Origin of the sequence: Pseudomonas pisciculturae (assembly GCF_015461805.1) — a bacterium.
GTDB lineage: Bacteria > Pseudomonadota > Gammaproteobacteria > Pseudomonadales > Pseudomonadaceae > Aquipseudomonas > Aquipseudomonas pisciculturae.
Genome location: NZ_JACVZE010000003.1, coordinates 519,042 through 575,899 on the forward strand (window position 1 = coordinate 519,042; position 56,858 = coordinate 575,899).

The following is a 56,858-nucleotide window of genomic DNA, read 5'->3' on the forward strand; positions in this document are numbered from 1 at the left end:
CTACAAGATTTTGCGCTGCAACATACGCTGAATTCAGTGTGTCGGCAGTTTTTTTGTACAAAATGTGACGTGGGTTTTATCGCGCCTACCTACTGAAGCATTGCGCTACAATCAAGTCTTGCTAACCCAGGAGCACGCTGCGATGAGCGAACCGACGTTTGAGCAAAAACAGGATCACTACCACAAGATCCGCCGCTCCAATTACCTGGCCAGCCTGCGCCTGGAAGGGTTCGATACCCAACCGGCCGACGTCGACAAACCCTTGCCGACCCGCGAAGCCGTTCTCGCCAAGTACCGCAACACCCCACGCTGATGCTCGACAAATACGGAGTGGGCCAGGACCCGTACTGCTATCCCGGTAGCAGCGTGCTGCGCAACCGCCTCGATTTGCACGACGAAACCCTCCTGCACCAAGCCGAGCGAGAATTATCCGAAATTGCCGTAGGCAGCCTCCCTCTTTTCCCGCCGCCTTACGACCTCGAACGCCTGCAACATATCCACCGCACCCTGTTCGGCGACATCTACGACTGGGCGGGTGAGCTGCGCAGCGTCAACATCCAGAAAGGCGACACGCTGTTCTGCACCCCGGAACGCATTCCCCCGGAAGCGGCGAAAATCATCCGGCATATGGAAGAGGCCAACTGGTACGTGGGCTCGACTCAGGCCGAGCTGGTGACGCGGGTTGCCGAAGCCTATGGCGACCTCAACGTCATCCACCCCTTCCGCGAAGGCAACGGCCGTGCGCAGCGGATTTTGTTCGAGCAGATCATCGTGAATGCGGGGTATTCGGTGAATTGGTGGCTGGTAAAGCACGCGGCGTGGGTGCCGGCGAATATTGATGCGGTGGCGTGTGATTACCGGGGGTTGGAGGCGATTTTTGAGCGGTGTATCAGTAGGCCTGCAAGCAACTGATAGCCCCCCCCAAACACGGTCCGATTTCGCACAGATTGTCCCGTCAAACCAAAAAATCGGAAAGCGCTGTAAGAAACCGCCAAAACCCGCGCCATCCCCTTCCCAAACTGCTTAAAACCACCTCCCGCCCCTCTACAAAACTCACCTGCGCCTGACCGAAACTAGCGCCCTTTCAACAGCCCTGCAAAAAACATGAACATCGAAAGGACCCAATACATTGGCCATTACGGCGTCACGTTCAGCGTGCTGCGCTTTATCGTCTTGCCTATCAATCGACATTCACTTGCAAACCTTTGCTTGTTAGAAGCAGGCACTTCTGCAAACGAGGTGCGCCAGCGACTCGTGGATATCTACGAGAAAATGCTAGCTCGTGATTTGCCTTGCGCGATGACTATCGTGGTTTCCAAGCCACTGACGCGAATACAGGCAGACCGACTGAACGAGCAAGGAACTATCACTGCAGGATTGATCGCCAGTGCTGTTTCGGCACCGATCAGCCTCGTATCGCCATTTCTGGGAGCCCCTGTCGCAGGCATTGTCGGCCTGACGGTTAAGGATGCAATCCGCAGCTATCACGCAGGAGACGTCATCATTGGCATAGACGCACAGGTCTCCGGCGGCATCGGCCCTCAACGATCATTGTCACCCATGATCCGAAAGTTCCTGGGAGGCTGAGGAGGTGACTAAATATTTCCCTTGGATAACCCTGATCATCTTTGTAGTACTTACCGCTGTACTGGATCGAAAATTGAAGCACCCCGCAATCAGGAAATGGTTTGGGTTAGCGCTTATGATTGCAGGCCCAGCACTCCTATTCGGCGCCGCGTCCTGGGTGGCACAGTTACAGTTTTTCAGTCTTCCGATAATTGCCTTCGTCACAGGCATCAGCTTTTTGTTCAACCGCAACAAGCACAATAGACAACACAACCACCCTCCCCACCCACTCCTGCGTGCCCCCACCATGAACCTGGCCCCTGACCTCCCCGACGACCCCGAGATGCAGCAACTGCTGCAACTGATCCACGAAGAAATCGGCCTGCCGAAACACAAGAACATACGGCTGAAAACCGCGATCAACTTCGACCTTGGCTGCGATGGCGCCGAGGCCAAGCAGTTTATGGAGGCCGTGGAACAAACGTTTGAGTTCGACCTGGGCGACTACGATGCCTACCGTTACTTCAACCCGCCGGTGTTCGATGTGTTCCTCAAACACCGCGCCAAAGGCCGAGGCGACAAAATCCCGCTGACTATCGGTATGCTCTACTTAGCCATCAAGACCCATAGCTGGGACACGCAGACCCTGGAGAACCTTAGCTAGTCCAACGCACAACACAGATCCAATGTGGGAGGGGCGGTGCGACGATTCGACTTGCCCCCGATTGCAGTGTGTCAGTCAGCACATCGGGCACTGACACTCCGCTATCGGGGGCAAGCCCGCTCCCACATTGGATCTGCGCTAACCTGGCGAGCGGCGTACAAAACAACAAGGACCTTACATGGACGTAATAATGGGCCTACTGGCTGCTCTGCTCTGGGGCGGCACGGACTTTCTCGTCGGCCTAAACGCCCGCGCAGTCGGCGTAAAACGCGCCGTGTACTTCGGCCAAGCCCTCGGCTTCCTGATCATGACCCTGCTGTTGGTTATCCTCCCCGCATTCCTTTTCAAATCCTTCGAAGCCCCGCTCAGCGTCTGGCTGCTGGGTATCGCCGCTGCCCTGTTCACCGTCTCTGGCGCCCTTGCCCTGTCCAAGGCCTTCGCCCTGGGTAAAGCTGCCATCGTCGCGCCACTGGTGACGTCCTACGGCGTAGTCACCACGCTACTGTCCTGGGCAAGCGGAGAACACATCAGCCTGATCCAGTTGGGGTGCATCGCCGTGTGCGTGATCGGTGTCATCCTCTCCAGCATTCACAAAGACAACGGCACGCCTCACAACAACCCACAGCTGTCCATCGCCTACGCCATGCTTGCCGCGCTGCTCTATGGCACCAGCTTCTGGCTGCAAGGGCGCTACACACTGCCGGCGTTGGGGCCGATCACCATGTTGTGGCTGGGTTACCTGGTGGGCCTGTGCGTGTTGGTATTGATGGTGCTGAAGATCAAGGACGGCCTGAAGATCCCGCCGCTGAAAAACTGCGCGACGTTGACCGGCGCGAGCTTGATGAACCTGGGAGGGTTCTCGGCGTTTTCGTGGGGGGCGATGGCGGGGTCTGTATCGGTGGTGACGGTAATCAGTACATTGTCAGGCGGGATCGCGGCGATCCTGGGGTTTGTGTTTTTCAAGGAGCGGTTGTCGGCGGTGCAGGTGCTAGGGGTTGTGCTGGTGCTGGTCGGCGCGGTGGTGTTGCACATCGCCCATTAACCTTTCGCGCACAAAAAAGCCGCCCACAAGGGGCGGCTTTTTCACAACCAACGAATCTTACAACTTGGGACCCGCAGCCTTGATCGCATCGCTCACTTCAAACTTCTTGAAGTTCTCGATGAACAAGCCAGCCAGCGCCTTCGCCGCTTCATCGTAGGCAGCCTTGTCAGCCCAGGTGTTACGTGGGTTCAACAGGCCAGTCTCAACGCCCGGTACGGCCAGTGGCACGTCGAGGTTGATGGTGTCGAGGTGTTCGGTTTCAGCACCGATCAACGCGCCGCTCTGGATCGCTGCGATCACGCCGCGAGTGGTCGGGATGTTGAAGCGGTTGCCAACGCCGTAGCCGCCGCCGGTCCAGCCGGTGTTGACCAGGTAGACCTTGGAGCCGAAGCCGCGGATGCGCTTGATCAGCAGCTCAGCGTATTCGCCAGCCGGACGCGGGAAGAACGGTGCGCCGAAGCAGGTGGAGAAGGTCGACTTGATGCCGCCGCCAGAGCCCATTTCAGTCGAACCCACCAGTGCGGTGTAGCCGGACAGGAAGTGGTAGGCCGCTTGTTCTTCGCTGAGGATCGACACAGGTGGCAGTACGCCGGTCAGGTCGCAGGTCAGGAAGATCACCGCGTTTGGCTCGCCGCCCAGGTTCTGCTCGGAACGCTTGGCAACGTGCTCCAGCGGGTACGCGGCGCGGCTGTTCTGGGTCAGGCTGACGTCGGTGTAGTCGGCGTGCTTGGCGTCGTTGATCACGACGTTTTCCAGCACGGCGCCGTGCTTGATGGCTTTCCAGATGACCGGCTCGTTCTTCTCGGACAGGTCGATGCACTTGGCATAGCAACCGCCTTCGATGTTGAACACTACGCCTTCACCCCAGCCGTGTTCGTCGTCACCGATCAGGTAACGGCTTTCATCGGCGGACAGGGTGGTTTTACCGGTGCCCGACAAACCGAAGAACAGGGTCACGTCGCCTGCTTCGCCAATGTTGGCGGCGCAGTGCATCGGCAGTACGTCGGAAGCCGGCAGCAGGAAGTTCTGCACCGAGAACATGGCTTTTTTCATTTCACCGGCGTAACGCATGCCAGCGATCAGCACTTTTTTCTCTGCGAAGTTGAGGATCACGCAACCGTCGGAGTTGGTGCCATCACGCTCTGGCACGCACTCGAAGTTGGCCACGTTGAGCACTTGCCACTCTTCACGGCCGGCCGGGTTGTACTGGGCCGGGTTGATGAACAGGCAACGACCGAACAGGTTCTGCCAGGCAGTCTGGGTGGTCATTTTCACGGCGAGGTAGTGGTCTTCGGCCGCACCTACGTGAACGTGGGAAACGAAATGCTCTTGCGCGTTGTTGAACGCCTCGACGCGCGCCCACAGGGCATCGAACTTGTCGGCCGGGAACTTGCGGTTGATCGGGCCCCAGGCGATAGCGTCCTGAGTAGTAGGCTCTTCAACGATGAAACGATCGACTGGCGAACGACCGGTACGGTGACCGGTTTCTACGACCAGTGCGCCAGTATCGGCAAGCACGCCTTCACCGCGCTGCAGGGCTTCTTTGACCAGATCGTCAACACTCAGATCGGTGTATACGGCGTTATTGGCTTGCGTCATGAGGTTCCCCGTCGGCCTATGGCCGAGTGCTCCAAACGTTTTGTAGTAGAAAGTTGCGCACTACTACCGCGAAAAAAGTGGGCCGGATTATGCCAGAAAAGCCCAAAAAGAGTAGGGCCCTCCCGTCAGAACTGCGCTAATCCGGCGTTTGGCAGGCGATTTACCTGTGCTTAAACGTTTTAGTGGCGGGTATCGGAAGGGGTGTCGATGCCTGCGCCGACGAACAATTGCACTACATCGGCAGCATCGAACAGGTAGCGCTGGTTACAGAACTGGCAGTCGATCTCGATATGGCCGCCGTGCTCCACCACCAGGTTCTGCGCGTCTTCCAGGCCCAGGCTGACCAGGGCATTGCCCGACCGCTCGCGGGAGCAGCTGCAATTGAAGCACAGGGCTTGTGCGTCAAACAGTCGCACGGCTTCTTCGTGGTACAAGCGATGCAGGATGGTTTCGTTGTCCAGGCCCAGTTGCTCTTCAGCGGTGAGGGTGCCGGCCAGGGCCGTCAGCTTGCGCCAGCTGTCGGTGCGCTCATCCTCGTCCTTGATGCGATCAGCCGGCAGTTGTTGCAACAGCATGCCCCGGGCGCGCTTGCCATCGGCGTTGAGCCAGAACTTGGTACCGACCTGCTGAGACATCACGAAGTAGTTGGTGAAGCAGTCCGACAGGGTTTCGCCGTCCAGGTCGACGATGCCTTGATAGCGCTGGCCTTCGGTGGGGTCGACGGTGATCGCCAGGACGCCATTGGCCATCAGGTCGGACAAGGTGGCGTCCGGGGCAATCTGGTCGGCTTCGTAACGGGCCAAACCACGGATTTCACGCTCGCTGGAGCATTCGATCATCAGCATCGGCACCGGACCTTCGGAGCGCGCCTGCAAAATCAGCAAACCGTCGAACTTCATGGTGCCTACCAGCAACGCAGCCGCCGCCATCAGCTCACCGAGCAGTTGCGCGACCGGCTCCGGATAGGGGTGCTTGGCGAGGACTTCGGCGTAGCTGCGCTCCAGCGAAACCAGTTCGCCACGGGCGTCGGTCTCATCGAAGATGAAGCGTTGGGTGAAGTCGGTATCCGGTAGATCAGTCATAGGTCTGGGTATCTGAATTGGTGACAAATTGATTACAAGGTTTATAAAATTAAACGCTTTAGCACCAATTTGGTGCGATTCTTTAAAGCACTGGGAGACAGTTTATGAACAATCCGGGTTTGTTCCAAGCCAAGTGGAACCTCGGGCGATGGGCCGCTTGCAATCTACTCGCTATCGGGCTGCTGTGTTTTTGGCTGTGGCCCACGGGCCAGATGCTGTGTGTGATTTTCGACGAATGGCTGTTTCATCTAGTTAATGACCCGCTGGCGACCAACGCGACGTGGCTGCACGTGTGGGCCGTCGCCAGTTTGCGGCCGTTTGATGCGGTGGTCGGCGTGATCCTGTTGGCGCTGCTGATTCGCGGCGACTGGGTGTTCAAGGCCGTGCAAGTGCGTCAGGCGGTGCTGGGTTTTATCGGCATTTTGTTGCTGCTGCTATTTATCCGCATGCTGTTTTCCAAACTCGCGGCGCAGATGGGTTGGCAACACAGTAGCCCGTCGATGGTCATCAACGGCGCGATTCAGATGAGTGACTATTTCCCGGGGCTGGAGAAAACCTGGGAGTTGAAAGACCGCTCCAGCCAGAGTTTCCCGGGGGACCATGCTTCTGTGTTGTTGATCTGGGGGATGTTCATGACGGTGTTTGCCCAGCGGATCAGCCAAGTGCTGGTGATCTGGGGGTTGGCGTTGCTGTTCATGATGCCGCGCTTGGTAGCAGGGGCGCATTGGGGCCAGGACGACTATATCGGCGGTGTGTTGCTGGCGTTGCTGGCTTTGGGGTGGGGGTATTACACGCCGTTTGCGGCGAAGGTGTCTGAGGGGTTGTTACGGGTGACGGCGCCGCTATTCGGTGTGCTGGGCAAACTGCCGTTGATCAGGAGATTGAGCGTCATGCGCACAACTGCTTAACACAGCAGGTAAATGTGGGAGGGGGCTTGCCCCCGATTACAGAGTGTCAGACAACCCATCAGTGACAGATACACCGCTATCGGGGGCAAGCCCCCTCCCACATTCAATTCTGCTTTTGGCTGGAGATTTGCGTAGTCAGTCGTCATTGCCACTGCCGCGAAACTTGAACAAATCGCGGCGTTGCTTCTTGCTCGGTTTGCCATCGGTGCTTAACCCCATGGCGCCAGCCTTGCGCATCGCCGCCGCATTTTCGCGCTTGGCAATACTGGCTTCAGTCTCAGCGTACAGCGCCTGCGCTTCAGGCGCGCCACGGCGCACGATGGAAAGTGCTTGTACCACGACGGTCTTTTCGTCAAACCCGGTGCGAATCTGGAACTCGTCGCCGACACGCGGCTCCTTGCCCGGCTTGCAGCGCTCGCCGCGATGGTGCACCTTGCCGCTCTCGATGGCCGCCTTGGCCAAGGCACGCGTTTTAAAAAAGCGCGCAGCCCACAACCACTTGTCCAAACGGACTTTTTCTTCCTCTTCCTGCTTTTGAGCCACTTGAATTCCTCGCTCTGAAAAATGTCGCAACTTTACCGTTGAAACCCTTCGACGCATAAACCCCAAGGCTCACCTAAGATACGCCAGGCACCGCGAAATTTGCGCGACTTTCCCATACGTCGATTGATTACCGAAGCCTGAGCGATATCTGTCGCCATTTGCCGAATATTCTGCGTGAATACCGCGAATTCGGCACCGAGCCCTAAACGAGGTTTCGGGAATTGTCACAATCCGTGAGCAGTTGGACGTTACTGTCCTCGACGACTACGAAACATTTCTGAATTGCCGGTTATCCATATTGAAGACATTTGACCATTTGACCGTTGTCGGTCTGCGTGAGTGGGTGGCACTTCCCGACTTGGGAGTGGCGGGCCTGCGTGCAAAGATCGACACCGGTGCCAGCACCTCCAGCCTGCACGCCACCGATATCGAGCCGTTTGAGCGCGACGGTGAGAAGTGGGTGCGCTTTACCGCGCACCTGGGCAGCGTGGTGCAATTGCGTCACCGCCGCTGCGAAGCGCTCTTGGTGACGATGAAAACCATCAAGAGCTCCAACGGCCACGCGCAGGTGCGCTATGTGATCAGCACCACCCTGGCGCTGGGTGATCGGGTATGGCGGGTGGAATTCACCCTGGCCTGCCGCAAAGCCATGCGTTACCGCCTGTTGCTTGGTTCCAAAGCTCTGATTGACGGCCAGTTGGTGGTCAATCCAGGCGTTAAGTACGTTCAAGACAAGCCGGTGTTCCCGGTCTCTACTATTTCTGCCCCAGGTGCTGCATGAAGATTGCTGTGCTGTCGCGAAACCCGCGTCTGTATTCCACCCGTCGCCTGGTCGAGGCCGGCACTGAACGTGGCCACGAAATGGTGGTGATCGACACGTTGCGTGCCTATATGAACATTGCCAGTCATAAGCCGCAGATCCACTACCGTGGCAAGCCGCTGGAAGGTTTCGATGCGGTGATCCCGCGTATCGGTGCTTCGGTGACTTTCTATGGCTGCGCCGTGTTGCGCCAGTTTGAAATGATGGGGGTGTTTCCCCTCAATGAATCCGTGGCCATTGCACGCTCGCGGGACAAATTGCGCTCGCTGCAGTTGCTGTCGCGCCGCGGTATTGGCCTGCCGGTCACCGGTTTCGCCCACTCCCCGGACGACATCCCCGACCTGATAGAGATGGTCAACGGCGCACCTTTGGTGATCAAGGTGCTGGAAGGCACCCAGGGCATCGGTGTGGTGCTGTGTGAGACCGCCACCGCGGCCGAGTCGGTGATCGAAGCGTTCATGGGCCTCAAGCAGAACATCATGGTGCAGGAATACATCAAGGAAGCGGGTGGTGCGGATATCCGCTGCTTCGTGGTGGGTGACAAGGTGATCGCAGCGATGAAACGCCAGGCCAAGCCCGGCGAGTTCCGTTCCAACCTGCACCGTGGCGGCAGCGCCAGCCTGATCAAGATCACCCCGGAAGAACGCATGACTGCACTGCGGGCGGCCAAGGTAATGGGGTTGAGTGTGGCGGGTGTGGATATCTTGCGCTCCAACCATGGCCCGTTGGTGATGGAGGTGAATTCATCGCCGGGCCTGGAGGGGATTGAAACCACAACCGGCAAGGATGTGGCCGGGATCATCATTCAGCATCTGGAGAAGAATGGTGGGCCGAATATGACTCGGACCAAGGGCAAGGGCTGAAATACAGTTTTAAGGCAACGCAAGACCAGTGTGGGAGCTGGCTTGCCTGCTCCCACATTTGATCTTCAGTGATCGTTAGACCGCGTCTCTGGGCAACATCAGCCCAAGCGGCAAACGCACCCGCGCTTCCAGGCCGCCGTCTTCACGGTTGCGCAACTCGACATTGCCGCCATGCATCGAAGCAATCCGCCGCACAATCGCCAGCCCCAGGCCAGTGCCTTTGCCGCCCCGCGCCCTGTCACCACGGGTGAATGGGTTGAAGATGCCTTCCAGCTCATCCGGATCGATACCCGCCCCCCGATCCATCACACTCAACACCACATAAGGCGCTGCGCTGTCACCGGACACATACGCTGCCACTTCCACATCTGAACCGGCGTGGTGCAAGGCGTTGCCAATCAGGTTGTTCAACAGCCGCTTCATCGACACCCGGCGCAAGGCAAATGGCTGGATCGGCTCCAGGCGCATGCGTACCTGCTCGCCATTCTGGTTATAGGGTGCCACCACCTCGCGAACCAACTCCGTCAGGTCGACCTCCTCCACCACTTCATCACGGCCATCGCGGATAAACGCCAGGAACTGATCCAGGATGGCATCCATGTCCTCGATATCACGAACCATGTCGTCGGTAAGGTCGCTATGGTTGCCCATCAGTTCCAAGGAAAGCCGCAACCGCGTCAACGGCGTGCGCAGGTCATGGGACACCCCAGCCAACATCAGCTCGCGTTCACGCCCGGCCTGTTCGACATCTTCCGCCATCTGGTTGAACGCCCCATACACTTCGGTCATCTCACTGGGCGTATCGCTCACCGGCAAGCGCACACTGCGCCCCTGCCCGAGTTGGCGGGCGGCAAACACCAGGCGTTTAAGGGGTTGGTTAAGCTGGCGGACGAAAATCCACGCAGACGCCGTTGAAAGCAACCCAATCGCGAGGAACCAGCCCAGCACGTTCCAAATCTTCTGCCCCCGCAGCGGATGCGGGTACAGCGGCACTTTCAGCCAATCCTCGCCAAGGCTCGGCGCTCGCACCCACAACGCGGGCGACACGTGCATGCGCAGCCGCACCTCGGTGTCTTCGCCGAGTTCAGCCTGCATCTGGCGCTGGTAAATCTCGCTGTAGGGCCAATGTTGCTCACCCTCTGGCACGCCGGCACCCGCGACGCGCACCAACGTGGCAGCCTTGGCGATCTTCTCGCGGTTCTCGGGGTCGGCAGCCCAATAGGCGCGCAGCGTCAGGGCGACGCCGTGGCTGTACTGTCGGTCTACCAGCACGTCTTCGTTCATCAATAGATAAACCAGCGTAAGTGCCTTGGAGAACAGAACGACGATCAGCACCAGCCAAAGGGTGCGAGAGAAAAAGCTTTGCGGGAACCACAGCGGGGTTTTCATAGGAGACTGCTAGACACCTTGCAGGAACGAGCGGCGCTCGCAGAATCGCAGACGCCGGGCATCCCGTCGACTCTCATGGAGCCAAACGCCAGGATACCCGCCCCTGCAAAACATCGGTCACTTGGTCGCGGTGCCATCCGGCACAAACACATAACCCACGCCCCACACCGTCTGGATATACCGCGGCTTGGACGGGTCTGGTTCGATCATCCGGCGCAGACGCGAAATCTGCACGTCGATGGAACGCTCCAGAGCATCCCATTCCCGGCCACGGGCCAGGTTCATCAGCTTGTCTCGGGTCAACGGCTGACGGGCGTTCATCACCAGCGCCTTGAGCACTGCGAATTCGCCGGTGGTGAGCATGTGCACTTCATCGCCACGCTTGAGCTCACGAGTGGCCAGCGACAGCTCGTAGTCGCCAAAGGTGACGCTTTCGTCTTCGCTGCCGGGTGCGCCCGGTACTGGCGGAGCCTGGCGACGCAATACGGCCTTGACCCGCGCCATCAACTCATCAGGGTTGAACGGCTTGGCCAGGTAGTCATCAGCGCCCAGTTCAAGGCCCTTGATGCGGCTCAGCTCATCGCCCTTGGCGGTGAGCATGATGATTGGAATCTGGTTGTTCGCGCCGCGCAGGCGTTTGCAGGCGGTGAGGCCGTCTTCGCCGGGCAGCATCAGGTCGAGTACGACCAGGTTGAATACTTCACGCCCCAACAGACGGTCCATCTGCTCGGTGTTTGGCACCGCGCGGGCACGGTAGCCCTTGGAATTGAAGAAACGCTCCAGCAGGCTGCTCAGCCCTGGATCGTCATCAACGATGAGAATTTTTTCGCCTTCAGCAGTTTGTGCAGTGCTGCTCATTGGATGCTCCTCTTATCTCGGCGCGCATTATGGCGTAGCTGTCGTTATACGCACCGTGTGCATTGTTAGCAGATTTTTCCTCTACCGCCAGTGAACCCTTGCCCAGCAACCGTTGGCGCAATCCCCACCCAGCACAGAACGCTGGTTATAATGCGGCGCCTTCGTGCAGGGCGACGTCAGATCGTTGCTATTTAGTGTCGGGCTTTTTTTCACCCGCTTGTCGTGATTTTTTCGATTTCGAGGGTCAATAGGCTGCCTTTTGACCCAGGCAGCGGCGCCAGTCGGGCCGCTCAACCAGCTTCGCCGGGCCTTGTTTTGCGGGCCTGCCGGGCTGCTTTCAGAATTTCAGGTGGTTTTATGGACAGCATCAACAGCCGCATCGCCGAGGAACTCGGTGTACGCCCCCAACAGGTCGAAGCGGCCGTCGCTCTACTGGATGAGGGCTCTACGGTGCCTTTCATCGCCCGTTACCGTAAAGAGGTGACCGGCAGCCTCGACGACATCCAACTGCGTCACCTGGAAGAGCGCCTGCGCTACCTGCGAGAACTCGACGAACGGCGCATCAGCATCCTCGCCAGCATCGAAGAACAGGGCAAACTGACGCCGCAACTTGAGCGCGACATCAAGCTCGCCGACACCAAGACGCGCCTCGAAGACCTTTACCTGCCCTACAAACAAAAACGCCGCACCAAGGGCCAGATCGCCCTGGAAGCCGGCCTGGGCGACCTCGCCGACGGCCTGTTCAACGACCCGGCCCTGACCCCGGACACTGAAGCCGCCCGCTTCATCGACGCCGAAAAAGGCGTAGCCGACGTGAAGGCCGCCCTCGAAGGCGCCAAGTACATCCTCATGGAGCGCTTCGCCGAGAACGCCAGCCTGCTGGAAAAACTGCGCACCTACCTCAAACAGGAAGCCATCCTCAGCGCCCGCGTCATCGCTGGCAAAGAGGAAGAAGGCGCCAAGTTCCGCGACTACTTCGAACACGACGAACCGCTCAAAAGCATGCCGTCCCACCGTGCCCTGGCGATTTTCCGCGGGCGCAACGAAGGCATTCTCAGCTCCGCGCTCAAAGTCGGTGACGAACTGCCAGGCAGCATGCACCCGTGCGAAGGCATGATCGGTCAACAATTCGGCATCCAAAATCAGAATCGTCCTGCGGATAAGTGGCTGGGTGAAGTGGTGCGCTGGACCTGGAAGGTCAAGCTCTACACCCACCTCGAAACCGACCTGCTGGGCGAGTTGCGCGACGGCGCCGAAACCGAAGCGATCAACGTGTTCGCCCACAACCTGCACGACCTGCTGCTGGCCGCGCCGGCCGGCCCACGCGCCACCCTGGGCCTCGACCCGGGCCTGCGCACCGGCTGCAAAGTGGCCGTGGTCGACTCCACCGGCAAGCTGCTGGACCACGCCACCGTGTACCCGCACGTGCCGCACAACAAGTGGGACCAGACCCTCGCGATCCTGGCTGCGCTGTGCGCCAAGCACGCCGTGGACCTGATCGCCATCGGCAACGGCACCGCCAGCCGTGAGACCGACAAGCTGGCCGCCGAGCTGATCAAAAAATACCCAGCCATGAAGATGACCAAAGTCATGGTCTCCGAGGCGGGCGCTTCGGTGTACTCGGCGTCGGAACTGGCCTCCAAGGAATTCCCGGACCTCGACGTGTCGATCCGTGGCGCGGTGTCCATCGCCCGTCGCCTGCAAGATCCGCTGGCCGAGCTGGTGAAAATCGACCCTAAATCCATCGGCGTTGGCCAGTACCAGCACGACGTGTCGCAGCTGAAACTGGCACGCGGCCTGGATGCGGTGGTGGAAGACTGCGTAAACGCCGTGGGCGTGGACGTGAACACCGCGTCCGTGGCGCTGCTGGCGCGTATCTCCGGCCTCAATGCCACTCTGGCGCAGAACATCGTTACTCACCGTGACGAAAATGGCGCGTTCAAAACCCGCGCGGCGCTGAAAAAAGTCGCACGCCTGGGCGAAAAAACCTTCGAACAAGCCGCTGGTTTCCTACGCGTAATGAACGGCGACAACCCGCTGGATTCTTCCGCAGTCCACCCGGAAGCCTACCCGCTGGTGCAACGCATCGCCGCCGAGACCGACCGTGACATCCGCTCGCTGATCGGCGACGCCGCGTTCCTCAAACGCCTGGACCCGAAGAAGTACACTGACGAAACCTTCGGTGTTCCGACCATCACCGACATCCTGCAAGAGCTGGAAAAACCTGGCCGCGACCCGCGTCCCGAGTTCAAGACTGCCGAGTTCCAGGACGGCGTCGAAGACCTCAAGGACCTGCAACTGGGCATGATCCTCGAAGGCGTGGTCACCAACGTGACCAACTTTGGCGCTTTTGTGGACATCGGCGTGCATCAGGACGGTTTGGTGCATATCTCCGCACTTTCGGAGAAATTCATCAAAGACCCGCGTGAAGCGGTGAAAGCCGGTGATGTGGTTAAGGTCAAGGTCATGGAAGTCGACATCCCGCGTAAACGTGTGGGCCTGTCGATGCGCATGAGCGATACCCCTGGCGAGAAAATCGACGGCGCCCGCGGTGCACGTCCGGGCTCGGCACCACGCCAGTCGCAGAACCGCTCTGAAAACAGCGCACCGCGCAAAGAAACCGCGACCGCTGCGCCAAGCAACAACGCCATGGCTTCGCTGTTTGCCAACGCCAAACAGTTGAAGAAGCGTTGATGGAAGTCCCGGCCGGCTTGACCCAGAGCGCATTCAGCGAACTGATCGGCTGCCGCCTGCAACGCCTTGAAGAAGGCGTTGCCGAGGTGGCCCTGACCCTGGAGCCGCACCTGCGCAACCGCGCAGGCAAGCTCCATGGCGGGGCGATTTTCAGCCTGGTGGACATCACCATGGGGTTGGCCTGCTCCAGTGCCCATGGTTTCGACCAGCAGAGCGCAACCATCGAATGCAAAATCAACTACATCCGCGCCGTGGAAGACGGTGATGTGCTGTGCACCAGCCGAGTGATTCACGCCGGCCGGCGTACGTTGGTGGTCGAGGCGGATGTGTACCAGGACGAAAAACTGGTCGCAAAAGCACAAGGCACCTTCGCTGTCCTATAGCTCCCCACCCTCGATTTGAGTTAATTTCGGCGCTGCACACACAGCGTCGGAATTTTCTTGCTGCGCTATAGCCCAATTCATGGAGTGAAGTCGGCTTTTTCAGAGCGGGTCAAATCGACTCTTAACCAGGCGAAAACGCCAGTTTTAACTTCACCCTTGTAGACCGTCCTGCCCACCCCCATATTGGGGCGACTGACGCGTGAAGGAATCCAACTTGAGCGAACTTCTCAACCGCCGCCTGGCCCTGCTCGGCAAGCGCGAACACCTCTCTCTGCTTGAGCAATGCTTGCACGGCATCGAGCGCGAATGCCTGCGTGTCACCGGTGAGGGTCGCCTGGCACAAACGCCGCACCCCGAAGCCCTGGGCGCCGCGTTGACCCACGAACAGATCACCACGGACTATTCGGAGTCGCTGCTGGAGTTCATCACTCCCGCCCTGCCCAAACCGGCCGACACGTTGGGGAGCCTCGACAAGATCCACCGTTTTGCCTACAGCAAGCTCGGCACCGAGTACCTGTGGAGCCCGTCGATGCCGTGCCCGTTGCCGGCCGAGGAAGATATTCCGATTGCCTACTACGGCACCTCCAATATCGGGCAGCTCAAGTACGTGTATCGCAAGGGCCTGGCCCTACGTTACGGCAAGACCATGCAATGCATTGCCGGCATTCACTACAACTTTTCCCTGCCGGAACAGCTGTGGCCGTTGCTCAAGGAGACCGAAGGGTTTGTCGGCACCGACCGCGACTTCCAGTCTGATGCCTATATTGCGCTGATCCGTAACTTCCGCCGCTACAGCTGGCTGCTGATGTACTTGTTCGGTGCCTCGCCGGCCCTGGACGCGGGTTTCCTGCGTGGTCGCTCGCACCAGTTGGAAGTGTTGGACGCCGACACCCTGTACCTGCCGTACGCCACCAGCCTTCGCATGAGCGACCTGGGTTACCAGAGCAACGCCCAGGCCGGCCTGACCCCGTGCTACAACGACCTGGCCAGCTACACCGACAGCCTGCGCGAAGCGGTGGCAACGCCCTACGCGCCCTACGTCGAAATCGGCACCCATCAGGACGGTGAGTGGGTGCAACTCAACACCAACATCCTGCAGATCGAAAACGAGTACTACTCCAACATTCGCCCCAAGCGCGTGACCTACACCGGCGAGCGGCCGATCCAGGCGTTGGTGGCCCGTGGCATCCAGTACATCGAAGTGCGTTGCCTGGACATCAACCCGTTCCTGCCGATGGGTATCGACTTGCAAGAGTCGCGCTTCCTCGATGCGTTCCTGCTGTATTGCGCGCTGAACGACAGCCCGTTGTTCGCCAGCAACGAGTGCGGCAACGCCACGTCCAACTTCCTCAGCGTGGTCAAGGAAGGTCGCCGACCGGGCCTGCAATTGCAGCGCGATGGCCAGCCTGTGGACATGAAGGAATGGGCCGCCGAGCTGCTGGAAAAAATCGCACCGCTAGCCGCCTTGCTCGATGAGAGCCACGGCATCAGCGAGCACAGCCAGGCGCTGGACGCCCAGTTGGCGAAGGTCAAGGATTCGTCCCTGACGCCGTCGGCCCAGGTGCTGGCAGCGATGGCCGAGCGTAAAGAGAGTTTTGCGCAGTTCTCCCTGCACCAGAGCCAGGTGCATGCCGAGCATTTCCGCAAGGAGCCGCTGCCGGCTGAAGAGCAGGCACGTTTTGAAGAGCTGGCGCGTAAATCGCTGGCGCAACAGGCGGAGCTGGAGCAGAACGAAGTGGGTGATTTTGATGTGTTCGTAGGGTCGTACCAGGCCAGCATCCTCGCAATCAGCAACTGACAATTGCCCTGTTGAAATGGGGTCAAATGTGGGAGGGGGCTTGCCCCCGATAGCTGAGTGTCAGTCAATGAATAGGTGACTGATACACCGCTATCGGGGGCAAGCCTCCTCCCACATTTGCCCTCATTGAATTGAAGACCTGCTACTACCCTTCTTCTACTAAGCTAATTCGAAAATGTTATTTATTTTCGAGTTCTTAGATCATTTAGTCTCCTCACACGCCGACCCTCGGCCGCCTGATTGAGGAGCTTCCCCTTGAAACTATTGACCCCTCTGCGCCTCTTGGCCGCATTGTCCCTGGCCGGTGCCAGCCTGTTTGCCCAGGCGGCGGATGTGACCATTGCTTACCAGACCACCGTAGACCCGGCCAAAGTCGCCCAGGCCGACGGCGCGTATGAAAAAGCCACCAACGCCAAGATCAACTGGCGCAAATTCGACAATGGCGCCGATATCATCGCCGCCATCGCGTCCGGCGACGTGCAGATCGGCTACCTCGGTTCCAGCCCGCTGACCGCTGCCATCACCCGCAAAGTACCGGTAGAAACCTTCCTCGTTGCTACCCAGATCGGCGGCGCCGAAGCCCTGGTGGCGCGCAACGGTTCGGGCATCAACAGCCCACAGGACCTGATCGGTAAAAAAATCGCCGTGCCCTTCGTTTCCACCGGCCACTACAGCCTGCTGGCTGCGCTGAAACACTGGAACATCGACCCGTCCAAAGTCACCATCCTCAACCTCGCGCCACCGGCGATCATCGCCGCCTGGAAACGCGGCGATATCGACGCCACCTACGTATGGGACCCAGCCCTCGGCGTAGCCAAGGAAAACGGCAAGGTGTTGATCACCTCCGGCGAACTGGCCAAGTTTGGCGCACCGACTTTCGATGCCTGGATCGTGCGTAAGGATTTTGCCGAGAAGCACCCGGAAATCGTCACAGCCTTCGCCAAAGTCACTCTGGATGCCTACGCCGCCTACCGCAAAGACCCACAAGCCTGGCTCGCAGACAAAGGCAACGTCGACAAACTGGTGAAACTCTCCGGCGCCAAGGCCGCTGATATCCCACTGCTGCTGCAAGGCAACGTCTACCCGCTGGCCGCTGACCAAGTGACCCTGCTGGGCGCACCGACCACCAAGGCCGTGACCGATACCGCTGCGTTCCTCAAGGAACAAGGCAAGGTCGATGCCGTGCTGCCGGACTACGCGCCTTACGTCAGCGCCAAGTTCATTACCAACTGATCAGGAGTTCATCGCGATGGCCTTGCTACAGCTGGAGCGCATCAGCGCACAGTACCCAGGCGCCACACAACCGGTACTGTCTGACATCTCAATCGATCTGGGGCCTCAGCAATTGCTGGTGGCCCTTGGCCCGTCCGGCAGTGGCAAGACTTCGCTGTTGAACCTGATCGCCGGCTTTGTCGAACCCTCTTCCGGGCGCATCACCCTCGATGGCGTGCCGGTCAAAGGCCCCAGCGCCGAGCGTGGCGTGGTGTTCCAGGACGACGCCTTGCTGCCCTGGCAGGACGTGCTGGCCAACGTGGGCTTTGGCCTGGAACTGGCGGGTGTGCCCAAGGCGCAGCGAGAAGTGCGCGCCCAGGAAATGTTGGCCCTGGTCGATCTGGCTGGCTTCGACAGCCGGCGTATCTGGCAGCTTTCGGGTGGCCAGAAGCAACGCGTCGGCCTGGCCCGTGCGTTGGCTGCCGACCCGCGCGTATTGCTGATGGACGAACCCTTCGGCGCCCTCGATGCCTTCACCCGCGAACAGATGCAGGCGCTACTGCTGCAAGTTTGGCGGCGCACGGCGAAGCCGGTGTTCCTGATTACCCACGACATCGAAGAGGCGGTATTCCTCGCCACTGACTTGATCTTGCTGGCGCCCAACCCGGGGCAGATCGTCGAACGCCTGAGCCTGGACTTCGGCCAGCGCTATGCCGCCGGCGAATCGGCGCGGGCGATCAAGTCCGACCCGCGCTTTATCGAAACCCGCGAACACGTGCTGGGCAAAGTGTTCTCCCAACGGCAGGTGTCCGCATGAGCAGCTACGAACTCGCCGCCAAGCCGGTGGTGCACGCGGTTATACCGGTGCGTCGCAGCTTGAGTACCCGCTGGATCAGTGTATTGACCCTGGCCACCTTGCTCGCTCTTTGGTGGGCCGTCACCGCCACCGGTTTGATCGAACCCCTGTTCCTGCCGCCGCCCTCTGCCGTGCTGCAAAAAGGCTGGCTGCTGGCGACCAGCGGCTATATGGACTCCACGCTGTGGCAACATTTGGCCGCAAGCCTCAGCCGAATCGGCCTGGGCCTGGGCTTTGCCGTACTGACCGCAGTGCCGGTGGGCATTGCCATCGGTTCCAACCGCATTGCCCGTGGCGTGCTCGACCCCTTGATCGAGTTCTACCGGCCGATCCCGCCGCTGGCCTACCTGCCATTGATCGTGATCTGGTGCGGCATTGGCGAGCTGTCCAAAGTGCTTCTGATTTACCTGGCGATCTTTGCGCCCATTGCCATCGCCACCGCCACCGGCGTGCGCACCGTCGACCCGGCCAAGTTGCGGGCGGCGCAATCGTTGGGCGCGACCCGCGCCCAATTGATTCGCCACGTGATCCTGCCTAGCGCCCTGCCCGACATCCTCACTGGCGTGCGCATTGGCCTGGGTGTGGGTTGGTCCACCTTGGTTGCCGCCGAACTGATCGCGGCCACCAGCGGCCTGGGCTTTATGGTGCAGTCGGCGGCGCAGTTTTTGGTCACCGATGTGGTGGTGCTGGGCATCCTGGTCATCGCGTTAATCGCCTTCGCCATGGAAATGGGCCTGCGTGCCCTGCAGCGTAAATTGGTGCCCTGGCATGGCCAGGCACATTGAGTAATGAGAACCACATGAGCAGCCTGACCGTTACCCCATTAAGCACCGCCTTGGGCGCCCAGATCAGTGGCGTCGACATCACCCAACCGTTGAGCATTGAAGAGCGCGACGCCATCGAGCAGGCGTTGCTCACGCACTCGGTGCTGTTCTTTCGCGGCCAGCCGATCACCCCGCAACAGCAAGCACGTTTCGCGGCGAATTTCGGTGACCTGCACATTCACCCGATCTACCCCAACGTGCCGGAACAGCCCGAAGTGCTGATCCTCGACACTGCCGTCACCGACGTGCGCGACAATGCCGTGTGGCACACCGACGTGACCTTCTTGCCCACCCCGGCGCTCGGTGCGGTACTCAGTGCCAAGCTGTTGCCGGCGTTTGGTGGCGACACGTTGTGGGCCAGCGGGATTGCCGCGTATGAGGCGCTGTCAGAGCCGTTGAAGCACTTGCTCGACGGGCTCACCGCTACCCACGACTTCACCAAATCCTTCCCGCTGGAGCGCTTTGGCAACACCGCCGAAGACCTCGCCCGCTGGGAAGAAACCCGCAAGAAGAACCCGCCGTTGTCCCACCCGGTGGTGCGTACGCACCCGGTGAGCGGGCGAAAATCGCTGTTCGTCAGCGATGGCTTTACCACCAGGATCAACGAACTGGAACCTGCGGAAAGCGAAGCGATTTTGAAGCTGTTGTTCGCTCACGCCACCCGCCCTGAATTCACCATCCGCTGGCGCTGGCAGGAAAACGACGTAGCGTTCTGGGACAACCGCGTGACCCAGCACTACGCGGTGGATGATTACCGACCGCAGCGGCGCGTGATGCACCGGGCGACAATCCTGGGCGACGTACCGTTCTAAAGACTGACGACGTTCAAAATGTGGGAGCGGGCTTGCTCGCGAAAGCGGTGTGTCAGAGAAGGATTGACTGACTGATCCACCGCCATCGGGAGCAAGCCCCCTCCCACATTGACCGAGTGCTACAGGTTACTCAGCGGTAGATGGCTTTTCCCACAGGTTGATCCCGCCTTCCTGGGCAAAACGGTCGATCTCCGCCAACTCTTCAGCACTGAAGCTCAAGTTCTTCAACGCGCCGACGTTTTCAATGATCTGCTCCGGCCGGCTTGCACCGATCAGCGCACTGGTCACCCGCGGATCACGCAGGGTCCAGGCCAGTGCCAGTTGCGCCAAACTCTGGCCACGACGCTGGGCGATTTCATTCAATGCACGCACGTGAGCAATGTTCTCTTCAGACAAGTGCTTGGCCTGCAACGAACCACCGCCCGGACGGTTCACCCGCGCATCTGCCGGTACGCCGTTGAGGTATTTGTCGGTCAGCAAACCTTGGGCCAGCGGCGTGAACGCGATCACCCCGGCGCCGAGTTCTTCGGTGGTGTCCAACAGGTCTTTTTCCACCCAGCGGTTGAGCAGGTTGTAGGCCGGTTGGTGGATCAGCAGCGGCACTTTCCACTCTTTGAGCAGGGCAGCGATTTCGCGGGTTTTCACCCCGGAGTACGAGGAGATACCGATGTACAACGCCTTGCCTTGTTGCACGGCAGTGGCGAGGGCGCTGGCGGTTTCTTCCAAGGGGGTGTCGGCGTCAAAACGGTGGGAGTAGAAGATGTCGACATAGTCGACGCCCAGACGTTGCAGGCTCTGGTCCAGGCTCGCCAATACGTATTTGCGCGAGCCGCCGCCCTGGCCGTAAGGGCCTGGCCACATGTCCCAACCGGCCTTGCTGGAGATGATCAATTCATCGCGGTAATGCTTGAAATCTTCGCGCAGCAAACGGCCGAAATTGATCTCGGCGCTGCCGTACGGCGGGCCGTAGTTGTTGGCCAGGTCGAAGTGGTTGATACCCAGGTCGAACGCGGTGCGCAACAGGGCGCGCTGGGTGTCGATCGGGGTGCTGTCGCCAAAGTTGTGCCACAGGCCGAGGGACAGTGCTGGCAGCACCAATCCACTGCGGCCTACGCGGCGATACGGGATAGATTCATAGCGGTTTTCGGCAGCAATGTACGTCATCGAATCCTCTCTGGGCTTGGGGCTAATAAGGCCTGGGAATAAGGTTATTCCCAGGCCTTTTAACCCGCTGAATCGCTTAAGTCTGCCCTTTCGTTTTACAGCAATTGCCTACCAGAGTGGAACGACATAGCTGACATAAAAGCGGTTTTCATCCTGCACGGTGGCGCCGCTAATATCGGGGCTGGCGTGGGCGTTTTTCCAAGTCACACCCAGGCCTTTGAGGGTGCCTGCTGGCACTTGATACGCCACCGCAACGTTGCGCTCCCATTCGCTGGTATTGCCCTGTGTGGTGCGGATGTCGTCGCCGTGGGCGTAGGCGGCGGAGAACGTCAGTCCGGTGAGGCCAAGCCTGCCCAAATCGTATTTGTACTGCGCCAGCCAGGTGCGTTCGCCAGCGTGCTGGAATTTGTTCAACTGCATATTGGTGAGTGCCGGGGTGTCGGCGCCTGAGCCTGGGCCTTGGCGGTTATCACCGCTGTTGAGGCCGGAGTCCAGGTAAGGGAAGTCGCTGTCGCCGCTGTTCTTCTGGATGCCCAGGCCGACGGTATGGCCGTCCAGGCTGTAGCTCTCAAGCAGGCTGGCGGTGGTTTGGTTAATGCGCCCTTTATTCACGCCGTCTTCATAGAGACCGCTGGCGGCATAGTCTTTGTCGCCAGCGGCATTGCTACCCACACCCAGGCTGCGAAATACACGAATATCAGTGTCGATTGCGCCCACCGATAAGGCGTCGTGACGCTTGGCGCCGAGGAAGAACTGCTGGTAGTAATCCTCAAGGTTGGAATACCACAGGCTCACCGTGGTGTTCTGGATGCCGGTGTAGTCCGCGCCGCCGAACAGGAAGCGGTCGCTTTCTTTGGTGCCACCCGCGGTGATCATGCCTTGGTCGCCGGTCTCGTTGCGGATCTTGGTCTTGAAGATATCGCCACCGGTGAAGGTGAAATCGCTGAGGTCTTTGGACACCAATTGCACGCCGGTATTGGTCTGCTGGTACAGGCGGCCGTCGGTGTTGGCCAGCACCGGGTTGTTGCCGTACAGCGTACCGATGCGCAGCTCATCCTTGGCAAAACGCATCTTGAACGTAGGGCTGAGTACACCGAACTGGTCGGCGGATTTGCCGTCGTCCAGCGGGAACATGCTGCCGGGGTAGCGGCTTTGGTGATCCTTGTCATTGAGGTCGCCGCCGGAGTCCAGTTTCAAGCCGTAGAACGCCTGCAAATCAAGACCGAAACCCACTGGCCCCTCGGTGTAGCCCGACTTGAAGTTGAACTCGAAACCCTGGCCCCAATCGCGAATGCTGTGGGCCTTGGCATTGCTGTTCACCACATCGCGCCCCTGCTGGTTCAGATAGCGGTTCAGCAGGGTCACATCGGCATGGCTGTCATCGATAAAGTCGGCGTGGGCGGACAGCATAAAGCTCGCCATGGCGGCACCTACCATGGGGCTTAATAACATCTTCATTGTTACCGGTCTCCGTCACTGTACTGAAATGAAAGCGTCAAACGCTTCACACAATTACGCAGTGGCCAGATGACAGTTGCGCGTCAAAACCGGGGTTGGACGGATGAAATTAAATTTAAGAAAGCCCCGTAGAACGGGGCTTTGCGAGGTTTTTGACTGAGCTTTCGGCTAGCGCACCAAGTGCAAGAACTGCAAGTGCCGCTCGTACTGGTCAAGGATGTCGTTGATGATCTGCTCCTTGGTGTAACCCACCAAATCGTAGTCCTGGCTGCCCTCGGCCAAGTGCACTTCCGCCCGGTAGTAGCGGCGGTTGTTGAGCTCCTTGGAACCCATGCCGCCACGGGCGAACGATGGCGTGAAATAACCGCGCATCTGCACCTGATAGATGAACGGATGTTCCTCGCCATGGCCGATTTCGAGGCTGACACTGTCATTGGACGGGTCAGGCTGGGTCCTAACATTCAGGCCCTTCTCGACAAACACGGCGGTCACTTCTTCGATGGCCGGGCGCACCGTCGATTCGAGGAAGCGGTACACCTCGTCCCGCGACGGGAAGTGCACGGCCTGGCTCAGACGCTGACGCCATCCACCGCGACCTTTGCGTGCCGCCGAAACTGGCGCCAGCGAATGCAACTGGGCGATCTGCTTTTGCGACTCCAGGTAGAACGCCTTGTGCAGCCCCCACATCATCAGCAGCAAAATCATCGAGAACGGCAACGAGGTCAGCACCACCGCTGATTTGAGCGAGTCGATACTGCCAGCGAACAACAACGCGCTGGTGACCAGCCCGGTCATCACACCCCAGAACACCCGCAGCCATTTCGGCCCGTCTTCATCGGCGTTACCGCCCTTGGACGACAGTGTTGATAGCACCACCGTGCCGGAGTCGGCCGAAGTGACGAAGAACACGAAGCTGATAAACACCGTGACCGCAATGACGGCCTTGCTCCATGGGTAGGTTTCCAGCAGCAGGTAGAGGCTCATCGATGGATTATCGATGGCCGACTGACCGAGTGCCGCCATGCCGTGGTTGAGCACCTGATCGATGGCGCTGTTGCCGAAGATCGACATCCACGCCAGGGTGAAGCCCAGCGGGATCAGCAGCACGCCAAACACGAATTCGCGGATGGTACGACCACGGGATATACGCGCAATAAACAGGCCCACAAACGGCGACCATGCAATCCACCAGGCCCAGTAAAACACCGTCCAACCGCCCAGCCAGTCGCTGGGTTTGTCGTAGGCGTAAACGTCGAAACTCTTGGTCGGCAACGCGCCCAGGTAGTCACCGATGTTCTGGATCAAGGTGTTGAGCAAATGCTGGGTGGGCCCGGCGAACAACACAAACAGCAGCAGCGCACAGGCCAACAACATGTTGATGTCGGACATCACCCGCACACCCTTGTCGACGCCGGCCACTGCAACGATGATCGCGGCGCCCATCATCAAGGTGATCAACCCGACCTGAATCCACTGCGTGTGGGCAATGCCAAACAGGTAGTCCAGGCCGGAGTTGAGGTGCAGCACGCCAAAGCCCATATCCGCACCAAGCCCGAACACCGTGGCAATGATGCCGAAGCCATCCACCGCGTAACCGATGGGGCCGTTGATGCGCTTGCCGATCAGCGGGTACAACGCCGAACGCAATGCCAGCGGCAGGTTATGCCGGTAAGCGAAGTACGCCAGGGCCATGCCGACAAACGCGAACACGCCCCAGCCGTGCAGGCCCCAGTGCAGAAACAGAATCTGCATGGCTTGGCGTGCGGCGTCGGCGTTCATCGGTGCGCCTTGAGGCGGCTGCACCAAGTGAGTCAACGGCTCGGAGACGCAGAAGAAAAACAGCGTGATGCTGATCCCGGCGGCAAACAGCATGCCTGCCCAGGACAAGTAACTGAATTCGGGCTCGTCGTGGTCGGCACCGAGTTTTATCTTGCCGTAGCCCGATAACGCGGTGACCACCACGAAGACCAGATACAGGGTCATCGCCAGCATGTAGTACCAGCCGACCGTATTGGCCGCCCAGTTTTGCGCCGCCAACAACCACGCACCGGCCTGCTGCGGGATAGCGATGACAGTGATGCCGAACAGCAAAATAAACGTTGCAGCGAAGTAGAAGACCGGCGCATTCATGCGCACCAGGCCACTGGAGGGGGTGGACGATGCACTCATGAACGATGCACCCCGAGGGTTGGGAATGTGGCTGTAAAAAACGGACTCAGCAAAGGTAAGCCTCCTGTTGTGAGCGGGCAGCGAACCACCGGGTTTAACTTGAACGAGTGTTCAAGTTAAACATGGATAGGCGGTTTGGGACTAATCGCAGGGCTGAGTGGTAGGTAGTACCTACACTAGCTCAAGGAAGGGTATGACGGGTCTGGATGACAAATCGTTCAGCAATAGCTGGCTAAAAACGGCTCAAATTTGGAATGCATTTAAAATGTGGGAGCTGGCTTGCCTGCGATAGCGGTGTGTCAGCCACACATAAGGTGCTGATCCACCGCTATCGCAGGCAAGCCAGCTCCCACATTGAGTGTGTGTTCGGCTTACTTTTGGGTGCCATCGTCATGCTGCAAATTGGCCTGGGTAATATTCGCCCCCGCCGGCACGCTTCGGGTCAGCCACACATTACCGCCAATGGTCGAACCCTGGCCGATGGTGATACGCCCCAAAATTGTCGCCCCGGCGTAGATCACCACGTCATTCTCGACAATCGGGTGACGCGGGTGCCCCTTCTGCAACTGCCCATCTTCATCCGCCGGGAAGCGCTTGGCACCCAACGTCACCGCCTGGTAGATGCGCACACGCTCGCCGATGATCGCGGTTTCGCCGATCACCACACCGGTCCCGTGGTCGATAAAGAAACTCGGGCCGATCTGCGCGCCCGGGTGGATGTCGATGCCGGTAGCCGAATGCGCGATCTCTGCACTGATACGCGCCAGCAGCGGCAAGCCAGCACGGTACAAATGGTGCGCCAGGCGATGATGGATCACCGCCAGGATGCCGGGGTAGCACAGCAGCACTTCATCGACGCTGCGGGCGGCCGGGTCGCCGTGGTAGGCGGCGAGCACGTCGGTGTCCAACAGGCTGCGCAAAGACGGCAACGCCAGGGCGAAATCCTGGATCAAGCGGATGGCCAGCGCATCGACTTCGCTGTCGTCCTTGGCGCCTTGGCGGGCGGCGTAGCGCAGTTCCAGGCGGGCCTGGGCGAGCAAGGCGTTGAGCGCCACATCCAGGGTGTGGCCGACGTAGAAGTCTTCACTTTCTTCACGCAAATCTGCCGGCCCCAGGCGCATCGGAAACAAGGCACCGCACAGCGCTTCGAGAATCTGCGCCACCGCCTCGCGCGACGGCAACTCGCGGCCGCCATGCTCGCCGCTCAAACGGCCATTGCGCGTTCGCCACTGGTCTCGCGCGCCGCGCAGCTGGCTGACGATGGTCTGTAATTGCCAATGGCTGGAACGCTCACTCACGGTATTCACTCCTGACGAAATGGCCATCACTTTACGGTATGCACCCCGGCCTTCCTTAAGAACCAATGGTGCGATGCTAAGAACTGCCAGACATAAGCGATTGGCGGTTGCCCGATGAAAAGTGCGTGCCTATAGTCGCCCCATCCATTAATAACCGTGCGTAGCCATGATCAAACAACAGCTCGACCGCTTTAACCGTCTGGAACTGCTGGGCGGCGCCACTGCCCTGGAAAAACTCGAGCGGCTGTCGGCCTGGTTGGGCAGGGATATCTACGTCAAGCGCGACGACACCACGCCCCTGGCAATGGGCGGCAACAAGCTGCGCAAACTCGAATACCTGGCGGCCGATGCCATCGCCCAAGGCGCCGACACCCTGGTGACGGCTGGCGCGATTCAGTCCAACCACGTGCGCCAGACAGCCGCTATCGCCGCCAAGCTCGGCCTGGGCTGCGTCGCCCTGCTGGAAAACCCCACCGGCACCGAAGACCCCAACTACCTGGCCAACGGCAACCGCCTGTTGCTGGAGCTGTTCGACGCCAAAGTGGAATTGGTCGAAAACCTCGACAACGTTGATGAACAACTCAACGCCCTGGCCGACCGCCTGCGCAGCAACGGCAAGAAACCCTACCTGGTGCCGATCGGCGGTTCCAACGCCCTTGGCGCGCTGGGGTATGTGCGCGCGGGTCTGGAGCTTGCCGCGCAAATCGAAGACAGCGGCATCGAATTCGCAGCCGTGGTGCTCGCCTCCGGTAGCGCGGGCACCCACAGCGGCCTGGCGCTGGCCCTGAGCGAAGTGCTGCCGGACTTGCCGGTGATCGGTGTCACGGTGTCCCGCACCGATGAAGCCCAGCGCCCGAAAGTCCAGGGTTTGGCCGAGCGCACCGCCGAGTTGCTGGGTGTGGCGATTCCCGAGGCATTCAAGGTGATCCTGTGGGACGAATATTTCGGCCCACGCTACGGCGAACCGAATGCCGGCACCCTTTCGGCAGTCAAGCTGTTGGCGAGCCAGGAAGGCCTGCTGCTGGACCCGGTCTACACTGGCAAGGCCATGGCGGGGTTGTTGGATGGTATCGGGCGTCAACGGTTTGAGGATGGGCCGATCATTTTCCTGCATACCGGCGGGGCACCGGCGTTGTTTGCCTACAACTCAGCCTTCAACTGAGGAAACCGGGAGCCCCTCCCACATGAGAGCCTCCATATATTCGATAATGGAATATCAAATTAGATTTATATTATTTTCAAGTCTTAAAAACCCGCTTTATCATCGCGCCGTAGGCGAAGACGCGCTACGCGCTTTAAGGCAGGATACGACTACCGCGTCACCTGCTTCGCACAACACAAAAAACACAGGGGCTCTTCATGACTATTTCTGTATTCCGTCGCACGTTGTTGGTTGGCACTTTGGGCCTCGCACTCGGCGCTGGCCTGATCGGCCAAGCCGTTGCGGGCGAGCAGTTGGACAGCATCAAGAAAGCGGGCGAGATCAAGATCGGCCTGGAAGGCACCTACCCACCGTTCAGCTTTGTCGATGAAAGCGGCAAGCTCAGCGGTTTTGAAGTGGAGCTGTCCGAAGCGTTGGCCAAAGAGCTGGGCGTGAAGGTCAAGCTGCAAGCCACTCCATGGGACGGCATTCTCGCGGCCCTGGAATCCAAGCGCCTCGACGCCGTGGTCAACCAAGTGACCATCTCCGAGGAGCGCAAGAAGAAGTACGACTTCTCCAAGCCTTACACCGTCTCCGGTATTCAAGCACTGGTGCTGACCAAGAACGTGGGCACCATCAAGAACGCCGACGACCTGGCTGGCAAGAAAGTCGGTGTGGGCCTGGGCACCAACTACGAGCAATGGCTCAAGGACAACCAACCCAAAGCCATCATCAAGACTTATAACGATGACCCAACCAAATTCCAGGACCTGCGCATCGGCCGTATCGACGCCATCCTGATCGACCGCCTGGCCGCCCTGGAATACGCCAAGAAAGCCAAGGACACGTCGGTCGCCGGCGACGCCTTCTCCCGTCAGGAAGCCGGTATTGCCCTGCGCAAAGGCGAGCCTGAACTGCTCGACGCGGTGAACAAAGCCCTCGACAAGCTGCGCGCCGACGGCACTTTGAAGACGCTGTCCGAGAAGTACTTCAACGCTGACGTCACTCAATAATGGAAGCAGGTTTCCAACTCGCGCTGGACTCCGCGCCCTTTCTGCTCAAGGGCGCGTATTACACGGTGATCCTCAGCCTCGGCGGGATGTTTTTCGGCTTGCTGCTGGGCTTCGGCCTGGCCTTGATGCGTCTGTCGCGCTTTAAGCTATTGAGCTGGACCGCCCGAGTCTATGTGTCGTTCTTTCGCGGCACGCCCTTGCTGGTGCAGCTGTTTTTGATCTACTACGGCTTGCCACAAGTGGGCATCGAGCTGGACCCGATCCCGGCCGCCATGATCGGCTTTTCGCTGAACATGGCCGCCTACGCCTGTGAAATCCTGCGCGCCGCCATCGCTTCCATCGAGCGCGGCCAGTGGGAAGCAGCGGCCAGCATCGGCATGACCCGTGCGCAGACCCTGCGCCGGGCCATCCTGCCGCAGGCCATGCGCACGGCCTTGCCGCCGTTGGGCAACAGCTTTATTTCGCTGGTAAAAGACACCGCACTGGCCGCCACCATCCAAGTGCCCGAGCTGTTCCGCCAGGCCCAATTGGTGTCTGCGCGTACCTTCGAAATCTTCACCATGTATCTGTCCGCCGCCCTGATCTATTGGATTTTGGCGAGCATCCTGGCGCATTTGCAAAATCGTCTGGAAGACCGGGTCAACCGGCACGACCTGGAGTCTTGAAGCATGATCGTGGTTGAAAAACTGACCAAACAATTCAAGGGCCAGGTGGTGCTCAACGGCATCGACCTGGAGGTCAAGGAAGGCGAAGTCATCGCCATCATCGGCCCCAGCGGTTCCGGCAAAACGACCTTTCTGCGCTGCCTGAATTTTCTCGAACAACCCACCAGCGGTCGCATCAAGGTGGGCGATATCGAGATCGACACCAGCAAGCCCATCAACCAGCAGGCCAGCCTGGTGCGACGCCTGCGCCAGCACGTGGGCTTTGTGTTCCAGAGCTTCAACCTGTTCCCGCATCGCACGGCGCTGGAAAACGTCATCGAAGGCCCTACCGTGGTCAAGAAGATGCCGCGCGACGCCGCTGTCGCCCTGGGCCGCAAGCTGCTGGCCAGGGTCGGCCTGGAAGGCAAGGAGGACTCGTACCCCCGGCGCCTCTCTGGCGGCCAGCAACAGCGCGTGGCGATTGCCCGTGCGTTGGCCATGGAACCGGAGGTGATTCTGTTCGACGAACCCACCTCGGCCCTCGACCCGGAGCTGGTGGGTGAAGTACTGGCGACCATCCGCAGCCTCGCTGAAGAAAACCGCACCATGGTCATCGTCACCCACGAGATGAGCTTTGCCCGGGATGTGGCCAACCGGGTGATCTTTTTCGACAAGGGCGTGATCGTCGAACAAGGCGAAGCCAAAGCGTTGTTTGCCAACCCCAAGGAAGAACGCACCAAGCAGTTTTTGAGCAAATTCCTGGCGCACTGAGCGCCATGAACCGGTGAGAACTGGCTTGTGTGGGAGCTGGCTTGCCTGCGATAGCATCACCACGGCGTGACTGATACACCGAGGCGTCTGCATCGCAGGCAAGCCAGCTCCCACATAAAGCGCGCTCCGACAGGGGATGCTCATTCCAGCCTATAAAACTTCCCGCCATCCCCACCTTAATATCCCCGCGCCAGTCAGACCCTTCTGAATCTACCCCAACTCGCCGTTTAGCCTTTTGCCCCCATTGACGCTCCTTGACCAACCCTCTTATCTAACGCCCAGAGGATTGGATCCTATCCCCGGCTATTCACTGAATCGTGCTTTTCGGCCCCCCACGCGCCCCCGCGCCAAAGGCCTGAACGATTGCCGCTGGCTGCATCAAGGAGATGACTTATGACGCACACACCGCTCGCCGCGCCAACGCTGCCCCAGGCCCTTCGCAATGGCATCAATGCCCTGGCGGCCGCCCAGTTGCAGGTCGATATCGCGCCCTACTCCAGCATGGATGAAGGTGACCTGATCGAGTTGTTCTGGAACAACTGTTTTGCCGCCTCGCGCAAAGTGAGCGCGTGCAAGGTCGGCGACCCCATCCACCTGCGCGTGCCAGAGAGCTTTGTGTTGGATGGCGCAGCCCAGGTGCATTATCGGGTCATGCAGGTCGGCCACGGCCCTGCGCATTCAGCCGTCACCAGGGTGCATATAAAAACCAATTATCCCGGTGGTCAGCCTTTGCTCCTGCACAGCGATGAAAACCAGAATCTGGCGCCCGTGGGCCTGCCTGAAACCATCCGCCGTTATGGCGTCAACGCCAATCAGGTGCGGCGCGGTATCCCGCTGACCATCGAGCCTTACCTGAACATGAGCACGGGCGATGCCATCACCCTGCGTTGGGGCGATGCGCGCTTGGACCTGCCAGAGGTCCAGGCCAAGGATGTCGGCCAGGCGATTCAGGTTTGGGTCCCTTCCACCGTGATCATCGAAGCCGGTGATGACTGCCGTCTGGAGGTGACCTACTGCATTCTGGATTGCGTCGGTAACAATTCGCGCTGGGCAACAGCGCGCACCGTGCGCATTGCCTGCGCAGCGCCAGCCCGCCCGGCCGGGATGGCGCTGATCTACCAACCCCGCCCCCTCGGCTCCCCCTGTGAACCGGGGTAAGCCCCCTTCTATGCTTATTCCAAAAAGCACGTTTATTTAAATATTTAACAAGCTTAGGGTATATACACCGGACCACCGGACATCTCTGATTTTTTTGTTTTTATTTCATTGAATGCGAGGTCGGTATGGTCAGAATTACCCCGGTGCATAACGCCAGGGCATTACGTGCAGCCAAGGAGCGGCGCTGATGTCTAACTTGGCTCTAACACCCCCCCAAAGTGATGTGGATGTTGCCCCGTTGTTGTTGCCAGCCGTCGTGCTGCGCAACGACGCCGAGGCCCTCAACGCCGCCCATGAGTTGGCCCAGGCTGCACGCCTGCAAGCCGCCAAGCGCGATCAGCAACGCAAGCTGCCGTGGGCGCAGATCGAACAGTTCACCCGCAGTGGGCTGGGCAGTATTTCCATTCCCCGTGAATACGGCGGCCCGCAGGTCTCGTTCGTGACCCTGGCCGAAGTGTTCGCGATTATCAGCGCGGCTGACCCGGCATTGGGCCAGATTCCGCAGAACCATTTCGGCATCCTGCACCTGTTGCAGGGTGCGGCCACCGAGCGCCAGAAAAAGCAGTTGTTCCAGAGCGTCCTCGACGGCTGGCGCATCGGCAATGGCGGCCCGGAACGTGGCACCAAAAACACCCTGGAGCTCAAGGCACGCCTCACCGCCGAGGGTGACGGCTACGTCGTCAGCGGCCAAAAGTTTTACTCCACCGGCGCGCTGTTCGCCCACTGGGTGGCGGTCAAGGCGCTGAACGATGACGGCAAGCAGGTCATGGCGTTTGTGCGCCGTGGCACCGAAGGGCTGCGCATCGTTGACGACTGGTCGGGCTTTGGCCAACGCACCACCGCCAGTGGCACTGTGCTGCTGGACCAGGTGCCAGTGGACGCTGAGCTGGTAGTCGAAAACTGGCGCATCGGCGAAACCCCGAATATCCAGGGTGCCGTCTCGCAACTGATCCAGGCCGCCATTGACGCCGGGATTGCCCGTGGCGCATTGGACGACACCATCGCTTTCGTCCGTGAGCGCTCGCGCCCGTGGGTCGACGCCAAGGTCGAGCGCGCCAGCGATGACCTGTATGTGATCGCCGACATTGGCAAGCTCAAGATCGAGTTGCACGCCGCCCAAGCGCTGTTGCGCAAGGCTGGCCAGGTACTGGATCAAGTCAGCGCCGCGCCGATCACCGCGCAATCCGCTGCCCGCGCGTCGATTGCAGTGGCCGAAGCCAAAGTGCTGACCACCGAAGTGTCGCTGCTGGTCAGCGAAAAACTCTTCGAGCTGGCCGGCAGCCGCGCCACCCTCGCCGAATTCAACCTCGACCGTCACTGGCGCAACGCCCGGGTGCACACCCTGCACGACCCGGTGCGCTGGAAGTATCACGCCATCGGTGCCTATCGGCTCAACGGCACCCTTCCCGCTCGTCATTCCTGGATCTGACCGACCAGACATCTGGAGAAACCCATGACTTTTTCCCCTAACGTCGCGGTCATTACCAGCGACGAACAAGCCCTTGTTGTCGCCAGCGACCTGGCCGAAGATTTGCGCCGCGACAGCGCCCAGCGCGACCGCGAACGCCGCCTGCCCTTGCCTGAACTGGATGTGTTTTCCCGCTCTGGCCTGTGGGGTATCAGTGTGCCGAAGGCATATGGCGGCGCGGGCGTGTCCAACGTCATCCTGGCCAAGGTCATTGCGCTGATCGCCCAGGCGGATGCCTCGTTGGGCCAGATCCCGCAGAACCATTTTTATGCCCTCGAAGTACTGCGCGTAAATGGCAGCCCGGCGCAGCAAAAGCGCCTGTACGCCGAAGTACTCGCCGGCCAGCGCTTCGGCAATGCCCTGGCAGAACTGGGCACCAAAACCGCCCATGACCGCGTCACATCCATCACCCGCGACGGCGACGGTTTTCGCATCAGCGGCCGCAAGTTTTACTCCACCGGCGCGATCTACGCCCAACGCATCCCCACCTCGGTAGTGGATGAACACGGCGTGCAGCAACTGGCCTTCGTGCCCCGCGACAGTGAAGGCCTGAGCGTGATCGACGACTGGAGCGGCTTCGGCCAGCGCACCACCGGCAGCGGTTCGGTGGTGTTCGATAACGTGTGGGTTGCGGCGCAAGACGTGATCCCGTTCCAGAGCGCCTTCGAACGCCCGACCACGGTCGGTCCCCTGGCACAGATTCTTCACGCCGCCATCGACACCGGCATCGCCCGCGCCGCCTTTGAAGATGCGCTGCACTTTGTGCGCACCAAGACCCGCCCATGGATCGATTCCGGTAACGACAAGGCCACCGAAGACCCGCTGACCCTGAAAAGCTTCGGCCACCTGAGCATCCGCCTGCACGCCGCCGAAGCGCTGCTGGAACGTGCAGGGGAGTTTCTCGACCGCGCCCAAGCCGACAGCAATGCCGAATCCGTCGCCGCCGCCTCGATTGCGGTGGCCGAAGTACGCGCCCTGAGCACCGAGATTTCCCTCGCCGCCGGCAGCACCCTGTTTGAACTGGCCGGCAGCCAGGCGACGCTCGCCGAACACGGCCTGGACCGCCACTGGCGCAACGCCCGCGTGCATACCCTGCACGACCCGGTGCGCTGGAAGTACCACGCGGTCGGCAATTACTACCTCAACGATGAAAACCCGCCGCTGCGGGGGACTATCTGATGGCGAAGAAAAAAATCCTGCTCAATGCCTTCAACATGAACTGCATCGGGCATATCAACCACGGCATGTGGACCCACCCACGGGACACCTCCACCCAATACAAGACCATCGAGTATTGGACCGAACTGGCGCAGATCCTGGAGCGCGGGTTGTTTGACGGCCTGTTCATCGCCGATATCGTTGGCGTGTACGACGTCTACCAAAACTCCATCGACGTACCGCTCAAAGAGTCGATCCAACTGCCGGTCAACGACCCGTTGCTGCTGGTGTCGGCGATGGCGGCGGTCACTAAAAACCTGGGCTTTGGCCTCACCGCCAACCTCACCTACGAGCCGCCGTATCTGTTCGCCCGACGCATGTCCACGCTGGATCACCTGAGCCGTGGCCGGGTGGGCTGGAACATCGTCACCGGCTACCTCGACAGCGCCGCCAAGGCCATGGGCCTCACCGAGCAAGTCGAACACGACCGCCGCTACGACCAGGCAGATGAGTACCTGCAGGTGCTCTACAAACTCTGGGAAGGCAGCTGGGAAGACGACGCCGTGGTCAACGACCCACAGGTGCGGGTCTACGCGCAGCCGGGCAAGGTGCACAAGGTCGAGCACCATGGTGAGTTTTATCAGGTGGAGGGCTATCACCTGTGCGAACCCTCGCCGCAGCGTACGCCGGTGCTGTTCCAGGCCGGCAGTTCAGACCGTGGTTTGCTGTTCGCCGGGCGGCATGCCGAGTGCGTATTCATCAGCGGGCAGAACAAGGCATCCACCAAAGTGCAGGTGGACAAGGTGCGCGCCAGCGCCGTCGAGGCCGGGCGAAACCCAGACGACATCAAGGTATTCATGGGCCTCAACGTGATCGTTGGCGCCACTGAAGAGGCAGCCTGGGCCAAGCACGCCGAGTACCTGAGCTATGCCAGCGCAGAGGCCGGTGTGGCGCATTTTTCGGCGTCGACGGCGATTGATTTTGCCCAGTACGAATTGGACGAACCGATCCAGTACGTGAAGAGCAACGCGATTCAATCGGCCACCAAGAACTTGCAGAACAACGACTGGACCCGGCGCAAATTGCTCGAACAACACGCCCTCGGGGGACGCTATATCACCCTGGTGGGTTCGCCTGAACAGGTGGCGGATGAGTTGGAGTCGTGGATCAGTGAGACCGGGTTGGATGGGTTCAACCTGACGCGGATTGTGACGCCGGAAAGTTATGTGGACTTCATTGAGCTGGTGGTACCGGAGTTGCAGAAGCGTGGGTCGTACAAGACTGCGTATGAGACCGGCACGCTGAGAGAGAAAGTCTTCCACAACACCGCGCGCCTGCCCGAACAACACACCGGATCTACTTACCGCCACTAATCAAAATGTGGGAGCTGGCTTGCCTGCGATAGCGGTGGGTCAGCAAAAAAAGTTGCCTGACAGACCGATATCGCAGGCAAGCCAGCTCCCACAGTTGACCGCATTGTTCTTACCTACACCTTATGACTGGAAATCCACTATGAAAAAAACACTGCTCTCCCACCCAGTCAAAGCACTGGCCCTGGCTTTTGGTTTGTTCAGCTCGGCAGTATTCGCCGCCGACGCCCCACTGAAAGTCGGCACCACCGCCGCCTTCGCAATACCGTTGGAAGCCGCCGTGGCCGAAGCCGGCAAGCAAGGCCTGAAAGTCGAGCTGGTGGAATTTACCGACTGGATCGCCCCCAACGTGAGCCTCGCTGCCGGCGATATCGACGTGAACTACTTCCAGCACATCCCCTTCCTGGAAAACGCCAAGGCCGCCGCCGGCTTTGACCTGGTGCCCTACGCCCCTGGCATCATCAACAACGTCGGCCTGTACTCGAAGAAATTCAAAAGCATCAACGACCTGCCCCAAGGCGCCAGCGTGGCCATCGCCAACGACCCGATCAACAGCGGTCGTGGCCTGCAATTGCTGGCCAAGGCTGGGCTGATCACCCTCAAGCCGGGCGTGGGCTACAAGGCCACCGAAGAAGACATCGTCAGCAACCCGAAGAAGATCAAGATCCTGCAAGTCGAGGCCGTGCAACTGGTGCGCGCCTATGACGACGCCGATCTGGTACAGGGCTACCCGGCGTATATCCGCCTGTCCAAGACCTTCGATGCCGAGTCGGCGCTGCTGTTCGACGGCCTCGACCACCCGGAATACGTGATCCAGTTCGTCACCCAGCCCAAGGGCACGACCGACCCACGGGTGATCAAGTTCGTCGACATCTACCAGCACTCGCCGGTGGTGCGCGCCGCCCTGGATAAGTCCTTGGGCAAGCTCTACCAAGTCGGCTGGGAAGCTAAAAAATGACCGCCGCCCACTCTCAACTGCGCGACCTGGGCCTACCGCCCAGGGACGCCGAGCAGACAGAACTGCATCCGGACCTGAACCGCGCCCATGTGCGCTTTATCAACCTGGGCAAGAGCTATGACGGCAAGGTACATGCGCTGCAAGGTATCGACTTGGCGATCCAACGCGGTGAAGTGTTTGGCATTATCGGCCGCAGCGGCGCCGGCAAATCCTCGCTGATCCGCACCATCAACCGCCTGGAGCAACCCAGCAGCGGTCGGGTGCTGATCGACCAGGTGGACATCGGCGATTACGACGAAGACCACCTGGTGGCGCTGCGTCGGCGCATCGGCATGATCTTCCAGCACTTCAACCTGATGTCGGCCAAGACCGTGTGGCAGAACGTTGAGTTGCCGCTCAAAGTGGCCGGCGTGCCCAAGCTGCAACGTGAGCAAAAGGTGCGCGAGCTGCTGGAGCTGGTGGGTTTGCAGGACAAGCACAAATCCTACCCGGCGCAGCTTTCCGGTGGGCAGAAACAGCGCGTAGGCATTGCCCGCTCGCTGGTGCACGACCCACAGATTCTGCTGTGCGACGAGGCCACCTCGGCCCTTGACCCGGAGACTACGCAGTCGATTCTTGGCCTGCTGCGCGAGATCAACCAGCGCCTGGGCCTAACCATCGTGTTGATCACTCACGAAATGGCGGTAATCCGCGAAATCTGCGACCGCGTGGTGGTGTTGGAGCACGGGCATATCGTCGAGCAAGGCCCGGTGTGGCAGGTGTTTGGCGACCCACAGCATGAGGTCAGCAAAACCCTGCTGGCGCCGCTGCAACACGGGCTGCCGCCAGAGCTGCAAAGCCGTTTGCAGGCTAACCCGGCGTCGGCCGAGGCCGCCGTGGTGCTGCGCTTGCAGTTCACCGGCAGCGACACCGACGAACCGGACCTGGCCGCGCTCTTCAGCGCTCTCGGCGGGCGGGTGCGCTTGCTGCAAGGCGGTGTGGAACGCATCCAGGGGCACGCCCTGGGGCAATTGCTGCTGGCGGTGAACGGTTCGCCCCACAGCGCCGAAGAATTGCGCAACCGCGCCGCGAATTGGGCGCAACAGGTGGAGGTGCTGGGCTATGTGGTTTGATCGTTTATTGCAGGGCGCCATCGACACCTTGTTGATGGTCGGTGTGTCGTCACTGATTGCGTTGCTGGTGGGGATTCCGTTGGCGGTATTTTTGGTCACCAGCGATAAGGGCGGCATCTACCAAGCCCCGGCGTTGAACCGAGTGCTGGGGGCGTTCGTTAACTTGTTCCGCTCGATCCCATTCTTGATTTTGATGGTGGCGTTGATTCCGTTCACAAGACTGATCGTCGGCACCACCTACGGCGTATGGGCGGCCGTTGTACCGCTGACCATCGCCGCCACGCCGTTCTTTGCCCGAATCGCCGAGGTGAGCCTGCGCGAAGTCGACCACGGCCTGATCGAAGCGGCGCAAGCCATGGGCTGCCGACGCTGGCACATCATCTGGCATGTGCTGTTGCCAGAGGCGCTGCCGGGGATTGTCGGCGGGTTCACCATTACCCTGGTGACGATGATCAACTCATCGGCCATGGCCGGTGCGATTGGTGCCGGCGGTTTGGGGGATATTGCCTACCGCTACGGTTATCAGCGCTTTGATACGCAGATCATGCTGACGGTGATTGTGCTGTTGGTGGTGTTGGTGGCGTTTATTCAACTGGGCGGCGACCGCCTGGCGCGGGTGCTGAATAAACGTTGAAAGCCTGGGGCTGCTGCGCAGCCCAGCGCGGGGCAAGCCCGCTCACCACAGGGTATAGTCGAGGCATGTCCATATCCGGTATTGCCCGCCATGCCCCTCAAGCCCGACGACCTCGACAAAATCACCTCCACCACCCTCGGCCACTACAACAGCGTGGCCGAGGACTTCCGTGAGGGCACCCGCGACCACGATGTAAGCCAGAACATCGACGCGCTGCTGCGGCATATCCAGGGCACCGCGCCGTTTACCGTGCTGGATTTCGGCTGCGGGCCGGGGCGGGACTTGCAGACGTTCACGCGCATGGGGCACATCGCCGTGGGCCTGGACGGCTCCGAGCGGTTTGCGCAGATGGCGCGCGAAGACAGTGGCTGTGAGGTGTTGCAGCAGGACTTTCTGAAGCTGGATCTACCCGTTGAACGTTTCGACGGGATCTTTGCCAACGCCGTGCTGTTTCATATCCCCAAGCAGGAATTGCCCCGGGTGCTCAAGCAGCTGCACGGGGCGTTGAAGCCTGGGGGCGTGTTGTTCAGTTCCAATCCTCGGGGTGAGAACCGGGAAGGTTGGAACGGGCCGCGCTACGGGTCATACCACGACCTGGCGGCGTGGCAGGCGCTGCTGGCCGAGGCGGGGTTTGTGGAGTTGGAGCATTACTATCGGCCTGCCGGGTTGCCGCTGGAGCAACAACCGTGGCTGGCCAGCGTGTGGCGTAAACGGTAGATCTTCATCGCCCGCACCGGCCCTTTCGCAGGCAAGCCAGCTCCCACAGTTGACCGTATTTCAACGTTGAAACTCGATCAAATGTGGGAGGGGGCTTGCTCCCGATAGCAGTGGGTCAGCCAATAGATTGGGTGGCTGATACACCGCTATCGGGAGCAAGCCCCCTCCCACATTTTTAACCGCGTTTTCCCTGTTGGTCTGGCTTCGGTTCGCGAATTTTGTACCAAGCTACATACAGCGCCGGCAGGAACAACAGAGTCAGCAACGTCGCAATAATAATCCCGCCAATCATCGCGTACGCCATCGGCCCCCAGAACACTTCCCGCGCAATCGGGATCATGCCCAGGCTCGCCGCAGCCGCCGTCAGCAGGATCGGCCGACGCCGGTGCTCGGTGGCCTCGACCACTGCATCCCACGGTGAATAACCGGCGACTTCGTATTCGTGGATCTGCGTCACCAGAATCACCGAGTTACGGATGATGATGCCGATCAGCGCCAATATCCCCAGGATCGCCACAAAGCCCATGGGCGTGCCCGTGGGGATCAGCGCCAGCACCACGCCGATCAGCCCCAGCGGCGCGACACTCGCCACCAGGAACATCTTCTGCACGCTGTGCAGCTGGATCATCAGGAACGTCGCCATCAAAAACAGCATCAACGGCACCACGCTGGCAATCGGGCCCTGGGCCTTGCCGCTTTCTTCCACGGTGCCGCCGGTGGCGACCTTGTAGCCCACCGGCAGCTCGGCATTGAACTTGTCGATGGTCGGCGCCAACTGCTTCACCAGGTCGGTGGGCTGCATCTCATCGCGCACCGAGGCCTTCACCGTGATCGTCGGCTTGCGGTCACGGCGCCACACCAGCGGTTGCTCCAGCTCATAGCGCACGGTGGCGAAAGCCAACAGCGGAATCGAGGTGCCGTTGGGCGTGACGATCTGCAAATTCTGCAAGGTTTCGGGCGTGCCACGTTCAGCATCTTCGGCACGGCCGACCACGTTGATCAGGTAGATATCGTCGTGCACCTGGGTCACCGAGGCGCCGCTGACCACGCTGTTCATCAACTGCGCCACGTCTTCGGACGAGAGCCCCAGTTGCCGCGCCTTGTCTTGAGCGATGTCGATGCGCAGCACTTTGCCCGGCTCGTTCCAGTCGTAGATGATCTCGCCCAGGTGGGTGTTTTGATCGAGCAGGGTCGCCAGTTCGATGGCGTGCTTGCGCACTTGGTCGATGTCTTTGCCAGAGACGCGGTACTGAATCGGGCGCCCTACCGGCGGGCCCATTTCCAGCGGCTGCACATAGCTGCCAATGCCGACGAAATCATCGCGCAGACGTTTTTGCAGGCGCTTGATCAACTCGCCGCGCTCTTCCAGGCCTTTGCTGACAATCACCAGTTGCGCGTAGTAGGGGTTTTCCAGTTGTTGGTCGAGGGGCAGGTAGAAACGAATCGCGCCCTGGCCGATGTAGGTGCTCCAACGGGCAATGTCCGGGTCGTCCTTGATAATCGCTTCCAGGCGATCGACGGCCCTGCGTGTCTCGTTGATCGAGGCATTTTGCGGCAGGTTCAGGTCGACGAGGATTTCCGGGCGGTCCGACGATGGGAAGAACTGGTTCTGTACAAACTGCATGGAGAACACCGACGCCACGAACAGCGCGACGGTAATGCCAATCGCCCACCAGCGGTTACGCATGGCCCACAGCATACCGCCGTTGAACGCACGGCCGACCCGGCCCGGCTCGGCATCGTGGGGTTTCACCTTGGCGCTGAGGATATGCACACCAATCACCGGCGCAAACAGTACCGCCACCACCCACGACACCAGCATCGCCACGGCAATCACCGCGAACAGCGTGAAGGTGTACTCTCCCGCCGAGCTGGCGTTGAGGCCAATCGGCACAAAACCGGCGACGGTCACCAGCGTACCGGTGAGCATCGGGAACGCCGTGGAGGTGTAGGCGTAGGTCGCCGCCTGCTCCTTGGTTTCGCCTTTTTCCAGGCGCGTGATCATCATCTCCACGGTGATCATCGCATCGTCCACCAGCAGGCCGAGGGCGATGATCAGCGCGCCCAGCGACACCCGCTGCATGGTGATGCCGCTGTATTCCATGAATACGAATACCAGCGCCAGCACCAACGGAATCGAGCACGCCACCACTAACCCTGCGCGCAGGCCCAGGCTGATAAAGCTCACCACCAGTACGATGATCACCGCTTCGAACAGTGCACTGGTGAAGCCACCAACGGCCTCTTCCACCACTTCGGCCTGGTCGGAGACTTTGTGCACGCCCACGCCCACCGGCAGGTCGGCAGTCAGTTCGTCCATGCGTTCATGCAGGGCCTTACCAAAGGCCTGGATATTGCCGCCCTTCTGCATGGCAATCGCCAAGCCGATGGCCGGCGTGCCGTTGAAGCGAAACATCGGCCGCGCCGGGTCAACGTAGCCACGGCTGATCTCGGCGATGTCCGCCAGGCGATAGAAGCGGTCATTGAGCCTGAGGTTGACGTTGGCCAGGTCCTTCTCAGAGGCGAATTGCCCGGAAGTACGCACTGAAATGCGCTCAGGCCCGGCCTCGATCACCCCGGCGGGGGTCACCGCGTTCTGCGATTGCAGGCTTTGCACGACCTGGCGTTGATCAATGCCCAGGGCCGCCAGCTTGCGCGTGGAAAAATTCAGGTAAATCACTTCGTCCTGCTGGCCGATCATCTCGACCTTGCCCAACCCCGGCACCGACCGGATCTCGGCGCGCACCTGCTCTACATAGTCACGCAGCTGGCGCATCGACAGGCCGTCGCCGGTAAAGGCATACACCGAGCCGAATACATCCCCGAACTCGTCGTTGAATGACGGCCCCTGCAACCCCTGGGGGAAGTTGCCCCGGATGTCGTCGATCTTCTTGCGTACCTGGTACCAGATCTCGGGAATCGCCTTGGCGCTGGTGGTGTCCTTGAGGAACACAAACACCGTGGACTCACCCGGGCGTGTGTAGCTTTTCACGTAGTCGAGGGCGTCGAGTTCTTCGAGTTTTTTCTCGATACGGTCGGTGACTTGCCGCAGGGTCTCTTCCTGGGTCGCACCCGGCCAGCGGGTCTGGATCACCATGGTTTTGATGGTGAACGAAGGGTCTTCCTCGCGGCCCAGGTTCATGTAGGAGAACACGCCCATCAGCAGCGCGACGAACATCAGGTACCAGACGAAGGACTGATGCTTGAGGGCCCAGTCGGATAAATTGAAACTCCCTTTCATCGCGGGCTGCCCTCGTCGATTTTGACTTTTTGCCCAGGTTTCAGGCTATTCACCCCGGCGGTGACGATGTGTTCGCCGGGTTTGACGCCCGCATTGAGCACCGCGCTGCGGGCATCACGACTGATCACCGTGACGTCACGCGGTTGCACGGTCTGGCTTTGGGTGTCGAGCAGCCAGATGCGGGTCTTGCCCTCCACCTCCTGCAAGGCGCTCAGAGGCAGCTCGATACGCGGCGCTATGGCGGTGCTCAACGTGACGCTGATCGCCGTGCCCAGGCGAAACGCAGGCGGTGTCTCGGCTAGGCTCAGGCGGGCACGACGGGTGCGGGTGGCGCTCTGGGCCTGGGGCTCGATCTCACGCACGACGGCGGTGGTGTGCACGTTGGGGTCCAGTTGCCCGGCGACCAGAAACACCACGTCCGGTGGCAGGCGTTCGGCAAGGCCTGCGGGCAGGTCGATCACGGCTTCCTTGATATCCGGGCGGGCCAGGGTCACTACTTGCTGACCGGCGGTGACCACCTGGCCGGCCTCGGCATTCCAGGCAGTGACAATGCCGGCGTGGTCGGTGCGCAGTTCGGCATAGTTGAGCTGGTCCTTGGCCTGGTTGACCGCGGCCTGGGCCTGGTCGAGGGAGGCCTGGGTGGTTTTCAGGTCGGTCTGGGCAATATCCAGCTGGGCTTGGGCGCCGACGCCACGGTTGAACAGCTCCTGCTGGCGGCGGGCATTGGCCTGGGCGTTGATGTACTGCGCCCGCACGCGGGCCAGGTCGCCCTGGGCGGCGCGCAATTGGTTCTGTTGGTCGGTGGGGTCGAGTACGGCGAGCACGGCGCCCTTCTCCACCTCGGCGCCCACATCCACGGCGCGTCGGGCGATACGGCCGGGCACGCGGAAACCCAGGTTGCTTTCATAACGGGCCTGGATGGTGCCGGCGAAGCGGCCGAGGGTTTCCTGGTCTTCGGCCTTCACCTCCATGGACAGCACCGGCCGCACGGGCTCGGGCGGCGCTTCCTCCTTGGAGCAGGCCACCAGCAACAGGCTGGCCGCCAGTAACAGCGTCAGGCGCTTCATGGCTGGGCTCCTTGCTGGGCGATTTCGACGAGCATGCCGGGGTGCAGCAATTGCCCGCCCGCCACCACGACTTTTTCGCCGCCCTTGAGGCCATCGGCAATGATGACTTTGCCGGTGAGGTAACGCGCCACGCTAACCTTGTGCAGTTGCGCCTTGCCGTCGCCGTCGATCAGCCATACGGCAGGATCGTTGACGTCTTTAGTCAAGGCCGCCCATGGCAATTCAATGCTGGGTTTGGATGGGCCATTGGCGGTGGCGCTGACCACCGAGCCCAATTGCATACCCTTGGGCAGCGCCTCCAGGGCAATCTTGACCTGCACGGTGCCGGTGTTGGCCGCCACGGCGGGGGTCACTTCGCGGACCTTGCCCTGGGCCTTGATACTGGGGTTGTCCAACAGGCTGACGGTGATCGGCGCATCGGGCGGCGGCTCCACCAGCAGGGACTCATACACATTGAACACCGCATCGCGCTCGCCATCCTGGGCCAGGCTGAAAATCGGCACCGTGGCCTGTACCACCTGGCCCACTTCGGCCTGGCGCGCAGTGATCACACCCGGCGCATCGGCGATCAGCGCGGTGTAGCCCAGTTGCTCACGGGCATTGGCCAGCTGGGCCTGGGCGGCGGCCAAAGCACTTTGGCTGCTGCGCAAGGCGGCTTGGGCGGAGTCGTATTCACTGCGGCTGGTGTAGCCCTTGGGCAGAAGTTTTTCCTGTCGCACAAAGGCCGCAGCCGTCTGCTTGACCCGCGCTTGTTCCGCCACGACCTGGGCCTGGGCGGAATCGACGTTGGTCTGCAAATCCTTGGGATCAAGTTTGGCCAGCACCTGCTTGGCGGTTACGCGGTCGCCCACGTCCACCATGCGCTGGATGATCTTGCCGCCGACGCGAAAGGACAGGTCGGTTTGCACCCGAGCCTGGATATCGCCGGTGAGGGTGACCGCTGCGGCAAAGTCCGCCGACTGCACGGTCTGCACAAAAACCCGCGAATGAGCCTTGGGCTCAGGCTTTTGCTCGCCGCACGCGCTCAGCAAGGCCACTAAACCCAAGCCGACAATACAGGTGGAAATACGACCGCCCATGCAAACTCCTTGTGCGCGATGCGATGTGCCAGTGTGTATGCGACTGTGAGCTTAGTTCAGGGTTCCTTATCTGCATGGGGGAGAACTGACTGGGTGAATTCACTGGCCTCTTCGCGAGCAAGTCGAATCGTCGCACCGCCGCTCCCACATTTGAATGCATTCCAAATTTGGAACACGGTCAACTGTGGGAGCTGGCTTGCCTGCGATAGCGGTAGATCATTCACCACACAAGCCAGGGATCAACCCTGCCACTTACCCCCTTCAACAATCACACTCTCAGGCTTGGTGTCATCGCTCAGCTCTTTACGCACATATTGGTCATACAGCTTGAGCAGGAATTTCTCCTCACCCAGCTTGGCCAACTCAGCATTCACCCAGTCACGCAGTTCGATATTGCCCTTCTTCACTGCTGGCGCAATCGGCGCTTCATCACCGAGTTTCTCTTCCAGCACGCGGTAGCCCGGGTTCTGCTTGGCCCAGCTGAACAGCACCAGGTTGTCTTGCGCATAAGCATCACCACGACCGGCGGACAGCGCTTGCAGCGACTCGGAGTTTTTCTCGAACTTGAGCAGTTTCCAGTCTGGGTGGTTTTTGGTCAGCCAGATATCGGCGGTGGTGCCGGTGGTGACGATGGTGGTGCGGGTGGCCAGGTCATCCAGGCTTTTGACCACGCTGTCGTTCGGCACCAGGGCCTGCACGGCGACTTTCAGGTTGGGGTTGGTGAAGTCCACCGCTTCCTTGCGCTCAGGCGTCACGGTCATGTTGGCGAGGATCAGGTCAACCTTGTCGCTTTGCAAAAACGGAATACGGCTGGCGGGTTCAACGGCGACGAACTCGACTTTGTTTTCATCGCCCAGCAGATCCTTGGCAAATTGACGGCCGATGTCGGTATCAAAACCCACATAGCGACCGGCTTCGTTCACAAACCCGAACGGCGGCTTGTCGGTGAACACACCAACGATCAACTTGTCACGCGCCTTGATCTTGTCGAGGTAGCTTGCGGCGGCAACGGGTTTGGCAGGCTCTTCGGCCTTTTTATCGCAGCCGGCCAGTACGGCGACGGCCAGCAGTGGCAGCAGTAACTTTTTCATAGCAGCTCCAGTTCCTTGGTTTTCTTGGGCAGTGTTGACACAAAGGAGAACTTCTCCAGGAACTGCTGCGCGCGTGCGGTTTGCGGGTTCGTAAAGAATTGTTCGGGGGTGTTGTGTTCGAGGATGCGACCGGCCTCCATAAACACCACGCGGTCGGCGACGGCGCGGGCAAAGGCCATTTCGTGGGTGACGATCAACAGGGTCATGCCATCGCGGGCCAGGCCCTGGATCACTTCCAGCACTTCCTTGACCATTTCCGGGTCGAGGGCGGCGGTGACTTCGTCAAACAGCATGACCTGGGGGTTCATGCACAGCGAACGGACGATGGCGATGCGTTGTTGTTGGCCGCCCGAGAGCTGGCGTGGGAAGGCGTCGCGCTTGTCGGCCAGGCCTACGCGCTCCAGCAATTTTTCGGCTTGCTCGCGGGCTTCGCGGGGGTCGCGTTTTTGCACTTTGAGCGGGCCGAGCAGGATGTTGTCGAGCACGCTCATGTGCGGGAACAGGTGATAGCTCTGGAACACCATGCCGATGTCTTGCCGCACTTGGCGCCAGTCGGTTTTTTTGTCCAACAGTTCGTTGCCGGCAAAGCGCAGGCTGCCGCTGTGGGCCACTTCCAGGCCGTTGAGGCAGCGCAGCAAGGTACTTTTGCCACAGCCGCTGGGGCCGAGGATCACCACCACTTCGCCGCTTTGCACGCTCAGGTCGATGCCCTTGAGCACCTGCTGTTCGCCGAAGAATTTGTTGAAACCCTGAAACTCGATCAATGCGCTCATGCTTGGGCCCAGCGCCGTTCCAGCACCTTTGAGGCGGCCGACAACGGGTAGCAGATAAAGAAGAAAAACAGGAACAGCACGCCGTAGATCAACACTGACTCATAGGTGCGTTCGATGATTTGCTGGCCGACCTTGATCACATCCACCACGCCGATCAGCACCGCCAGCGAGCTGGTCTTGATGATGCGCGTGTAGACGTTGATGGTCGGCGGCGTCATGCGCTTAAGGGCCTGGGGCAGCAGCACGTAGCCGTACAGCTGTGGGTCCGACAGGCCAATCGACAAGCCCGCCTCACGCTGGCCACGGGGCAGCGAATGCAAGGCGCCGCGCACCACTTCACCGACTTCGCTGGCGCCCCATAACGACAGCACCAGCACGGCGCACCAGAAGCTCGGGATGCTCAAACCAAAGAAAATCGGCAAGCCAAAAAACAGCAGGTACAACCACACCAGCACCGGGATTGCGCGAAACAGCTCCAGGTACACCCGCAGCACCGCGTTGATCAGCTTGTTGTTGAGGGTGCGCAGCACGCCATACAGCACGCCACCGACGGTGCTGAAGGCGATGCTCAAGAATGAAATCGACAGGGTTTGCGCAGCGCCCTTGCCCAGTTGCGGCAACGACACCCACAACAACTCAAGACCCGAACTGGCCATGCTGGAGCCTCCTTTCCAGTCGGCTGAGCAACAGCGACAGCGGCAAGAACAGCAACACGCAGATCAGCGTCAATACGGCGAGCATTTCGTAGGTCTTGTAGTACAGGGCGATATAGCTCTTGGTGGTGTAGAGAATCTCCGGCACCGCCACGGCGGAGACCACGGTGGTCTCCTTGAGCAGAAAGATGAAATTGGCGAAAAGCGCCGGCAGGCTGAGGATGCCGGCCTGGGGCAGGATCACGTGGCGCAGCAGCTGCCAATCCGACAGGCCGATGGATTTACCCGACTCGATCTGCGCCAGCGGCACCGCTTCCACACCAGCGCGCAACACTTCGGTGAGGTAGGCGCCGCCGAGGAAGGTCATGGTGATGATCGCCGCCCAGAAGCCGGAGATATTGAAGCCCAAGGCCGGCAGTGCGAAGTAGACGAAAAACAGTTGGATCAGCAGCGGCGTGTTGCGCGCCAGCTCCACATACAACGCCACCAGGCGCGACAGGTAGGGCGTGCGAAACACCAGCAGCGCGGCGTTGATCAGCGCCACCAGCAGCGAGGTGGCAATGGCGATCAAGCCTACTTGCAGCGTCACCCCCACGGCTTTTAAAAACGCCGGCAGAGTGCTGAGGATAAAAGCGAAATCGAAAGTCATCGGAGGTCCAAAACGCCGCAGGGGTAATGCGGCGTGCGCGGTTCGATCCGGCGTGGGTAACGTCGGGTAGCGCGAACTTTAAAGGTATAAAAAAGAAAATTTAAATACCCAAATAGCATATTGATATCACCCAAAAAGATAACCGCCAGGTTCGCGGGTTTGCCGGGTGAGGGCTATGGTGTTGGGGTCTGTTATTCGAGGGAATGAATGATGAAAGAAGCGAAGCCGATGGATCCGCAGGAGTTGGTGAAGTGGTTGGTGGCGTTGCGTAGGGCGATCAACAACCGCCCCATCTGACACACCAAACATCCAATATGAGATGAGATCCAATGTGGGAGGGGCGGTGCGACGATTCGACTTGCTCCCGATAGCGGTCGATCAGTCACAGATGTGCTGGCTGACACTCCGCTATCGGGAGCAAGCCCCCTCCCACATTTGGATTGCATTCCAAGTTTCAGGCGTAAAAAAACGCCGACGCTATATAAGCCATCGGCGTTGAAACCTTGAAGGGGGTTTTCAGTTACATCAGAACGCAGGCAGCACCGCGCCGCTGTACTTCTTCTCGATGAATGCTTTGACTTCCGGGCTGGTCAGCGCCTTGGACAGTTTCTGGAGAGCATCGCTGTCCTTGTTGTCCGGGCGGGCCACCAGGTAGTTCACGTACGGAGAGTCGGCACCTTCGATCAACAGCGCGTCTTTGGCTGGGTTCAAGCCAGCTTCCAGAGCGTAGTTGGTGTTGATCAGGTCCAGGTCAACCTGGTCCAGCACGCGTGGCAGCAGGGCCGATTCCAGCTCTTTGAACTTCAGGTTTTTCGGGTTGCTGGCGATGTCTTTCGGCGTGGCCAGGGCGTTTTTCGGGTCTTTCAGAGTGATCACACCAGCCTTTTGCAGCAGCAGCAGGGCACGGCCGCTGTTGGAGCCTTCGTTCGGGATGGCAACGGTGGCGCCGTCCTTGAGTTCGGAGATGTTCTTGATCTTCTTCGAGTACGCGCCGAACGGTTCAACGTGCACGCCGACCACGGTCACCAGGTTGGTGCCCTTGCCCTTGTTGAAGTTTTCGAGGTACGGCAGGGTCTGGAAGTAGTTGGCGTCCAGGCGCTTTTCGGCCACTTGTACGTTGGGTTGTACGTAGTCGGTGAAGACTTTGATTTCCAGGTCCACGCCTTCTTTGGCCAGGGTTGGCTTGATCAGTTCGAGGATCTCCGCGTGCGGGATCGGGGTGGCGGCAACCACCAACTTCTCGTTGGCTTGGGCCAGGCCGGCAGTCAGGGCAGCCGCCAGTGCGGTAAACAACAGAACCTTTTTCATGCAGTGTCCTTATCGGAATTCCGGGGGCGTCTGTGACGACCGTTTTTATGTGGTGTGCCAGCGAAGTGCTATCGCGGCGTGGGTGTGACAATACCTAGATTTTTTATTCCCGAACAATATCTTTTATTCACGTTGATATTCCATTTTGTTCATGTAGGAATTTGCGTAAGGTTTCCTGCTCGGCGGGGCTGGCAGCGTTGAAGATGCGCTGCACTTGCTCCAATGGTGAACCGGCCACTGGCAAGTTCAAATGCTCCGGCAAAATCTCGTCGCCACTGCTCACCAGCAATGCAAAGTGAATAACGTTTTCCAGCTCGCGGGTATTGCCCGGCCAGCCGTGATGCTCCAGCACGTACTGAGCCGCATCGCTGATCAGCGGCACCGGCAGGTCCAGGCGCTGACTGTAGATGCCGAGGAAATATTCGGCCAGTGACAGGATATCGCCGACCCGCTCGCGCAGCGCCGGCAACTCCAGCTGGCCTTCGCTCAGGTAATGGAACAAGCGCTCATGAAACTTGCCCGCCGCCACGGCCTGGGCCAGGTCGATGCTGGTGGCCGCCACCAGACGCACATCCACCGGGCTTGGCTGGTGGGCACCCACGCGGGTGACTTCGTGGTTCTCCAGGGCAGCGAGCAATTTGACCTGGATCGGCAGCGGTAAATCGCCGATCTCATCCAGGTACAAGGTGCCGCCATTGGCCGAACCAAACCACCCTGCCCGGCTGCTGGCGGCGCCGCTGTGGCTGCCGGCGGCATAACCGAACAACTCGGCGTCGGCGTAAGTCGGGCTGATGGCGCCGCAATTGACCGACACAAACAAGCCGCCGCGATCACTGCCACGGTGAATGTGGCGCGCCAGTAGTTCTTTACCGCTACCGGTCTCGCCGCGAATCAACACGGGCAAGGCGCGGGGGGCGAGGCTTTCAAGGTCTTCACGCAGTTGGCGCGAGCGCGGGTCGACAAACACCAAGGCCTTGGCGCGGATGCTCAGCGGGCTTTTATCGGCGTCGGGAAAGGTCAGCAGTGGCTGGCCGTAGGTTTCATGCAGACTCATGGCAGGCTCCCGCCCCAAATCCACTCAGGGACGGGGCGTTGAAAAATAATCAGGCAGTGCGCCGGGCGTGATGCTCAAGGCGGCTTTGCAGGCGATAGAGGTAGGCGAAACCCTGCTCCCAGCGCTGGTGGCCGGACTTCACATTGATATGGCCAGCGCCCGACAAGATGCCGGCTTCCGCACCCCAGTTACGCGCCAGCTCAAGGGCCCGAGGGGCGCTGACGGCGGCGTCGTTGTCGGAACTGACCACTTGGCTGGGGAACGGCAACAAGGTCGTAGGAATCGGCGCGAAATTACGCAAGGCAGGTGAGCACGCAGGTCGCTCCACATCGGCCGGAGCCACCAACAAGGCGCCACGCACCTGACGCAGAAACTGCACCGGCGCAGTCGCCGCCCAATGCGCCACGGTGATGCAACCCAGGCTATGGGCGATCAGGATCACTGGTGTGCTATCGGCCGCGATGGCCTCGGCCAGCGCCGCCACCCAGTCTTCGCGACGCGGCGTCAGCCAATCGGCCTGCTCCACGCGGGCGCTATTGGGCAGGCTGGCCTGCCAGTGACTTTGCCAATGATCTTCTGGCGATCCTTGCCAGCCCGGCACGATCAGATAACGAATCGACTCGCTGTGCATGGGTGTGCCCTCCTGCAGCGTTTAACGTTGCTGACCAGTATAGGGACAGGGGTTATATTCGTTAAGGAATAAGAAGCTATTTATTAATAACCAAAATCTCAAAGCCAATGAAGATCAAAATGTGGGAGGGGGCTTGCTCCCGATAGCGGTCTATCAGCCAATACAACTGTGGCTGAACCACCGCTATCGGGAGCAAGCCCCCTCCCACATTTATCGGATTTCACATTGGAAATGCAGTGGTTTTCAGATCGCGTTACTGGGCCCGGGCTGACAGTCGATGGTGCGATCTACCACCGTCTTCGCCATTTCCAGCAAATGCCACACCGCATGAATTTTCGCGCGGTCGTGGGGCTGCAGGTGCTCACAACAATCCCACACCGTGGCCGAGGCGCTGTGGATCAGGTGAGCGATATAAAGTTGGGCGTCTTCGAAACTGAGATTTTCGTTGGCGACGAGGCAGTCGAGGGGCGGATCGGGAAGTGCTTTGGTCATGGTGTAACTCCTATTGAAGACGGGAGCGACCACTAACGCTGCTAAACGATAGGTGGCAGCTGTACGCGGGTTAGCAGACTGGCCAATAGGAACACCAGCGCACCCGAAGGTGCCCCACGCACAGCCGCCATAAACGCGGTTGTGAACCGTGTGCCTATTGAACTCAGGCTGCTAAACCCGATCGCTGAAAACCAGCGACGGGCCGAAGACTAGCCACCCATTCCAACAGCCACAAGGCGGCGGGGATTGTCTCGGAAACGTCCTGCAATTTAAAGGGACATGACTTGCTGGCCCTTTACAAACCATGACGGTTTTTAACGGCAGCACTGAAGAGCTTTCGCTTCTGACCCTGGCAGATGACTGCGTTAAATAGCCGCCTTAATTTCCCCGCCCGCCCGAGCCCCATGGACAACTCCGACATCGCGATCACCCTCGTTTTGATCTCCGCCTTCATGCACGCCACCTGGAACGCGGTCGTCCGGGCGGGGAGCAGTCGCTTCATGACCTTGGCCATGGTCGATGGTACGGCGCTGCTGATCTGCCTGGCGGCGCTGCCACTGGTCAATGCGCCAAGCCCACAGGTATGGGGCTATGTGCTGGTTTCCGTGGTGCTCAACACGGCCTATCGATTGTTTCTGATCAAGGCGTATGAGACCGGCGATTTTGGGCAGGTCTATCCGGTGATGCGCGGGGTGCCACCGGTTTTAGTCGCGCTATTTTCCTACTTTCTGCTGCATGAGCAGCTATCGCCCTCCGCCATGGCAGGGGTGCTACTGATCTGTGTCGGCATTCTCAGCCTGACATTCGTGCGCAGGATGACCGCGCGTATGTTCAAGCCGATTCTGATGGCTGTGTGTGCGGGGGCGTTCATCGCGTCCTACACGGTGGTGGATGCCAAGGGTGTAAGAGCCAGTGAGACGGTGCTGCAATACATCCTCTATCTGACGGTATTTCAGAGCATTCCGATTCCGGCGCTGGCGGTTATCAAAAAGCATGCGGCCTTCGCAGAGGCCATTCGCAACCATTGGAAAGTCGGCGTAATGGGCGGCGTGTTTTACCTCACGTCCTACGGCCTGGTGCTGTTTGCGCTGTCGCTAGACGCTGTGGCTAAGGTCTCAGCGCTGCGCGAGACCAGTGTTATTATCGGCGCCATTATTGCCGCGCTGTTTTTTCACGAGCGGTTCGGCTGGCGGCGGATGCTTTCGGCGTTCGTCATTGTTTGCGGGATCATCCTGATCAAAGTGAGCACCTGATGGGCCAACGTCCGCCACCTACTCCCATGCTGCAAGCCTTTGTCAGTGCTGCACAGACGGGGAGTTTTGCGCGCGCCGCCTCCCAGTTGAACCTGACCGCCAGTGCGATAAGCCATCAAATTGCGGGGCTTGAGGAGTGGTGGGGCGTGCAGTTGTTTGAGCGCCACTCTCGGGGCGTGAATCTCACTGCAGCGGGGCACGTTTTGTTGCCGGTTGCAGATGGTTTTTTCCAAGCCCTTGAGGCGGCTTTGCACACACTTAACCCGAGCAAGCCCCAGCCGCTGTACCTCTCGTGCACCTCTTCGCTGTGTTCCACCTGGCTAATCCCCAGAATGCATGGTTCCCACACCGACGCTTCATTCAACCTCGACCTGGTATTGACCAGTGCGGACATGAGCAGCGCCAATCTCGGTGCTCATCAGTTCGATGTCGCGATTGTGATGGGGTACGGCGACTACCCGGATCATCATGCCGAACTGCTGATGCGCGATGCCGTATTCCCGGTTTGCTCGCCAGAGTTTCAACGCATCAATGGCGATATTCCGCTGACGGATATCGCGCAGTATCCACTCATTCACCGCGTGGACGACCAGGTGTGTCCGGGATGGGAAAGCTGGTTTGCGTTTCAGGGCCTGGCGGCTGCGCCTTATCACCATGGGCCACGCTTTCCGGACTCCAGCCTGGCAATCAGCCTGGCGGTGAAGGGTGGCGGGATTGCACTGGCCAGGACAGCGTTGGTGTATGACCAGTTGGAAGATGGCGCGTTGGTCACACTCGGCGGGCCGGTGATGATGTCGCCGGCGGCGTACTACGTAATTTGTCGCAATGGACGCCAATCGGAACCTGATATCGCTCGACTGATTGACTGGCTTAAAGAGAACGCTGGAACGTTTCAGCGGGACGTTGAAATCCGGTATCCGCAAATCACTGGGGTTGGCGCACTTTGAACCTCTGGCATTGCTGAAAAGCAGGCAAAAAAAAAGGCCGCACCCTGCCAAGGAGACGGCCAAAAAATTGTCGAGGCTTTTGCAATTAACGGGCGGTAATTACCGACAGCTTGGTAATGCCCGCGCGTTCGATCGACGCCATGGCTCGCGCCACTTCGCCGTAGTTCACTCCATCGTCAGCCTGCAATTGCACCCGCACATCGGGGTCCTTGGCTTTCGCCGATTGCAGGTTGAATTCCAGCAGGTCCGGCTGGATTTCGTCCTTGTTGATAAACAGTTTGCCGGCGCCGTCGATGCTCACCACCAGCGGGTCTTTTTGCTCCACCGGGGCCACGGCCTCGGTCTTGGGCAGGTTGATCGGGATGGCGTTGGTGAGCAGCGGCGCGGTGACGATAAACACCACCAGCAGTACCAGCATCACGTCTACCAGGGGCGTGACGTTAATCTCGCTCAGCACTTCATCGCTGTCTTGTGTGGAGAAGGCCATTTCAGGACGCCTCCTTCACTTTTTGCGGGTTGCCGGCAGTGGTTTTGTTCAGTGCCGGGTGCAGCAGCACGCGGAACGAATTTTTCTGCGCGAGGCTGTAGAAGTCGTGGGCGAAGTCATCCAGGTCGGCGGCGGTCAGCTTGAGGCGACGCAGGAAGTAGTTGTAGACCAGCACCGCCGGTACGGCGACGGCGATACCGACGCCCGTTGCCACCAGTGCGGCACCAATCGGGCCGGCCACGGTTTCGAGGCTGGCGGAACCGGCGGCGCTGATGCCTTTGAGGGCTTCCATGATGCCCCACACGGTGCCGAAGAGACCGATAAACGGCGAGGTACTGCCGATACTGGCGACCACGGCCAAACCCGTTTCCAGGGAGCGGCGTTCACGCACGATCTGCTGGCGCAGGGCGCGTTCGAGGCGGTCTTGGTGGTTGATCGCCTGGCTCAGGTCCGCAGCGTGTGGGGTTTCGCCCACCTGGATCGCGGCGTAACCGGCCTGGGCCACACGGGCAGCGGCGCCGGGTTGGGTTTCCGCCAGTTCGGCGGCCGAGTCGAGACTCGACGCCGCCCAGAACTGTTTGTGGAATTTGCGATCCTGCGCCTTGAGGCGACCGAACTGCACGCCCTTGAGCAGGGCCAGGCCCCAGGTGGCGACCGAAAAGACCACCAGCAGCCAGATCACCGCGCTTTCGATGGATTCAAGTGGAGATGCTAATGCCATGATGTGTTCCCTCTGTGCAGGTCGCGGCGTGTGCAACACACCGCAGCCGAATAGTTAGTGAATCTTGAAATCGATCGGTACGCTGACCCAGCCGTTCTGAGCCACATCGCCCTGCTTGGCCGGCACGAAACTCCAGCGCTTCACGGCGGCCAGTGCGGCGTCGTCGAGTTGCTGGCGACCGCTGCTCTTTTGGATCTGGATCTCACCCGGCTTGCCGCTGGCCAGTACCTGCACCCTGAGCAACACCGTGCCTTCCCAACCCCGGCGCTGGGCCAGTGACGGGTATTCAGGCGCCGGGTTCTTCAAGTACGCGGCATTGGCCGAAGCCGGTGTGACCGGCGCTGGTGCAGGTGGAGCAGGCGGCGCGGGCGGTGCAGGTGTCGGTGGCGCGGGCGGTTGCTCAACCGGTTTCGGTGCGGGCTCAGGCTTGGGCACCGGTTTCGGCACGGGCTTGGGTTTTGGAATCGGTTTTTTGGGCGCAGGTTTCGCGGCCAATTCATCCACTACCGGAGGCGGTGGCTCCACCACAGGAGGCGGCGGTGGTGGCGGCACCGGTGGCGGCGGTTCAACCACGGGCGGCGCCGGCTGGGAAAATTCGATGGTCATCGGCGGAATTTCCGGCGGCACGATTGGCAGCACCGGGGTCGGCTTCTGGGCCACCCAATAAATCACCGCACCGTGCAGGGCCAGCACCAGCAGGCCCAGCAGTATCCCTTCACGACGGCTGGAGAAACGCTTCGGCGTCTTCTGCGTGCGCAGTTGCCCCAACGGCGCGCGGTGCGGCCGGCCAAGGTCGACCAACTCACCACTCGGTGCCTGGCGCCATTGCGCCTCGTGTGCACTGGCGGCGGTCTGGACTTTGCCCATTGATTCACTCCCTACGGTTTTGAAACAAAAACCGACAGGCCTGCGTGGAAGGCCGTCGAGGGCTGAATCATCGGGGCCAGACGCTTATCTCTTAAAGTAATCTTTGAAGTTATACATAGACCTAAATTGAATAAATGAAACATCCAGAAACGCCAGGCCCACGGTCTACGTGGTGTGTAGACGAGGCGTGATTTTTCAATGCTTTTCAGGCATATAAAATATTCAGTAAAGGCATGACTAAACGGGGCTGTTTGCGCATAAATCGTACAGTTCGCTCTGAAGACACTGCCCCGCCTCCCCCAAACCACTGCGGGCATACAACGCCAGCCGCACGCCTTGCACCACGGGCAAGCCACTGTCCGCAGCCAGCACCACATGCCCGGCTTGCACTACTCGCAGCGGCAACAAACTGATGCCCAACCCCGCCGCCACTGCCGCACACACACTGGCCAGGCTCGCGCTGGAATAGCCGATACGCCAGCGCCAGCCCGCAACCTCCAGGTGTTGCAGCATTTCATTGCGGTACAACCCGCCCACCGGAAACGCCACCAATGGCAGCGGGTCGCGGCTCAGGGATGGCGTGCTGCGGCTGTCCACCCAGCACAGCGGCTCCGGCCAGGAAGCGAGGCAGTCATCGCTGTCGCCCATCTGCTTGACCAGCAGCACGTCAAACTCACCGGCGCGGTACTGGCGCTGCAATTCCGGGCCGAGGCCGCTGGTGACTTCCAAACGTACGCGTGGAAAAGCCCGCACAAATGCCGACAGCAACGGCATCAGGCGCTCGGAGGCAAAGTCTTCCGGCACGCCCAGGCGTAGCACGCCGTCGCTTTGCTGGTTGATCAACACGTCGGCCGCTTCTTCATGCAGGGCCAGGATGCGCCGTGCGTAGGCCAGCAGGCGCTCACCCTCAACGGTGGCGACCACATGACGCTGGTCACGGTCGAGCAGTTGGCACCCCGCGACATCCTCCAGACGGCGAATCTGCTGGCTGACCGTGGATTGGGTCAGGTGCAGGCGTTCGGCAGCGCGGGTGAAGTTGCCGCAATCCACTACGGCCACAAAACTGCGTAACAACACAGGGTCGAACATGGCGCTCACCATTTCATTTGCCACTGGTTGGCATGGTTATATTTAATTTCAGAATACCTTAGCGGCTGCTCATACTTCACGCTCCATCCGGCCCGAGGACGTTTGATGAGCGATGATCAGCAACACCTGCAACGCGCTATCGCCTTGGCGCGCACTAATGTCGCCGCAGGCGGCCGCCCGTTCGGCGCTGTGCTGACGCGCAGCGGCGCAGTGCTGGTCGAAGCCGTGAATGAAATCCACCTGACCCAAGACCCCACCGCTCACGCCGAGCTGCTGGCGATTCGTAAAGCCAGCCAGCAACTTGGCGCGCGCCTGGACGGCTGTGTGATCTATGCCAGCGGCCAACCCTGCCCGATGTGCTTGAGCGCCATGTACTTGTGCGGCGTGGAGCGGGTGGTGTTTGCGGCCAGCAATGAAATGGCCGAGCCCTTCGGCCTGTCGACGGCGGCAATCGGCCAACAGGTCGGCTTGCCCTTAAGCGAACAGCGCTTGCCGATTCAGCATCTGCCCGACGCCGCCGTGACCGCGCTCTATCACCACTGGAAAACCCTGCATGACCCTCAATAAATCCCTCGCGGGCTGGGGCCTGCTGGTGGTGCTGGGCCTGAACCTGCGGCCGATCCTCAGTTCCATCAGCCCCTTGCTCGGTGAAATCCGCCTGGCCACCGGCCTGAGCTTCCAGAGCAGTGCCCTGCTTACCAGCCTGCCGGTAATTTGCATGGGCCTGGTGGCGCTGGTGGGTGTGCGCGTCGAAGCGCAACTGGGCGAACGGCGCGGCATCGCGTTGGGCCTGATGATGATTCTGCTGGCGTGTCTGGCACGCTGGCTGATGGGCCAAGGCTCGACGCTGCTGGTGACGGCGCTGCTGGGGGGTGCCGGCGTGGCGCTGATCCAGGCGTTGGTGCCGGCGATGATCAAGCGCGAATTCCATCACCGCGTACCGGTGGCGATGGGGGTGTACTCGGCCTCGCTGATGGCCGGCGGCGGTTTGGCGGCGTTGTTCAGCCCGTTGGTCGCTACGCACTTCAAGGATTGGCAGGCGGGGTTGGGCGTGTGGTTGTTGCCGGCGTTGGGGGCACTGCTGTTGTGGGCCTGGTTACCACTGGGGGCGGCCAAGAGCGCAAAAGAAACCCCCGCGTTCAAGGGCCTGCGCAACCGCCGCGCGTGGTTGCTGGCGCTGTATTTCGGCTTGGTGAACTGCGGCTACATGAGCCTGGTGGCGTGGCTGCCGGCGTTTTACCAGCAACTGGGCTGGGGCGTATTGCCCAGCGGTTCGTTGCTGGCGTTCATGACGATCTTCCAGGTGATCG

General features: G+C 60.2%; 55 protein-coding genes (1 of these 55 only partly in view). 31 read left to right on the forward strand and 24 right to left on the reverse strand.

Annotated elements, in window-relative coordinates; genetic code table 11:
* The first annotated feature begins 142 nt into the window (after positions 1-142).
* From ICY20_RS11245 to ICY20_RS11265, 5 genes are all read left to right on the forward strand, one after another.
* Positions 143-313 carry a YhfG family protein gene (locus ICY20_RS11245; protein WP_016979054.1) on the forward strand — a complete coding sequence of 57 codons (171 nt, stop codon included), beginning with the start codon at positions 143-145 and terminating at the stop codon, positions 311-313.
* Complete coding sequence (locus ICY20_RS11250; protein WP_194937496.1) at positions 313-912, forward strand: putative adenosine monophosphate-protein transferase Fic; 600 nt, start codon at positions 313-315, stop codon at positions 910-912. The genes ICY20_RS11245 and ICY20_RS11250 overlap by 1 nt, the downstream gene beginning before the upstream one ends.
* Positions 913-1,104: 192 nt before the next feature.
* Positions 1,105-1,587: a hypothetical protein gene (locus tag ICY20_RS11255; RefSeq protein WP_159963315.1), complete on the forward strand. Its 483-nt coding sequence runs from the start codon at positions 1,105-1,107 to the stop codon at positions 1,585-1,587.
* Positions 1,588-1,873: 286 nt separating this feature from the next.
* Complete coding sequence (locus ICY20_RS11260) at positions 1,874-2,230, forward strand: DUF1493 family protein (RefSeq protein ID WP_159960848.1); 357 nt, start codon at positions 1,874-1,876, stop codon at positions 2,228-2,230.
* A 178-nt stretch (positions 2,231-2,408) separates the two neighbouring features.
* Positions 2,409-3,272 (forward strand): DMT family transporter, encoded by an 864-nt coding sequence (locus ICY20_RS11265; RefSeq protein WP_228758380.1) that lies wholly within the window; start codon positions 2,409-2,411, stop codon positions 3,270-3,272.
* A 57-nt stretch (positions 3,273-3,329) separates the two neighbouring features.
* Here ICY20_RS11265 and ICY20_RS11270 read toward each other — a convergent pair whose 3' ends face one another.
* Positions 3,330-4,871 carry a phosphoenolpyruvate carboxykinase gene (locus tag ICY20_RS11270; RefSeq protein WP_194937497.1) on the reverse strand — a complete coding sequence of 514 codons (1,542 nt, stop codon included), beginning with the start codon at positions 4,869-4,871 and terminating at the stop codon, positions 3,330-3,332.
* 179 nt (positions 4,872-5,050) lie between these two features.
* Entirely contained in the window at positions 5,051-5,953 is a 903-nt protein-coding gene (gene hslO, locus ICY20_RS11275) for an Hsp33 family molecular chaperone HslO (RefSeq protein ID WP_194937498.1), read from the reverse strand.
* Between the two features lie 104 nt (positions 5,954-6,057).
* On the opposite strand from hslO, the gene ICY20_RS11280 reads away from it, so the two are divergent.
* Positions 6,058-6,861, forward strand: a complete 804-nt coding sequence (locus ICY20_RS11280; RefSeq protein ID WP_159960844.1) for a phosphatase PAP2 family protein — start codon at positions 6,058-6,060, stop codon at positions 6,859-6,861.
* Positions 6,862-6,996: 135 nt separating this feature from the next.
* Here ICY20_RS11280 and ICY20_RS11285 read toward each other — a convergent pair whose 3' ends face one another.
* Positions 6,997-7,404, reverse strand: coding sequence for an RNA-binding S4 domain-containing protein (locus ICY20_RS11285; RefSeq protein ID WP_122485987.1), 408 nt, complete (start codon positions 7,402-7,404; stop codon positions 6,997-6,999).
* A 298-nt stretch (positions 7,405-7,702) separates the two neighbouring features.
* Between ICY20_RS11285 and rimB the strand changes: the two genes are divergently transcribed.
* Positions 7,703-8,185, forward strand: coding sequence for a retropepsin-like aspartic endopeptidase RimB (gene rimB, locus ICY20_RS11290; RefSeq protein ID WP_159960842.1), 483 nt, complete (start codon positions 7,703-7,705; stop codon positions 8,183-8,185).
* Entirely contained in the window at positions 8,182-9,087 is a 906-nt protein-coding gene (rimK, locus tag ICY20_RS11295) for a 30S ribosomal protein S6--L-glutamate ligase (protein ID WP_003187674.1), read from the forward strand. Before rimB ends, rimK begins: the two co-directional genes overlap by 4 nt.
* Positions 9,088-9,162: 75 nt before the next feature.
* Here rimK and ICY20_RS11300 read toward each other — a convergent pair whose 3' ends face one another.
* Positions 9,163-10,476 carry an ATP-binding protein gene (locus tag ICY20_RS11300; RefSeq protein ID WP_159960840.1) on the reverse strand — a complete coding sequence of 438 codons (1,314 nt, stop codon included), beginning with the start codon at positions 10,474-10,476 and terminating at the stop codon, positions 9,163-9,165.
* A 117-nt stretch (positions 10,477-10,593) separates the two neighbouring features.
* Positions 10,594-11,334, reverse strand: coding sequence for an osmolarity response regulator transcription factor OmpR (gene ompR / locus ICY20_RS11305; protein WP_015373500.1), 741 nt, complete (start codon positions 11,332-11,334; stop codon positions 10,594-10,596).
* 357 nt (positions 11,335-11,691) lie between these two features.
* On the opposite strand from ompR, the gene ICY20_RS11310 reads away from it, so the two are divergent.
* The 7 genes from ICY20_RS11310 (at position 11,692) to tauD (ending at position 19,913) form a co-directional block, all read left to right on the forward strand.
* Entirely contained in the window at positions 11,692-14,028 is a 2,337-nt protein-coding gene (locus ICY20_RS11310; RefSeq protein ID WP_194937499.1) for a Tex family protein, read from the forward strand.
* On the forward strand, positions 14,028-14,411 hold the full coding sequence (locus tag ICY20_RS11315; protein ID WP_159960836.1) for a PaaI family thioesterase: 384 nt from the start codon (positions 14,028-14,030) through the stop codon (positions 14,409-14,411). The genes ICY20_RS11310 and ICY20_RS11315 overlap by 1 nt, the downstream gene beginning before the upstream one ends.
* Before the next feature lie 214 nt (positions 14,412-14,625).
* The gene (gene gshA / locus ICY20_RS11320; protein ID WP_194937500.1) at positions 14,626-16,209 is read left to right on the forward strand and encodes a glutamate--cysteine ligase; all 1,584 of its coding nucleotides are present in this window, start codon (positions 14,626-14,628) and stop codon (positions 16,207-16,209) included.
* Positions 16,210-16,464: 255 nt separating this feature from the next.
* Positions 16,465-17,442: a taurine ABC transporter substrate-binding protein gene (tauA, locus tag ICY20_RS11325; RefSeq protein ID WP_194937501.1), complete on the forward strand. Its 978-nt coding sequence runs from the start codon at positions 16,465-16,467 to the stop codon at positions 17,440-17,442.
* Positions 17,443-17,458: 16 nt separating this feature from the next.
* A complete protein-coding gene (gene tauB, locus ICY20_RS11330) occupies positions 17,459-18,238 on the forward strand; it encodes a taurine ABC transporter ATP-binding subunit (RefSeq protein WP_159960830.1) in 780 nt (259 codons plus the stop codon).
* Positions 18,235-19,062: a taurine ABC transporter permease TauC gene (gene tauC, locus ICY20_RS11335; RefSeq protein ID WP_159960828.1), complete on the forward strand. Its 828-nt coding sequence runs from the start codon at positions 18,235-18,237 to the stop codon at positions 19,060-19,062. The genes tauB and tauC overlap by 4 nt, the downstream gene beginning before the upstream one ends.
* Before the next feature lie 14 nt (positions 19,063-19,076).
* Positions 19,077-19,913, forward strand: a complete 837-nt coding sequence (tauD, locus tag ICY20_RS11340) for a taurine dioxygenase (RefSeq protein ID WP_194937502.1) — start codon at positions 19,077-19,079, stop codon at positions 19,911-19,913.
* Positions 19,914-20,039: 126 nt separating this feature from the next.
* Here tauD and mgrA read toward each other — a convergent pair whose 3' ends face one another.
* The 4 genes from mgrA to epsC form a co-directional block, all read right to left on the reverse strand.
* A complete protein-coding gene (gene mgrA, locus ICY20_RS11345; protein ID WP_049710594.1) occupies positions 20,040-21,077 on the reverse strand; it encodes an L-glyceraldehyde 3-phosphate reductase in 1,038 nt (345 codons plus the stop codon).
* 108 nt (positions 21,078-21,185) lie between these two features.
* Positions 21,186-22,514, reverse strand: a complete 1,329-nt coding sequence (locus ICY20_RS11350) for an OprD family outer membrane porin (protein WP_194937580.1) — start codon at positions 22,512-22,514, stop codon at positions 21,186-21,188.
* Positions 22,515-22,703: 189 nt separating this feature from the next.
* A complete protein-coding gene (gene betT, locus ICY20_RS11355) occupies positions 22,704-24,665 on the reverse strand; it encodes a choline transporter BetT (RefSeq protein WP_194937581.1) in 1,962 nt (653 codons plus the stop codon).
* Positions 24,666-25,075: 410 nt separating this feature from the next.
* Entirely contained in the window at positions 25,076-26,002 is a 927-nt protein-coding gene (epsC, locus tag ICY20_RS11360; RefSeq protein ID WP_159960822.1) for a serine O-acetyltransferase EpsC, read from the reverse strand.
* 166 nt (positions 26,003-26,168) lie between these two features.
* Between epsC and ICY20_RS11365 the strand changes: the two genes are divergently transcribed.
* The 12 genes from ICY20_RS11365 (at position 26,169) to ICY20_RS11420 (ending at position 38,146) form a co-directional block, all read left to right on the forward strand.
* Positions 26,169-27,164 carry a D-cysteine desulfhydrase gene (locus ICY20_RS11365; protein WP_194937503.1) on the forward strand — a complete coding sequence of 332 codons (996 nt, stop codon included), beginning with the start codon at positions 26,169-26,171 and terminating at the stop codon, positions 27,162-27,164.
* Positions 27,165-27,361: 197 nt separating this feature from the next.
* Positions 27,362-28,156 (forward strand): cystine ABC transporter substrate-binding protein, encoded by a 795-nt coding sequence (gene tcyJ, locus ICY20_RS11370; RefSeq protein ID WP_194937504.1) that lies wholly within the window; start codon positions 27,362-27,364, stop codon positions 28,154-28,156.
* On the forward strand, positions 28,156-28,821 hold the full coding sequence (gene tcyL, locus ICY20_RS11375) for a cystine ABC transporter permease (protein ID WP_003187646.1): 666 nt from the start codon (positions 28,156-28,158) through the stop codon (positions 28,819-28,821). The genes tcyJ and tcyL overlap by 1 nt, the downstream gene beginning before the upstream one ends.
* Before the next feature lie 3 nt (positions 28,822-28,824).
* A complete protein-coding gene (gene tcyN / locus ICY20_RS11380; protein WP_159960814.1) occupies positions 28,825-29,571 on the forward strand; it encodes an L-cystine ABC transporter ATP-binding protein TcyN in 747 nt (248 codons plus the stop codon).
* Between the two features lie 393 nt (positions 29,572-29,964).
* Complete coding sequence (locus ICY20_RS11385; RefSeq protein WP_159960812.1) at positions 29,965-30,729, forward strand: hypothetical protein; 765 nt, start codon at positions 29,965-29,967, stop codon at positions 30,727-30,729.
* Positions 30,730-30,916: 187 nt separating this feature from the next.
* Entirely contained in the window at positions 30,917-32,158 is a 1,242-nt protein-coding gene (locus tag ICY20_RS11390; protein ID WP_159960810.1) for an SfnB family sulfur acquisition oxidoreductase, read from the forward strand.
* Between the two features lie 24 nt (positions 32,159-32,182).
* On the forward strand, positions 32,183-33,376 hold the full coding sequence (locus tag ICY20_RS11395; RefSeq protein WP_194937505.1) for an SfnB family sulfur acquisition oxidoreductase: 1,194 nt from the start codon (positions 32,183-32,185) through the stop codon (positions 33,374-33,376).
* Positions 33,376-34,728: an LLM class flavin-dependent oxidoreductase gene (locus ICY20_RS11400; protein ID WP_194937506.1), complete on the forward strand. Its 1,353-nt coding sequence runs from the start codon at positions 33,376-33,378 to the stop codon at positions 34,726-34,728. Before ICY20_RS11395 ends, ICY20_RS11400 begins: the two co-directional genes overlap by 1 nt.
* 139 nt (positions 34,729-34,867) lie before the next feature.
* The gene (locus ICY20_RS11405) at positions 34,868-35,683 is read left to right on the forward strand and encodes a MetQ/NlpA family ABC transporter substrate-binding protein (protein ID WP_159960804.1); all 816 of its coding nucleotides are present in this window, start codon (positions 34,868-34,870) and stop codon (positions 35,681-35,683) included.
* Positions 35,680-36,795 carry a methionine ABC transporter ATP-binding protein gene (locus ICY20_RS11410; RefSeq protein WP_159960802.1) on the forward strand — a complete coding sequence of 372 codons (1,116 nt, stop codon included), beginning with the start codon at positions 35,680-35,682 and terminating at the stop codon, positions 36,793-36,795. Before ICY20_RS11405 ends, ICY20_RS11410 begins: the two co-directional genes overlap by 4 nt.
* Positions 36,785-37,429: a methionine ABC transporter permease gene (locus ICY20_RS11415; protein WP_017736886.1), complete on the forward strand. Its 645-nt coding sequence runs from the start codon at positions 36,785-36,787 to the stop codon at positions 37,427-37,429. The genes ICY20_RS11410 and ICY20_RS11415 overlap by 11 nt, the downstream gene beginning before the upstream one ends.
* Before the next feature lie 90 nt (positions 37,430-37,519).
* Positions 37,520-38,146, forward strand: a complete 627-nt coding sequence (locus ICY20_RS11420) for a class I SAM-dependent methyltransferase (protein ID WP_159960800.1) — start codon at positions 37,520-37,522, stop codon at positions 38,144-38,146.
* 175 nt (positions 38,147-38,321) lie between these two features.
* Here the strand turns inward: ICY20_RS11420 and ICY20_RS11425 are convergent, their stop codons facing one another.
* The 11 genes from ICY20_RS11425 to ICY20_RS11475 all read right to left on the reverse strand — a co-directional run bounded on the left by ICY20_RS11425 (position 38,322) and on the right by ICY20_RS11475 (position 50,184).
* Positions 38,322-41,387 carry an efflux RND transporter permease subunit gene (locus ICY20_RS11425; protein WP_159960798.1) on the reverse strand — a complete coding sequence of 1,022 codons (3,066 nt, stop codon included), beginning with the start codon at positions 41,385-41,387 and terminating at the stop codon, positions 38,322-38,324.
* A complete protein-coding gene (locus ICY20_RS11430) occupies positions 41,384-42,454 on the reverse strand; it encodes an efflux RND transporter periplasmic adaptor subunit (protein WP_194937507.1) in 1,071 nt (356 codons plus the stop codon). The genes ICY20_RS11425 and ICY20_RS11430 overlap by 4 nt, the downstream gene beginning before the upstream one ends.
* Positions 42,451-43,533: an efflux RND transporter periplasmic adaptor subunit gene (locus ICY20_RS11435; protein WP_194937508.1), complete on the reverse strand. Its 1,083-nt coding sequence runs from the start codon at positions 43,531-43,533 to the stop codon at positions 42,451-42,453. Before ICY20_RS11435 ends, ICY20_RS11430 begins: the two co-directional genes overlap by 4 nt.
* 239 nt (positions 43,534-43,772) lie before the next feature.
* Positions 43,773-44,624: a transporter substrate-binding domain-containing protein gene (locus tag ICY20_RS11440; protein ID WP_159960792.1), complete on the reverse strand. Its 852-nt coding sequence runs from the start codon at positions 44,622-44,624 to the stop codon at positions 43,773-43,775.
* Complete coding sequence (locus ICY20_RS11445) at positions 44,621-45,397, reverse strand: amino acid ABC transporter ATP-binding protein (RefSeq protein ID WP_122513119.1); 777 nt, start codon at positions 45,395-45,397, stop codon at positions 44,621-44,623. Before ICY20_RS11445 ends, ICY20_RS11440 begins: the two co-directional genes overlap by 4 nt.
* On the reverse strand, positions 45,394-46,053 hold the full coding sequence (locus ICY20_RS11450) for an amino acid ABC transporter permease (protein WP_159960790.1): 660 nt from the start codon (positions 46,051-46,053) through the stop codon (positions 45,394-45,396). Before ICY20_RS11450 ends, ICY20_RS11445 begins: the two co-directional genes overlap by 4 nt.
* Positions 46,034-46,699 carry an amino acid ABC transporter permease gene (locus ICY20_RS11455; protein ID WP_003187615.1) on the reverse strand — a complete coding sequence of 222 codons (666 nt, stop codon included), beginning with the start codon at positions 46,697-46,699 and terminating at the stop codon, positions 46,034-46,036. The genes ICY20_RS11450 and ICY20_RS11455 overlap by 20 nt, the downstream gene beginning before the upstream one ends.
* Before the next feature lie 525 nt (positions 46,700-47,224).
* Positions 47,225-48,007, reverse strand: a complete 783-nt coding sequence (locus ICY20_RS11460) for a MetQ/NlpA family ABC transporter substrate-binding protein (RefSeq protein ID WP_159960786.1) — start codon at positions 48,005-48,007, stop codon at positions 47,225-47,227.
* A gap of 127 nt (positions 48,008-48,134) precedes the next feature.
* Positions 48,135-49,061, reverse strand: coding sequence for a sigma 54-interacting transcriptional regulator (locus tag ICY20_RS11465; protein ID WP_194937509.1), 927 nt, complete (start codon positions 49,059-49,061; stop codon positions 48,135-48,137).
* Between the two features lie 49 nt (positions 49,062-49,110).
* The gene (locus ICY20_RS11470) at positions 49,111-49,692 is read right to left on the reverse strand and encodes an alpha/beta hydrolase (protein ID WP_159960784.1); all 582 of its coding nucleotides are present in this window, start codon (positions 49,690-49,692) and stop codon (positions 49,111-49,113) included.
* A 243-nt stretch (positions 49,693-49,935) separates the two neighbouring features.
* The gene (locus ICY20_RS11475; protein WP_194937510.1) at positions 49,936-50,184 is read right to left on the reverse strand and encodes a hypothetical protein; all 249 of its coding nucleotides are present in this window, start codon (positions 50,182-50,184) and stop codon (positions 49,936-49,938) included.
* A gap of 404 nt (positions 50,185-50,588) precedes the next feature.
* Here ICY20_RS11475 and ICY20_RS11480 point away from each other — a divergent pair, with 404 nt between their 5' ends.
* Positions 50,589-51,437, forward strand: a complete 849-nt coding sequence (locus tag ICY20_RS11480) for an EamA family transporter (RefSeq protein ID WP_194937511.1) — start codon at positions 50,589-50,591, stop codon at positions 51,435-51,437.
* Positions 51,437-52,384: a LysR substrate-binding domain-containing protein gene (locus ICY20_RS11485; protein ID WP_194937512.1), complete on the forward strand. Its 948-nt coding sequence runs from the start codon at positions 51,437-51,439 to the stop codon at positions 52,382-52,384. Before ICY20_RS11480 ends, ICY20_RS11485 begins: the two co-directional genes overlap by 1 nt.
* An 85-nt stretch (positions 52,385-52,469) precedes the next feature.
* Here ICY20_RS11485 and ICY20_RS11490 read toward each other — a convergent pair whose 3' ends face one another.
* The 4 genes from ICY20_RS11490 to ICY20_RS11505 all read right to left on the reverse strand — a co-directional run bounded on the left by ICY20_RS11490 (position 52,470) and on the right by ICY20_RS11505 (position 55,548).
* Positions 52,470-52,871, reverse strand: a complete 402-nt coding sequence (locus ICY20_RS11490) for an ExbD/TolR family protein (RefSeq protein ID WP_122489362.1) — start codon at positions 52,869-52,871, stop codon at positions 52,470-52,472.
* Position 52,872: 1 nt separating this feature from the next.
* The gene (locus ICY20_RS11495) at positions 52,873-53,592 is read right to left on the reverse strand and encodes a MotA/TolQ/ExbB proton channel family protein (protein WP_228758381.1); all 720 of its coding nucleotides are present in this window, start codon (positions 53,590-53,592) and stop codon (positions 52,873-52,875) included.
* A 54-nt stretch (positions 53,593-53,646) separates the two neighbouring features.
* On the reverse strand, positions 53,647-54,459 hold the full coding sequence (locus ICY20_RS11500; RefSeq protein ID WP_159960776.1) for an energy transducer TonB: 813 nt from the start codon (positions 54,457-54,459) through the stop codon (positions 53,647-53,649).
* Positions 54,460-54,696: 237 nt separating this feature from the next.
* Positions 54,697-55,548: a LysR family transcriptional regulator gene (locus tag ICY20_RS11505; protein ID WP_194937513.1), complete on the reverse strand. Its 852-nt coding sequence runs from the start codon at positions 55,546-55,548 to the stop codon at positions 54,697-54,699.
* A gap of 105 nt (positions 55,549-55,653) precedes the next feature.
* On the opposite strand from ICY20_RS11505, the gene ICY20_RS11510 reads away from it, so the two are divergent.
* Positions 55,654-56,115, forward strand: coding sequence for a nucleoside deaminase (locus ICY20_RS11510; RefSeq protein WP_159960772.1), 462 nt, complete (start codon positions 55,654-55,656; stop codon positions 56,113-56,115).
* Positions 56,102-56,858 carry the 5' portion of a CynX/NimT family MFS transporter gene (locus ICY20_RS11515; RefSeq protein ID WP_194937514.1) on the forward strand. 413 nt of this gene lie beyond the right edge of the window, so the window shows 757 of its 1,170 coding nt (coding positions 1-757); its start codon is at positions 56,102-56,104; its stop codon lies beyond the right edge, outside the window. The genes ICY20_RS11510 and ICY20_RS11515 overlap by 14 nt, the downstream gene beginning before the upstream one ends.

Coding starts and splice junctions, on each gene's coding strand:
- betT (WP_194937581.1), bottom strand. CDS start 24,665: ATGAATGCGCCGGTCTTCTACTTCGCTGCAACGTTTATTTTGCTGTTC.
- ICY20_RS11500 (WP_159960776.1), bottom strand. CDS start 54,459: ATGGGCAAAGTCCAGACCGCCGCCAGTGCACACGAGGCGCAATGGCGC.
- ICY20_RS11430 (WP_194937507.1), bottom strand. CDS start 42,454: ATGAAGCGCCTGACGCTGTTACTGGCGGCCAGCCTGTTGCTGGTGGCC.
- ICY20_RS11270 (WP_194937497.1), bottom strand. CDS start 4,871: ATGACGCAAGCCAATAACGCCGTATACACCGATCTGAGTGTTGACGAT.
- ICY20_RS11300 (WP_159960840.1), bottom strand. CDS start 10,476: ATGAAAACCCCGCTGTGGTTCCCGCAAAGCTTTTTCTCTCGCACCCTT.
- ICY20_RS11390 (WP_159960810.1), top strand. CDS start 30,917: ATGTCTAACTTGGCTCTAACACCCCCCCAAAGTGATGTGGATGTTGCC.
- ICY20_RS11315 (WP_159960836.1), top strand. CDS start 14,028: ATGGAAGTCCCGGCCGGCTTGACCCAGAGCGCATTCAGCGAACTGATC.
- ICY20_RS11410 (WP_159960802.1), top strand. CDS start 35,680: ATGACCGCCGCCCACTCTCAACTGCGCGACCTGGGCCTACCGCCCAGG.
- ICY20_RS11445 (WP_122513119.1), bottom strand. CDS start 45,397: ATGAGCGCATTGATCGAGTTTCAGGGTTTCAACAAATTCTTCGGCGAA.
- tauC (WP_159960828.1), top strand. CDS start 18,235: ATGAGCAGCTACGAACTCGCCGCCAAGCCGGTGGTGCACGCGGTTATA.
- ICY20_RS11490 (WP_122489362.1), bottom strand. CDS start 52,871: ATGGCCTTCTCCACACAAGACAGCGATGAAGTGCTGAGCGAGATTAAC.
- ICY20_RS11415 (WP_017736886.1), top strand. CDS start 36,785: ATGTGGTTTGATCGTTTATTGCAGGGCGCCATCGACACCTTGTTGATG.
- ICY20_RS11435 (WP_194937508.1), bottom strand. CDS start 43,533: ATGGGCGGTCGTATTTCCACCTGTATTGTCGGCTTGGGTTTAGTGGCC.
- ICY20_RS11460 (WP_159960786.1), bottom strand. CDS start 48,007: ATGAAAAAGGTTCTGTTGTTTACCGCACTGGCGGCTGCCCTGACTGCC.
- ICY20_RS11255 (WP_159963315.1), top strand. CDS start 1,105: ATGAACATCGAAAGGACCCAATACATTGGCCATTACGGCGTCACGTTC.
- ICY20_RS11510 (WP_159960772.1), top strand. CDS start 55,654: ATGAGCGATGATCAGCAACACCTGCAACGCGCTATCGCCTTGGCGCGC.
- rimK (WP_003187674.1), top strand. CDS start 8,182: ATGAAGATTGCTGTGCTGTCGCGAAACCCGCGTCTGTATTCCACCCGT.
- ICY20_RS11385 (WP_159960812.1), top strand. CDS start 29,965: ATGACGCACACACCGCTCGCCGCGCCAACGCTGCCCCAGGCCCTTCGC.
- hslO (WP_194937498.1), bottom strand. CDS start 5,953: ATGACTGATCTACCGGATACCGACTTCACCCAACGCTTCATCTTCGAT.
- tauB (WP_159960830.1), top strand. CDS start 17,459: ATGGCCTTGCTACAGCTGGAGCGCATCAGCGCACAGTACCCAGGCGCC.
- ICY20_RS11455 (WP_003187615.1), bottom strand. CDS start 46,699: ATGACTTTCGATTTCGCTTTTATCCTCAGCACTCTGCCGGCGTTTTTA.
- ICY20_RS11505 (WP_194937513.1), bottom strand. CDS start 55,548: ATGTTCGACCCTGTGTTGTTACGCAGTTTTGTGGCCGTAGTGGATTGC.
- ICY20_RS11395 (WP_194937505.1), top strand. CDS start 32,183: ATGACTTTTTCCCCTAACGTCGCGGTCATTACCAGCGACGAACAAGCC.
- ICY20_RS11260 (WP_159960848.1), top strand. CDS start 1,874: ATGAACCTGGCCCCTGACCTCCCCGACGACCCCGAGATGCAGCAACTG.
- ICY20_RS11405 (WP_159960804.1), top strand. CDS start 34,868: ATGAAAAAAACACTGCTCTCCCACCCAGTCAAAGCACTGGCCCTGGCT.
- ICY20_RS11245 (WP_016979054.1), top strand. CDS start 143: ATGAGCGAACCGACGTTTGAGCAAAAACAGGATCACTACCACAAGATC.
- ICY20_RS11470 (WP_159960784.1), bottom strand. CDS start 49,692: ATGCACAGCGAGTCGATTCGTTATCTGATCGTGCCGGGCTGGCAAGGA.
- ICY20_RS11280 (WP_159960844.1), top strand. CDS start 6,058: ATGAACAATCCGGGTTTGTTCCAAGCCAAGTGGAACCTCGGGCGATGG.
- ICY20_RS11475 (WP_194937510.1), bottom strand. CDS start 50,184: ATGACCAAAGCACTTCCCGATCCGCCCCTCGACTGCCTCGTCGCCAAC.
- tcyJ (WP_194937504.1), top strand. CDS start 27,362: ATGACTATTTCTGTATTCCGTCGCACGTTGTTGGTTGGCACTTTGGGC.
- ICY20_RS11495 (WP_228758381.1), bottom strand. CDS start 53,592: ATGGCATTAGCATCTCCACTTGAATCCATCGAAAGCGCGGTGATCTGG.
- mgrA (WP_049710594.1), bottom strand. CDS start 21,077: ATGACGTACATTGCTGCCGAAAACCGCTATGAATCTATCCCGTATCGC.
- ICY20_RS11400 (WP_194937506.1), top strand. CDS start 33,376: ATGGCGAAGAAAAAAATCCTGCTCAATGCCTTCAACATGAACTGCATC.
- ompR (WP_015373500.1), bottom strand. CDS start 11,334: ATGAGCAGCACTGCACAAACTGCTGAAGGCGAAAAAATTCTCATCGTT.
- ICY20_RS11425 (WP_159960798.1), bottom strand. CDS start 41,387: ATGAAAGGGAGTTTCAATTTATCCGACTGGGCCCTCAAGCATCAGTCC.
- tauD (WP_194937502.1), top strand. CDS start 19,077: ATGAGCAGCCTGACCGTTACCCCATTAAGCACCGCCTTGGGCGCCCAG.
- ICY20_RS11265 (WP_228758380.1), top strand. CDS start 2,409: ATGGACGTAATAATGGGCCTACTGGCTGCTCTGCTCTGGGGCGGCACG.
- ICY20_RS11485 (WP_194937512.1), top strand. CDS start 51,437: ATGGGCCAACGTCCGCCACCTACTCCCATGCTGCAAGCCTTTGTCAGT.
- ICY20_RS11440 (WP_159960792.1), bottom strand. CDS start 44,624: ATGAAAAAGTTACTGCTGCCACTGCTGGCCGTCGCCGTACTGGCCGGC.
- ICY20_RS11365 (WP_194937503.1), top strand. CDS start 26,169: ATGATCAAACAACAGCTCGACCGCTTTAACCGTCTGGAACTGCTGGGC.
- ICY20_RS11310 (WP_194937499.1), top strand. CDS start 11,692: ATGGACAGCATCAACAGCCGCATCGCCGAGGAACTCGGTGTACGCCCC.
- ICY20_RS11480 (WP_194937511.1), top strand. CDS start 50,589: ATGGACAACTCCGACATCGCGATCACCCTCGTTTTGATCTCCGCCTTC.
- ICY20_RS11250 (WP_194937496.1), top strand. CDS start 313: ATGCTCGACAAATACGGAGTGGGCCAGGACCCGTACTGCTATCCCGGT.
- ICY20_RS11450 (WP_159960790.1), bottom strand. CDS start 46,053: ATGGCCAGTTCGGGTCTTGAGTTGTTGTGGGTGTCGTTGCCGCAACTG.
- ICY20_RS11420 (WP_159960800.1), top strand. CDS start 37,520: ATGCCCCTCAAGCCCGACGACCTCGACAAAATCACCTCCACCACCCTC.
- ICY20_RS11350 (WP_194937580.1), bottom strand. CDS start 22,514: ATGGTAGGTGCCGCCATGGCGAGCTTTATGCTGTCCGCCCACGCCGAC.
- tcyL (WP_003187646.1), top strand. CDS start 28,156: ATGGAAGCAGGTTTCCAACTCGCGCTGGACTCCGCGCCCTTTCTGCTC.
- tcyN (WP_159960814.1), top strand. CDS start 28,825: ATGATCGTGGTTGAAAAACTGACCAAACAATTCAAGGGCCAGGTGGTG.
- ICY20_RS11465 (WP_194937509.1), bottom strand. CDS start 49,061: ATGAGTCTGCATGAAACCTACGGCCAGCCACTGCTGACCTTTCCCGAC.